This is a genomic window from Chromohalobacter sp. 48-RD10, from assembly GCF_029889785.1.
Taxonomy (GTDB): domain Bacteria; phylum Pseudomonadota; class Gammaproteobacteria; order Pseudomonadales; family Halomonadaceae; genus Chromohalobacter.
Map to the genome: position 1 here is coordinate 115,344 of NZ_JARANX010000001.1, position 57,671 is coordinate 173,014.

A 57,671-nucleotide genomic window follows, 5' to 3' on the forward strand; every position below is an offset into this window, starting at 1 on the left:
AAACGCCGCCAATTCGCCACGAAAGAAGTCGCCGCGTGAAGAGTGATGAAAAGCCAGCGTAGCGAGCGAATCGAGCACACGATGACGCCCTTTGTGCTGGCCATAGCGTGTCTCGACACCGATGATCGCAGCAATATAGGCGGGCGGCACACCGTATTCGCGTTTGGCTCGCGCGAAAGCGTCACGGTGCTCGCGAATGAACGCAACGCCTTCTTGAATACGCTTGGGTTGCACGAAGATGTCGCGATATTCATGCCAACTCAGGCGACGCTCCGCCGCCCCCTGCATGGCGTCCAGCACTTCCTGGCGAAACTGGGCGTGGTGCAATGCCTGAGTCACGTCATCGCGAGAAATCCCGTCCCCCGATACGTCCTCAACCCACTCGCGGATATCAGCGTGTGAGGCAGGATCGAATTCCTCGGCCGCATGCGACGACGGACACAGGGCCAACCCAAACAGCAACAACGCTGCCGGGGAGAACCCTCGCCAATGGGACCGCACACTACTCCACTTCATCAGGCTCTGACTCCTTGGCCCAGGGGCTGTCGTCGCATCCTTTCCGCGTCTCGCCCTACTAGCGAGGCAACAACCGGCGATGGGTATGAACGGACATGAGGATACCGAAACCGACCAGCAAGGTCACGCTGGACGTGCCGCCAAAACTGACCAGTGGAAGCGGCACACCAACGACGGGCAAAATGCCGCTGACCATGCCGATATTGACGAAGACATAAATGAAGAATGTCAGCACGATGCTGCCCCCGATCAGACGCCCAAAAGTATCCTGGGCGGTATTGGCGAGAAACAACCCGCGCCCTACGATGAGCACGTAGAGGGCCAGGAAGACCAGCATCCCGATCAATCCCAATTCCTCTCCCAGCACAGCACCGATGAAGTCAGTATGACGTTCGGGAAGAAATTCCAACTGAGACTGAGTCCCCAAGCCCCACCCCTTGCCGAAGACGCCCCCACTACCGATGGCCGTTTTCGACTGGATGATATTCCAGCCCGACCCCAGCGGATCGCTTTCGGGGTTGAGAAAGGTCAGTACGCGCTGGCGTTGATATTCATGCATATTGAACCAGAGCAATGGCAAGGCAGATGCAAGCAGCACCGCCAGCAAGCCGATTACTCGCCATGACAAGCCCGCGAGAAAGATAACCAAAACCGCCGCACAGGCCACCAGCAATGACGTCCCCAGGTCGGGCTGGCGCATGATCATCATTACCGGCACGCCGATGATCAAGGCACAGATCAGCAGGTCGCGTATGCTCGGTGGTAGCGATCTCTTGTAGAGGTACGCCGCCACCATCATGGGTACCGCCAGCTTCATCAACTCCGAGGGCTGAAAGCGAATCACCCCGGGAATCTCGAGCCAGCGCTGCGCCCCCATGCCGATATCCCCCATGATCTCGACGGCAAGAAGCATCGCGATTCCCAGGCAGTAAGCCAGTGGCGTCCAGCGATACAAGGTACCCGGAGAAAACTGGGCGATCACGAACATAGCGAGCAATGCCACACCAAAACGTGACGCCTGCCCCAGCGCGACGGCGAGACTCATGCCACTGGCACTGTACAAGACGACCAACCCTGCCCCCATTAGACTCAGCAGCAGCAAAAGCAGCCAAGGGTCGAGATGAAGGCCTGACCAGAAGGAGCGCTTACGCCCCATGCCCTCCGACGGTGCCCGACTGAAGCGACGCCATTCAAGTCCCTTCAACTTCGACGTCCTCCTTGATGAGTTCTTCGGCTTGATGGGTGTTCTCGTCATCGGACAGAAGCCATTCATCTGCCAGGGCGCGGGCCAGACCTGCAGCATGCGAACTACCGCCCCCTGCGTTTTCGACGATCACCGCGATGGCTATCTGCGGATCGTCCACTGGCGCGAACGCCGTGAACAAGGCGTGATCACGCAAGCGTTCCTTGAGCTCGTCGGCGTCGTATTTCTGATCCTGCCCCAAGGAAAACACCTGTGCTGTGCCCGACTTGCCCGCCATTTCATACTGCAGCCCCTGGCCGATGTGGCGCGCCGTCCCCTCGCGGCCGCTGACGACTTTCTGCATGCCGTTGAAAACGTCATCCCACCAGACATCCTTGTCGAGCTTCACGTCGGGCTTGGTATTCTTGAAAGGCGGTTCGACCGAAGCCTCACCGACGCGCTTGGCCAAATGTGGACGCACCCAGTTCCCACGGTTGGCCAGCGTTGCCTCGGCCGTTGCGAGCTGCAACGGCGTGACCATCCAGTAGCCTTGTCCAATGCCTGCCGAGAGCGTTTCGCCGGGATACCACGCTTCTCCATACTTTTCGCGTTTCCACTCACGTGAAGGCACGGTGCCCGATGAAGCACCTTGCACATCCAACGAGGTGACTTCCCCAAACCCGAACTTGTGCATGAAGCTGGATAAGTCATCGATGCCAAGGCGATGCGCCATGGTGTAGAAATAGGTGTTGTTGGAAACGGCAAGAGCGCGCTCCAGATCGACACGCCCATGTCCCCAGCGCAACCAGTTGCGGTAATGACGCGTCCCATTAGGCAGTTTGTAATACCCCGGGTCATAGATAACTTCCTCGGGCGTTACAACCCTGTTTTGTAGCGCCGCCAAGGCTTCGAAGGGCTTGATGGTAGAGCCGATCGGGTAATGGCCATGTGCGGCCCGGTTAAACAACGGCAGGTCCGGATCCTGCTGCAGCGACTGATAGTCCTTGTAGGAGATCCCGGTCACGAACTCGTTGGAATCGAATCCTGGAGCGGAGACCATCGCTAGAATGTCACCGGTCTGGGGTTGAATCGCGACGATGGAGCCGCGCTGCCCATCCAGTAAATCGTACGCCATCTGTTGCAGCTGCGTGTCGATGGTCAGCGTCAAGTCCTTGCCCGGTTCTGGCGGTGTACGCTCGAGCTCGCGTAGCACACGCCCCCGGGCATTGGTTTCCACCTTACGCAGGCCAGCCTGCCCATGTAGCGCTTTTTCGTACTGCTTCTCGATACCGGTCTTGCCGATATAATGCGTGCCCGCATAGTTGCCGCTGTCAAGCGAGGCCAGCTCTTGGTCGTTGATTCGCCCTACATAGCCCAGCACATGCGACATGATCTTGGGGTCGGGATAGTGACGCAGCCACTGTGCTTCGACCTCGACCCCTGGAAGGCGGTAACGATTGACGGCTAACCGCGCGATTTGCCGCTCGTTGAGATCGCTCATCAACAGTGCCGGTTGATAGGGTCTTTGACGCTGACGCGACCGTTTACGAAACGCTTCAACCTGCGTTTCGTCCAGCCCCAGGATATCGACCAATCGATCAAGAGTGGCATCAATATCCTTGACCCGCTCGCGGACGATGGTCAAATTGTAGGTTGGGCGGTTTTCAGCCACCAATTTCCCTTGGCGGTCGTAGATGAGCCCACGCGTCGGTGGCAACGGTTCGACGCGCACACGGTTCTTCTCGGAACGCGTGGTAAAGACATCATGCTCGACAACCTGAAGATAGAAAAGACGAGCGCCCAGCCCTCCAGCCATCAACAATACGAGCAATGCCGCCAGTAGCGAGCGGGCCCGGAATACCCGGACTTCTCGAGCGGTATCCTTGATTGGGTCGCGTCGTTTACGCATGGGTCCCCGATAACAGGCGGGAAGGTGGAAGGTAGCCGCTGAGCAGGTGCCGAGCCCCGTTGCTCATCGGTGATAGGGATGACCCGCCAGCAAGGTCCAGGCGCGATACAACTGCTCGGCCAGCAGAATACGTACCAGTGGATGAGGCAACGTCAATGCCGAAAGCGACCAGCGTTGCTCGGCCCGCGCCAACAGACGTGAGTCGAGACCGTCCGGCCCGCCCACCAGGCACGCCACATCGCGACCGTCCTGCCGCCATTGCTCGGCGTTGGCGGCCAATCGTTCGGTACTCCAACTTCGTCCCTCGACATCCAATGCGATGACACGCTCCTGGTCACGCAGCTTCGCCAGCATGGCATCGCCTTCGCCCTGAATCGCACGGGCCACATCGGCGTTCTTTCCCCGCTTGCCGGGCGCAATCTCGACGATATCCACGCTGAAATCACGCGGCAGTCGCTTGAGGTATTCGTCAACGCCTTGCGTGACCCAGTCGGGCATGCGAGTCCCCACGGCGAGCACACGCAGCTTCATCCACGCACCTCGCCAAGGGCCCCCACAACGGATACCCCATCGCTGGGCAGATCCGACCACAAGCGCTCAAGATCGTACAGCTGGCGGGTCTCGGGCAGCATGATGTGGACCACGAGATCGCCCAGATCGACCAGAACCCAATCGCTTCCCTGTTGCCCTTCGACACCCAAGGGGCGGCATCCTGCTTCCTTGACTTTCTCCACCACGCTCTCGGCCAGGGCACTGATGTGTCGGCTCGAGGTCCCGCTAGCGACGACCATGGTGTCGGTGACGCTGGTCAGCGAGGCAACGTCGAGTTCGGCAACATCACGTGCCTTGAGTTCCTCGAGCGTGTCCATTACCAGCGTTTTGAGTGCTTCAGTCTGCATAGCTCCTCGTTCATATGTCATACCCCTTTAGGCAAGGCCCGCATTCTACCGCGCTGACACCAAACCGCCAGGGGCAAGGTTAAAAAGGCCTTCGGGTGGCACCACCACGCGCCGGGCTCCTTTCATTGATTGATGACGACATCATCGTCGATAAAGACGACGCGCCAGGAGATAGCGTTCCACAGCATCGGGCAGCAAGTAGCGCACGCTTTCACCGCGCTGCAATCGCTCTCGAATCGCCGTGGCCGAAATCGCCATGCGCGTGGGTAAGCTCAAATGCAGCACTCCCCCCGCAGGCGACTGCATCAGCGTATCGACACTCGTCACTTCACGGCCTTCGATCAGCGTCTCGAGCGCCGTCGGAAGCGGCTTTTGGTGATCGGGGCGATCGACGACGACGACATGCGCGAGCTCGAACAGACTCGTCGGCTCATGCCATTCGGCCAAGTGCAGATAGGCGTCGTACCCCAGCGCCATGACCAGGCGCGCCTGCGGGCCCAGTTCTTCTCGCAAGGACGCCAGGGTCGCGGTGGAATAGGAAGGTCCCTCGCGGCGGATCTCACGGTCATCCACGTAAAGGCCCGGCGTGTCAGCGATGCCCAACGCCAGCATGGTCGCGCGCTGCTCGGCGTCGACCCCGGGAGAGGCACGATGCGGCGGCACTCGCGCCGGGACCATATGAACGCGATCGAGCAACAAGGCTTCGCGCAGCTCGATGGCGCTACGCAGGTGCCCCACGTGCACGGGATCGAAGGTACCGCCCAGCATCGCGACACACGGCGGAGCCTCAGCTGCGCACATGGCCATCGCCGTATACAATGTATTTCTCGCTGGTGAGGCCTTCCAGGCCGACGGGCCCACGCGCATGCAGCTTGTCTGTGGAAATGCCGATTTCCGCCCCTAGCCCATATTCGAAGCCGTCGGCGAAGCGAGTCGAGGCATTGACCATGACCGAGCTGGAGTCGACCTCGGTCAGAAAGCGCCGTGCGTCGGTCAGATTTTCGCTGACGATGGCATCGGTATGGTGCGAGCCATAAGTATTGATGTGCGTAATCGCCTCTTCCAACGTATCGACCACGCGAATGGCCACGATCGGCGCAAGGTATTCGCTATACCAGTCATCCTCGGTCACGGCGACAGCGTCCGCCACCCAGGCCCGCGTCCGCTCGCACGCACGCATCTCGACACCCTTGCGGCGATAGATGTCAGCCAATTCGAGCAGTACCCGGGGCGCCGCCTCGGTGTGGACCAGCAGCGTTTCCATGGCATTGCAGGGCGAATAACGCTGGGTCTTGGCGTTGTCGGCAATGGCCACCGCCTTGGCCGGATCGGCGGCCTGGTCGACATACACATGACAGATGCCATCGAGATGCTTGATCACTGGCACGCGCGCGTCTCTCGAAATGCGTTCGATCAGTCCCTTCCCGCCGCGCGGCACGATGACATCGACGAACTCCGGCATGGCGATCAATGTGCCGACCGCTGCACGGTCGGTCGTCGCCACGACTTGCACGCAGGCCTCGTCGAGGTCTGCCGCCTTGAGCCCTTGTCGGATACAAGCCGCAATGGCGCGGTTGGAATGGATCGCCTCGGAGCCGCCGCGCAAGATCGTGGCATTGCCTGATTTCAAGCACAGGCTGGCGGCGTCCACGGTCACGTTGGGACGCGATTCGTAGACGATGCCCACCACGCCCAGCGCGACGCGCATCTTGCCCACCTGAAGTCCCGAAGGGAGATAGCGCATGTCACGAATCTCACCGATTGGGTCGGACAAGGCAGCCACTTGCCGCAAGCCTTCGATCATCGTGTCGATACGCGCCGGCGTCAGCGCCAGACGATCCAGCAGTGCCTCGGCGAGGCCGTTGTCGCGTCCCGCCTCTAGATCACGACGATTGGCGGTTTCCAATGTCTCGCGCGCCTCGTCCAGGGCACTCGCCATGGCGAGTAGCGCGCAGTTCTTTTGCGCGGTAGTCGCGCGGGCCAGAACGCGTGACGCACCACGCGCCCGTTCGCCCATCGCATGCATGTAAGCATCGACGTCGGCGATCTCGGACTCGGAAGTTTCAAGGGCCATTCGGGCAATTTTCTCCTGGGTATCCGCCGGGAAGCATATGATAATCGGTGCTTTCCGAAGCATGATGGCAGAGGCACAACGGCTATACTGCCGGCACCGTTGGGAAAGGAATCACTATACGGCACCATGCAGAGCAAATACAAAACACCTCTAACCGGGCTTTTCCTGCTGGGCACGGGACTGGTGACCATCACCGCCTGGCGGGAAGACGATCCGATCACGCAAGGCCTGCTCATCGCTGCCATTATAGGGTTGACGACGCTTGCGTGGCGTCACTTATCGCGCCGCGCCTGGACATGGACGGTCCCGTTGTGTGCCTTGCTCTTGCTGGCGCTACTCTGGCATGCGCCGATGACGTACGCCATCGGCGTATGGCTGTGGCCGATCATGCTGCTCGCACCGCAACCTCGGCCCATGCGCTACGCACTCCTGGTGACCGCCACACTCGGCTGGTGGCACATTCAAGCCCCCCTGGGTGTGGCACAAACCGCCTTGAGCGGCGCGCTGCTTACCGCCCTCATGGCATTGGGGTTTGCCAAAGCCATCGAACACAACCGCCTACGCCTGGAACTGGAACGCCGACACCGCCTGACGCCGGAGAACTCGCTCTGGTCACTCCATCGTCTACGTCAGGACTTGAACGTCGAATGGTCGCGGCGCCAGCGCGAAAACGTCTACGCGGAGCTGCTGGTAGTGCGTCCGCGGCAACGCGGCCACAATGCGCGACGGCGTCTCAAGGAGCGCCTGGCCGCTCTTATCTACGTCTTCGAAGGATGTTACCACGTGGATACACAGACCTTTGCGGTACTCCTGATTTCAAAGGACGAGCATCACGCTGCCTTACGTCGTGACGCGATCTCGACCGAGCTTCAGGAGCACTGCCGTATACGCATCGCGCCCGTCGCCCCCCATCTCGATCCCGTCAAGCTGGGCCATGAACTCTCGGTGCAAGACAGCGGCCTGCATGTTCGACAGGAGACAACCGACCATGCCTGAACGTCTCTCGTCGTCACGCCTGCACGCCGTGGCGTATGCCTGCGGGGCGCTCGTGCTCGCTAGCCTCGCAATCTGGCACTATCTAATGGGCCATTACCCGCGCATTCTGCCGGCCACCATCCTGGCGCTCATGGTGTCCGCTGCTGCCCTGATGTCAGAAAAAGCTTACGCTCGCCGGCTACCTGTCTATCTGGTGCTGATCAGCGGCTATCTGGCAATTGCCGTGGAAGCGCCTTACCTCGAGGCGTCCGGCGCACTCTGGATGGGAATCCCCCCGATACTCGCCACGCTGCTATTACCACCTGGTGCCGCGCTACTCCTCAACGTGTTACTAGCGCCCATGTGGCTGTTCCTGGTCACCCCTGTGCTATCGATGCCCACGGGTGGTCTGCAGTACTTCACGCTGGTCATCATCTCGATACTGCCTCTCGGGTGGTACATGCAACAGGCCCGCCTGCTCAAGACCACCGACCAGCTCGATACGCAAAGCGGTATGCTATCGCGCGACGACCTCAGCGAACGACTTATCGCTGAGGTCGCCCGCGCCCGCATATTGAACCAATCGCTGAGTGCACTAGTCATTCATTTACCTCAGCTCGACATGGCCAACGAGCAGTTCGGCCAAACGGCACAAGACACGCTATTGACGACCTTCTGTGAGGTGGTACAACGCAACTCTCGACGTGGTGATGCCATGGGCCGGCATCGCCATAGCGTCTTTTGGCTGCTGCTTGCCGACACGGGAGAGGCCGGCGCCCTCATCGTCCGTGAGCGCTTGACGCATGCGCTCGGGGAAACGCCGCTCCCCGAAATCGGTACCCTCGAGGCCCAAGCTCGTATTTGCCGCCTGGCGGATGACGAATACGCCGAACGTTTCGAGCAACGGCTGATCAAGGGTGGACTCAACTTGCTGGAGCCCGATACTTGAACGTGACCGAGTGGCTGTACCAATTTTCCCCCTCGCCGACATTACTGATCTTGATCGTGCTGCTGGTGGCGTTGCTCGAGTCGCTCGCCGTGGTTGGTCTGCTGGTGCCCGGCATCGTGCTACTGACGGCCGCCGCATCATTGGCCGGACATCAACACCTTCCCCTCCCGTTATTGCTGGCGGCGGCCTTTGCGGGCGCGACCCTCGGTGATGGCCTGAGCTTCTGGCTGGGCTATTCTCAGCGCGAACGCATGCATCGACTATGGCCGTTCACCCGTCACCCCGAATGGCTGGCGCGCGGCATCGATTTCTTCAAGCGCTATGGTGATTTTTCCATCCTCTTCGGTCGCTTCGTGGGACCGGTACGCCCCATCGTGCCGATGGTCGCCGGCATGCTGCACATGTCGACATGGCGCTTTGTCACCGTCAATGTCGCGTCCGCCCTGCTTTGGGCACCCGCCTACCTATTGCCCGGCTATCTGCTCGGCCATTCATGGGACAAACTACTCGCCTTACCTGAAAGCAGCGAACGATGGCTCGTCACCCTGGGACTCATCCTGATAACACTGGGGGTGGGGTTTTCCTGGTTTCGTCATCATCTCGGACGCGGCGGCTGGGTCTACATGCGCCTGGCCCGTTTTTCCCGTGCGACACCGCGTCGGCGACGCCTATGGCTGGCCCTGGGCGCCGCTCACCCGCGCAACGAGATCCCTCTGGCGTCGCTCGCACTTCTCGTGGTCAGCCTGATCGCACTCTGTGGATGGACGCTCTGGGTACTCGAGCACCCCGCGCCTTCGTTGCCGATGGACCGACAGATCCAGACATTGCTGGCGCCCCTCGCGGGTAGCGAGCTAGCGGAGTTCAGTACCTTCATGGCGCTGAGCGGGGATGCCCTGGGCATCATAGCGCTGACCACGCCATGGCTGACGTGGCTACTGCTTTCACGGCGTATCGCAGCCTTCGTGCATATCAGTAGCGCATTGGCGGGTGTCGGGTTTGCCAACCTGGTCTTCAAGCACCTCGCCGGGCGGGCTCGCCCCGATACACCGGACTATCTCATGGGATCGTTTTCTTACCCCAGCGCCCATACCTCGACGAGTGTCGTGTTGATCGGCCTGGCGGCAGCGTTCACGGCCGAGGCGCTGCCCGCGCAAAGACGGATGTGGGCCTACTGGGGGGCGACGCTGATATGCCTGCCGATGGCCCTGTCACGCCTTGTACTTGGCGTGCATTGGGCCAGCGACCTGATCGGTGGCGCGCTTCTCGGTCTGGTGGTGTGCGCCATCACGCGCCTCAGCTATCAGCGCTTCGTACACGTACCGATCACGCCCTGCCCCTGGGCACCGCTGGTCGTTGCCTCCTTGCTGTTGCTAACGGCACGCATTGTCTGGCTACCCTACGTCTAGGCGGAGGCCCCGCGACGGAGAACGTTCAGCCCAACGCCAGCCAGATGCCGACGCCCACCATCAGACTGCCCGCCACCCGATTCAGCAAGCGCACGTTGCCGTCGCGACGCAGGAAGCGACTGGCGGTGCGACCGCCACCGGCATAGATCAGCAAGCAGGTCAGCTCCAGGCTGAGAATCACCCCTACCAAGACCGCCAGTTGCGGTGCCATCGGCCGACCGGCGTCCAGAAAGGGCGGCAGCAGTGCGATGAAGAACGCCCAGCCCTTGGGATTGGCGACCGCCGTGACGAACCCCTGAACCACCAACTGCAACGACGACACGCTGGGCGCTGCATCGTTGGCGTCCGGGATCGCCATGCGCCCCTTGGAACGCCACATCATCACGCCAAGATAGATCAGGTAGGCGCCCCCGAGCCACTTGAAGGCCGCGAATATCTCGGGGTAGCGCAGCATTAGCGTCGCCACGCCGATCACCGCCGAGACCGCTACCAGGCCGACACCCACCAGCTCGCCGAGCATCATCCACAGGGCGCGGCGCACGCCTATCGTCATGCCCAGTGTCATGGAAAGCGTCATGCACATGCCCGGTGTCAACGAGACCATGAAAAAGGTAGGTACGAAGACCGACAATACTGACAAGTTGATCATGTCGACTCCCCCCAGCGCGGCATCAACGTGTGAGCGATGTCCAACTGGTTGAGAATCCGTGCCACGATGAAGTCGATCATGTCATCGAGTGTCTGCGGACGATGATAGAACCCCGGCGCTGCGGGGAGTATCACTGCCCCCATGCGGGTCAGCGTCAGCATGTGCTCGAGATGAATGGCCGAAAACGGTGTCTCGCGAGGCACGAGAATGAGCTGGCGACGCTCCTTGAGTGCCACGTCTGCGGCGCGTTCGATCAGGTTGTTGCTCGCGCCTGTGGCGACCGCTGACAGGGTGCCGGTCGAACAAGGGCAAATCACCATGGCGCTCGGCGCGCCGGAACCCGAGGCCACGGGCGCCATCCAGTCCTCACGGGCGAAGCAGCGAATCTGCCCCGGCACGGCACCGCTTCGCTCTCTCAACGCCTCGCTCAGACGCTCGGGATTTGACGGCAAACTCACGTCGGTTTCGGTGGCGATCACCATCTGCGCAGCTTTGGAGATCAGCACCAGGACCCGATGGCGTGCCGCCACCAGGCAATCGATGAGTCGCAATCCGTATTGCGCGCCGGAAGCACCCGTCAACGCCACCGTCACGGGTTTCTGGAACATCGTCTCATCCGCCATGCCGCACCTCCAGCGCCGCAAGCAATTTCTCGTGGATGCCCTCGAAGGCACCGTTCGACATCACCACGATACGATCACCCGGCATGGCATCGGCGATCACCGCCGCCACCAGGGTGTCGATGTCATCGCATACCGCTGCAGGAACAGGACAAGCGTCGGCCAGGGTGTCCAGCGACCATGACAGCGTCGGCGGCTGGTACCACCAGACGCGATCCGCCGCCGCGACACTTGTCGACAAACGTTCATGCATGGCTCCTAGGCGCATGGTGTTGGAACGTGGCTCGACCACCGCCAGTAAACGCCCCGGGTGCGTTCCCGCCCCCAGGCCTTTGAGCGTGGCGGCGATGGCCGTGGGATGGTGAGCAAAATCGTCGATCACCTGAATACCGCCGACCTCACCACGGACTTCCTGACGCCGCCGGGGCGATTCGAAACGCGATAACGCCGCTGCGGCCTCCTCCAGCGCTACACCGCATGCCGCAGCGGACGCCAGAGCCGCCACCGCGTTGGCGATATTATGGCGCCCGCTCAGCGCCCATTCGACAGACGCATGATGCTCGCCGTGACGCACCTCGAAATGGCGTCCATCGTCGCTGAGCATGCGCCATTGCCAGGCGGCTTCGCCTCCCTCGCCGAAGCGGACGACAGGGCTCCAGCAACCTTGCGCCAGTACACGCGCGAGCGCCGGCTCTCCAGCCGCCACGATCAACTGGCCATTACCGGGCACGGTGCGCACCAGATGATGAAACTGACGCTCGATGGCGGCCAAATCAGGAAAGATATCCGCGTGATCGAACTCGAGATTGCCCAGCACCGCGACATCCGGGCGGTAATGGACAAACTTGGAGCGCTTGTCGAAGAACGCCGTATCGTATTCATCCGCCTCGACCACGAACGGCGCACCGGGCTCTCCTAAACGCGAGGACACGCCCAGGTTGCGCGGAACGCCGCCAATCAAGAAGCCCGGCGCGTGGCCGGCCGCTTCCATGATCCATGTCAACAGACTGGCGGTCGTGGTCTTGCCGTGAGTCCCCGCCACCGCCACTACTTGCCGCCCAGGCAAGACATGCTCGGCCAGCCATTGCGGCCCCGACACATAAGGCAGTTTAGCGTTGAGGACCGCCTCTACCTCGGGGTTGCCGCGCGACAGGGCATTACCGATGATCACCACGTCAGGACGCGGCATCAGATTGTCGGCGGTATAACCTTCACAGAGCGCGATCCCCGCGTCCTCGAGCTGCGTGCTCATCGGTGGATATACATTGGCGTCCGAACCACTGACATGATGATCAAGGGCCCTGGCCAAGCGCGCCAGACTGCCCATGAACGTACCGCAAACCCCTAGAATATGGACGTGCATCTAAGCCTCCTGCCATGATGCCGCGAGACTAGCATGACACCGCGCGACCCACCAGCCGAATGCCTTGGCATAGGCATCGCAGGCCGATGTCGGCTATCATTCGCCCCTTCATGCGCCCAGACTCAGGAGCACGAGAAGCCCCATGGCCCAGCACAATGCCTTTTACGCCCAATCCGGTGGCGTCACCGCCGTCATCAACGCCAGCGCCTGCGGCGTCATCGAAACCTGTCGTCGCCACTCGGACAAGATCGGCAAGGTCTACGCCGGCCATAACGGCATCATCGGCGCCCTGACCGAAGACCTGATCGATGTCTCCCAGGAAAGCGACGAAGCGATTGCCGCACTACGCCACACCCCGGGCGGCGCCTTCGGCTCCTGCCGTTACAAGCTCAAGGACATCGAAACCCACCGCACGCAATACGAGCGTCTCATCGAGGTCTTCAAGGCGCATGACATCCGCTACTTCTTCTACAACGGCGGCGGCGACAGCGCCGATACTTGCCTCAAGGTCTCACAACTCTCCGAGAAGATGGGCTACCCGCTGACCGCAATTCACGTGCCCAAGACCGTCGATAACGACTTGCCGATCACCGACAATTCTCCCGGCTTCGGCAGCGTGGCCAAGTACATCGCCACCTCGACCCGGGAAACGGCGCTGGACATCGCCTCGATGTGCGCCACTTCCACCAAGGTCTTCGTGCTCGAAGTCATGGGGCGCCATGCCGGCTGGATCGCTGCAGCCGGCGCGCTGGCAGGCAATGGCGAAGGCGAGCCTCCCCACCTGGTCATCTTCCCCGAGCTGCCCTTTCAGCGCGCGCAGGTCATGCAACGCGTCGATGAGGCCGTCAAGCAATACGGCTACTGCGTCATCGTCGTCTCCGAGGGCGCTCACTACGAGGACGGCACCTTCCTCGCCGACGCCGGCAACACCGACGCCTTCGGCCACCGCCAGCTGGGCGGCGTGGCGCCGACGCTCGCGGGGATGGTCAAGCAGGATCTGGGCTACAAGTATCACTGGGCGGTCGCCGACTACCTGCAACGCGCGGCGCGCCACCTGGCCTCCAAGACCGATGTCGAGCAAGCCTATGCCGTGGGCCAGAAGGCCGTCGAGCTGGCTCTGGACGGCAAGAACGCCATGATGCCGACCATCAAGCGCGTCAGCGAAACGCCTTACGAATGGCGTATCGAAGCGGCGCCGCTGGCGGAAGTGGCCAACAAGGAAAAGTTCATGCCCCGCGAGTACATTCGCGAGGACGGCTTCGGCATCACCGAAGCGGGACGGCGTTATCTCTCGCCGCTGATTCAGGGCGAAGATTTCCCACCGTTCGAAAACGGCCTGCCTAAGGTGGCCACGCTCGAAAAGATCAAGGTCGCACGCAAGTTGCCCACCTTCGAGTTCTGAAGAAACACGGTCCAAAGGCTTCTTCCGCCCTTCACGACAGCGTCCGGCTTGGTATCAAGCCGGACGCTCATCATGACGTATCATATACTGCGACTAACGACTCGCGACGCCGAAATATCGGCGCCTCATGACGCCGACACTTCTCCCCAGCGCGGCTTGCCATCGCGCATCAGGACACGCTCACCCTCGGGTCTTTCGTCGAGTCTGGCCTCATGTACCTGGCCATTTGTCCGGTACTGAACCTTGAAGCCCATGGTTTCTTTTTGCGTGTCGGTCACGGTCTCGCATCGCTGCTGCGTGCTCGTATAGGTGTCGCCACTCTGCAAGCGCTCCTGCACCTTGTTTCCGGCATAGCCACCGCCAAGTGCACCGGCCACGGTTGCCAACGTCTTGCCGCTGCCACCACCGACTTGATTGCCGACCACGCCGCCCACCAGGCCGCCGATAGCCGACCCCGCCAACTGGTTCTCATCCTGAACGGACCGGCGCTTTGTGACGGTCACATCGCGGCAGACCTCACGTGGCACTTGCCGTGTTTCGACGATAGGTTCGACATTGACGATATCGGCGTACTCGGGACCATTGTCACTGCCTTGGTAAGCCCCGATCGCTACGCCCCCCGCAATGCCCATTACCGCAATTACACCGCCAATGATGATGGGCTTATTCATTTCTCGCCTCCTTGTTTGCACGCGACGCTCGAGACACCCCGCCGACCTCCTGTCAGTGGCTTGGTGCATCGAACCATGGCTATCGCGCCTACTCGGTAAGCGATGTGTGACTGAGACGGAGTGAATGTTACACGAAGTACAGGATGGATGGGAGCGCAGCGAGCATTGACGAACAGCGTTTCCACATTACCTGCGCATTTACTCCTACTCGTTGCCATTCGCCGACAGCAGACGCATTGCCAGGACTCAAGCTGGAGATGACGACGACTGCACCGAGGCTCCGCAAACGGGACACGCCGGATCGCGCCCCACTTTGAAGCGTCGCCACTCTCCGCTCAGGCCATCGAAGGTGGCCAGGCCGCGATGCGGCTTGCCGACGTCGGCGAGAAGCTTGAGCGCCTCGAGCGCCTGAAAGGTACCGATGATCCCTACCAGAGGGGCGATCACGCCGTTTTCGGCGCAGCGCAGTGCATCGTCGTCGCCGTCCTCGCCGTAAAGGCAGGCGTAACAGGGCGAGGCCGCGTCACGCGCATCGAAGACCGCCAACTGCCCCGAGAAGAGAATCGCCGCTCCCGAGACCAGCGGCGTCTGCGCCGCGACGCAAGCACGATTGATGGCATAGCGACTGGAAAAACGATCCGTGCAGTCAAGCACGACATCTGCCGCCGCTACCGCACGCGCGAGCGCTTCCCCCTCGAGCCGCGAGGCGATGACCTCTATCTCGCAACCGGTGTTAAGGCGTCGTGCCGCCTGCGCCGCCGATTCCGCCTTGGCATGTCCTACGTCGCTCTCGCCATGCGCGATCTGACGCTGCAGATTGGAAAGCTCAACAACATCGTCATCGGCGATCGACAACCGGCCCACCCCCGCAGCGGCCAGATACAGCGCCACCGGCGAGCCCAACCCACCGGCACCGACGACCAGCGCATGGCCGTCCAACAAGCGCTGCTGGCCGTTCACATCGAGCTGTTCAAGCATGATCTGGCGGCTATAGCGCAGCAGTGCGGTATCGTCCATTTCCTTCATTTGCGTCATCGCCTCCCGAGTAGAGAGTGCCTCCCGGCCTGCGTCGGTCAGGTGTCGAGCTGCTCGGTATCAGGCACATGCAACGAGACATCTTCCTTGACCTCTTCCATGACCACGTAGCTCTTGGATTCCTTGACGCCAGGTAACGTCAGCACGACATCGCCGAGCAACTGACGATAGGCCGACATCTCCGGAATCCGGCACTTGAGGATGTAATCGAACTGCCCGGAGACCAGGTGACATTCCTGAATCTGCGGCAGCTCGGCCACGGCCCGGCGAAATTCGTCGAATACCGCCGGCGATTGCGTCTCCAGGCTGATCTCGACGAACACCAGCAAGTTGGCCTTGAGCGCCTTGGGGTCGAGCAGCGCCTTGTAACCCCGAATGATACCGGCCTTCTCCAGGCGTTTGACGCGCTCCAGACACGGCGTGGTGGACAAACCGACCTGGGACGCCAGATCGACATAGGAAATGCGCGCGTTGTCCTGCAGGCAGCGCAGAATATTGAGATCGATACGATCCAGCGAACGGGTCTTGGCTTTCATTATATTGTTGTTCCGAGACAATGAATGACAAAAGAAATCGTAATCAGGCCCTATTGGGAGTAAGGCTTACCTAGGGGCCATCGATGCGAGGCGTATTACTACCATAACCACCGCCCGCGCCTCCAGGCATCCAGCGGTGTTGTTTACTGCAGTCAATGTTGGCCATCCTGAACCGCTGGCGCACGCGCTAGCGTCAGGCGTTCACGTGCACCGAGATCGGCCTCGCTGACGACGTCCTCATAGCCAGCCCGCGCAAGTGCCTCACGAACTCGAGAGGCCTGCTCCCAGCCATGCTCCAGCGCCAGCCAGCCTCCCGCCACGAGATGCGTGCGCGCAGCCATCGCCAGATAGCGCAAATCGGCCAGCCCATCATCGCTCGCCACCAGCGCCGAACGCGGCTCGAAGCGTACATCGCCCTGCGCGAGATGCGGGTCGTCCTCGGCGAGATAAGGCGGATTGGCAGCAATCACGTCGAAGGTCGCACCCTCCAGTGCAGCAAACCAGTCGCTGACGAGGAAGGTGGTATTGGCGATCCCCAGACGCCGGGCATTGTCCTGGGCCCCGGCCACGGCCGCCTCTTCCCGGTCGACGCCGGTGACGTGCCATGCCGGCCGCTCGGCGGCGAGCGCCAGAGCAATGGCCCCCGTTCCCGTGCCCAAATCGAGCGCTCTTCCGGGTCCATGCGGCATCTTCGCCAATAATGTCTCGACCAGGCACTCGGTATCGGGCCGTGGGATAAGGGTCGATTCATCGACACGCAGACGTAGCCCCCAGAACTCGCGTTCGCCGATGAGGTACGCCACGGGATGGCCCAGCGCCCGCGCCGCCACCAACGCCTCGAAACGTGCCCGGGGCACGCCGGTGAGTTCGCGGTCGCCCCAAGTATATAGCCAGGCGCGCGCCACCGAGGCCGCGTGCATCATGAGCACCTCCGCATCCAGACGCGGCGAGATACTGCCCACCGCCTGCAGCCGCCGCGCTGCACGCACCAGCAAGGTATCGTAGGTCATCAGGCCGTCTGCAGCGCCGAGAGCTGCTCGGCCTGGTACTCATGAATCAGGGGATTGATCACTTCATCGAGCTCGCCCGCTATCACGTCACCCAGTTTGTAGAGGGTCAAATTGATACGGTGATCGGTGATCCGCCCTTGGGGAAAATTGTAGGTCCGGATACGCTCGCTACGATCGCCCGAGCCGATCAGCGACCGGCGCGTGTCGGCCTGCTCCTGGCGCTGTGCGTCCACGGCGGACTGCTTGAGACGCGCCGCCAGCAGCGACATCGCCTTGGCGCGATTCTTGTGCTGGCTACGTTCCTCCTGGCACTCCACCACCACACCGGTCGGCAAGTGTGTGATGCGAATCGCCGAGTCCGTGGTATTGACGTGCTGCCCGCCGGCGCCACTGGAGCGGAACGTATCCACACGCAGATCGTTGCTGTTGATCTCCACATCGCCGACGGCGGACGCCTCGGGCATGACTGCCAAGGTACACGCCGAGGTATGGATACGCCCCTGGGATTCTGTGGCCGGTACCCGCTGCACGCGATGCGCACCAGACTCGAACTTGAGCCGCGCATAGACGTTATCGCCACGCACCCGGGCAATCATTTCCTTGTAGCCACCTTGCTCGCCATGACTGACGTTGATCACTTCAATTTGCCAGCCCTGGTGTTCGGCGTAACGCGAATACATGCGGAATAAATCGCCGGCGAATAGCGCCGCCTCGTCGCCGCCTGTCCCGGCGCGGATTTCGAGAAACACGTTGCTGCCGTCATCGGGGTCCTTGGGCACCAGGAGCTGCTTGACGTCCGCCTCCAGCTCTTCAAGTCGCGCCTGTGCCAGACGCGACTCCTCTTCCGCCAGTTCGCGCATCTCGGGATCGCTATCCTCGCGCATCTGCTCGGCCGCTTCGATATCGCCTTCGGTGCGCCGGTAAACTCGCCACATCTCGATCAAAGGCTCGAGTTCGGCATATTCGCGCGAGTAATCGCGAAAGCGCGACTGATCGGCGATCACGTCGGGCTCGGCCAGCAAGGCGGCGAGTTCTTCGAAGCGTTCCTGGAAACCATCGAGACGTGTGCGCAGAGTCGCTTTCATGCGGGGTCCTGTGTCGAGGCGGCCGGGTCGATCAGCAACGTATCGGCCGCCTGGAGGATATCGTGCCGCTCTTCGCCCGATGCTTCGCGTAAGCGTAGCGTCGGGCCGTGCAGCAATTTATTGGTCAGTTGACGCGACAGCCGCTGCAGGACTTTTTCGGGATCCTCACCGCGAGCGAGTTGCGCGAGGGCTTGGCGCTCGGCTTCTTCACGCAGTGCCTCACCCTGCTCACGATAGCGGCGAATCAAATCACCGGCGCCACGCTCGCGGCGCTCACGCTGCCAATGCTGGATGCCGTGCTCGATCAGAGACTCGGCCTGGGCTGCAGCAACGGCACGCTGTTTGCGGTTTTCCTCGATCACTTCCTGCAGATCATCGACGCTGTACAGGAAGACATCATCCAGCTCGCCGACCTGGGACTCGACATCACGAGGCACAGCGATATCGACCATGAACATGGGACGATGGCGACGCTTCTTCAGGGCGCTCTCGACCATGCCCTTACCGAGAATGGGTAACGGGCTCGCCGTGGAAGAGATGACGATATCGGCTTGCGCCAACGCCTGGGGGATCTCACCCAATGAAATCGCTTCAGCATCGAAAGCATTGGCCAAGGTCTCGGCGCGCTCACGGGTACGGTTGGCGACGGTCAGCCCGCGAATACCCGCTTCGCGCAGATGCCGCGCAACCAGCTCGACGGTTTCGCCCGCGCCGATCAACAGCGCGCGGGCGCGCCCGAAATCGTCGAAGATATGGCTGGCGAGATTAACGGCAGCATAGGCCACCGAGACCGGATTCTCACCGATACCGGTTTCGCTGCGCACCTGCTTGGTCACGGAAAAGGTATGCTGGAAAAGCCGTTCCAGCTCTCCCCCCAGGCAAGCGTTATCCCGCGCGAGCTGATAAGCCTCCTTGAGCTGGCCCAGGATTTGCGGCTCACCCAGTACCATGGAGTCGAGCCCTGCCGCCACGCGCATCAAATGACGAGCGGCCTCGCCATCCAGATAGCGGTAGGCGCTTTGCATCAGGGTCTCGGGCGGCAGCCCATGGAAGCGCCCCAACCAGTCAAGCACCGAACGCTCTCCCTGGGCGTCGGTCACACAGTAGAGTTCGGTACGGTTACAGGTCGACAGCATCGCCGCTTCGTTGACGCCGGGCAGCGACTTGAGTTCGGCCAACGCACCCGCCAGCTCGGCCGGCGTAAAGGCGACCTGCTCGCGAACCTCGATGGTCGCTGTCTTGTGGTTTATCCCCAGGGCGAGAAGCGTCATGAAATCATGGTCATCACATCGGTCTATCGGCAGCGTCCGGCCTTTGCTTTCGGGCGCGGCGGACAATGTGGGGGCGACGCAGCCGGAATACCAGCCCCGCCCAACGCGCTGCAGGATCGATATCCTAGCATATGACTGAGACATTTGGGCATGGGGCGGCAAGTTGCCGCGCAACGCGAGGTTTCACGTGCCTGACGCTTTGCCCGGCCTGATCGAGCCGGTATGCTGATGCTTTCAAACGCACATTCGAGGATGGCATGCGCATTCGCTTGACCCTGGCTTCCGTCCTGGCATTGCTGCTGACGGGCTGCCAAAACGCTCCGACAACGCCCAACGCCATCCCGCTCGATGACCCCATGGAAAACGCGCCACCGGTGACCCACGGCTTCGATGCCGATGGCCTGTCATCGTTGCTGCTTGCCGAACTCGCGGGGCAGCGCGGCGATTACCGGCGCGCCGCCGAGGGCTATCTGGATGTCAACGAACGCTACGCATCGCCGGCCCTGGCAGAACGCGCCACCCTCGCGGCGCGCTACGCCGACGACAGTGCCCTGCTCGAACGTACCGCACTGCGCTGGCAACAGCTCGATGACGACGCCACCACACCGCGCCATGTCCTCGCCAGTCTCGCGGTACAACGTGGCGATTGGGAAACCGCCCTGGCCCAACGCCTGCGCATTGCCGACCAGGAGCCCGAGGCGGACCTTGCCGCGCTGGCCGAACTCGCCATCGAGCAAGATGCTGACATCCCCCCGCTACTGACACCTTTGCATGACTTCGTCGAACGCCACCCCGACCACCTCGATGCTCAGCTAGCCACCGCCCAACTCGAGGCGGCGAACGGCGACACCGAAACCGCCGACTCTCGACTCGCACGCCTGGCCGACAGGGCAGAGGCGCCCGCCGGGGTATGGCTGACGCGCAGCATGATTGCCCTGCATAGTGGCGCTCTGGACGATGCTAGGCGCTATGCCCGACAAGGGCTCGAGCGCTTTCCCGACGACAGCCGCCTGCGCCTGACCCAAGCGCAAGTGCGCCTCGCCGATGGCGATATCGACGCCGCCGACGAGGATGTCGAACGCTTGCTCGCTCGCCATGACGACACCGCGTCGCTACGCTTGGAGCTCGCCCAGCTGTATCTTGATGCCGCGCATCCCGATGGCGCCAGGCGCATCCTTCTTCCCCTTCTCGACCGGGGAAATACGCCTACGGCCGCTTATCTGATGCTGGGCAGCATCGCCGAGCAAGCCGGCGAAATCGACAATGCCCTGCTTTACTATCGTCAGGTACCCAACGGCGACGGCTTCATCGAGGCGCGTGCGCAGGCCGCCAAAATGTTGGTCAGTGCGGACCGGGCGCAGGACGCCAGCGCGTTTTTACGCATCGAACGGCTTCGTCATCCTGATCAACGCGTCGCCCTGCTGCGCCTTGAGCTCGACTTGCTCGACGCCCAAGGCCAACGCGCACGCGCCGACGAACTGCTCGATGAAGCCATCGCCAAGACGCCCGAGGCCACCGAGCTACGCTTCCAGCATGCCATGCGCGCTTATCATCAGGACGATCTTGACACCATGGAAGCCGACCTGCGCACGATCATCGAACGCGAGCCCGACAACGCCAAAGCACTCAATGCCCTCGGCTATACACTGAGCAACGACATGGGCCGCCATCAGGAGGCCTTGCCGCTGATCGAAAAGGCTCATCGCCTCGAGTCCGACAGTCCCGCCATCCTCGACAGTCTCGGCTGGGTCTACTTTCACCTCGACCGCGCGCAAGAAGCGCTCCCTTATTTACGTGAGGCCTATCGCGGTCAGCCCGATCAGGAAGTGGCCGCCCACCTCGCCGAGGTACTCGCCGCCACCGGACGCGACGACCGGGCGCGCGCACTAGTAGAAGAAGCATTACAGCGCTTTTCACCGCACCCGCTCATCGATGACTTACTGCGTCGACACCCCGAACTCGCCCCGACCGACGAGGATGATGCACGCCGCAACGTCGACCCGGACTCTACTCGCGACATGGAAGCCAGCTCATGACCTGTTCTCTCTCATTGCGCCTTCGTCCTAGCTGCGCCCGCACTTGGCTCAGCTTGCTGCTCATCGTCATGCTGGCGGGTTGTGCCAGCCAAGCCCCGGGGCCCGACCAAGCCCGTGAGCGTGGCGATTGGGACGCTCAAGCCGAGCGCCTGCAGGCACTGGAATCCTGGAGTCTCGCCGGCAAGGTCGGGCTGCGTACCAATGAAGGGTCCGAAAGCGCCAATATCGACTGGCAGCAGCGCCCCGACACCTACCGCATCCTGATCAGTGGCCCCTTCGGAGCCGGCCGCACCCTGCTAAAAGGAGGCCCCGGGAAAGTCACATTGACCAACGGCGATGGGCGCTTCGAAGCAGAGACACCGGAAGCCTTGATGGAACAACAGCTCGGCTGGTCGCTGCCCATTTCCGCGCTCGATTACTGGGTGCGCGGCCTGCCTGCCCCCGACGCCAGCGAACGCCTCGAACACGACGATCTGGACTTCCCCCAGCGCCTGCAACAACTTGGCTGGACGATCGAGTACCGTGATTGGACGCGTGCCGACGACTTATGGCTGCCACGCCGACTGGTCATGAACTATGGTGAGTTGCGCGCCACGCTCGTCGTCAATCAATGGGACGCCGTGTCCGATTCATGAATGCACGACTCAGCCTGCCCGCACCCGCCAAACTCAATCGCATGCTGCACATCGTCGGTCGCCGTGCCGATGGTTATCACGAACTGCAGACGCTGTTCCAGATCCTCGATCATGGCGATACGTTGCACTTCGCGCCACGCGAGGACGGGACCATCCAACTGCACTCCGCAATGGCCGGCGTCGATCACGAGGCCAACCTCATCGTGCGCGCCGCACGCCTGCTGCAGCATGAAAGCGGCACATCGCTGGGCGCGGACATCCATCTGGAAAAACGTCTCCCCCTGGGCGGCGGCTTGGGCGGCGGCAGTTCGAATGCGGCCACCACACTGCTCGCGCTCGACCGACTCTGGTCACTCTCGCTGGGACTTTCCCGCCTGACCGGGTTAGGCCTGTCGCTGGGCGCTGATGTGCCGGTCTTCGTACACGGCCGGAGTGCCTGGGCGGAAGGCATTGGCGAACACCTGACGCCCGTGACGCTCGAAACCCCATGGTTCGTGGTCCTTCACCCAGGAGAAGAGATATCAACGCCTGCCGTGTTCGACCACCTTGAATTGACACGCAACACCCCGCCCATTAGTATGGCGCGCGCACTGCGAGGGGAAGCCAAACAGGGGCGCATCTGGCGCAATGACTGCGAAGAAGCGGTTAAACGCTTGTCGCCGAAGGTCGCGCAAGCGCTCGACTGGTTATCGGCTTTCGGCCCAGCCATGCTGACGGGGACAGGTAGCTGTCTATTCTGTCCCTTGACGAGTGAGCAACAAGCCGATAGGATATTGCGCCGTGTTGATAGCCATTGGCATGCATTCAAGGCACGCGGCTGCAACACCTCCCCTCTCCACGACGCTCTTGACATTCACGATGGAATGTCGCTCATGAGCTAATACGGGGACGCCTGATAGTCGGCATCGTGTTCCATGTGGGCAATACGACACACGAAACGACGAGTCGATGTGTTGCTGGGGTATAGCCAAGTGGTAAGGCACCGGTTTCTGGTACCGACATTCCCAGGTTCGAATCCTGGTACCCCAGCCAATTTCTCAGAGCGCCCGACGAATCCCACTCCGAGATCCCTAAAGACTCCAAAGGTGGCTGCGCGTGTCTAAATTGATGGTGTTCGCGGGAAATGCCAATCCCGAACTCGCCCGCAAGGTGGCCGAGAGCCTCGACAACCGGCTGGGCCATGCAACCGTCGGTCAATTCAGCGATGGTGAAATCGCGGTCGAGATCAATGAAAACGTTCGCGGCAAGGACGTCTTCGTGTTGCAGTCCACCTGCGCACCGACCAACGACAACCTGATGGAGTTGATTCTCATGGTGGATGCACTGCGCCGTGCTTCCGCTACGCGAATCACCGCCGTCGTGCCGTATTTCGGATATGCCCGCCAGGACCGCCGAGTGCGCTCCGCACGCGTGCCGATCTCGGCCAAGCTGGTCGCCGACATGATGGTCAAGGCCGGGGTCGACCGCGTCATGACCATGGATCTGCATGCCGATCAGATTCAGGGCTTTTTCGACGTTCCCGTCGATAACGTCTATGGCTCGCCGATCCTGCTCGATGACATCGAACGCCAGAACTACGACGATCTCGTCGTGGTCTCCCCCGACGTCGGCGGCGTCGTACGTGCCCGCGCCATCGCCAAGCAGCTCAACGCTGACCTGGCGATCATCGACAAGCGGCGACCCCAGTCGAACCAGGCCCAGGTCATGCATATCATCGGCGAGATTCAGGATCGTACCTGTGTGGTAGTCGATGACATGGTCGATACCGCCGGCACCTTGTGCAAGGCGGCCGAAGCACTCAAGGGCCACGGCGCCCGGCGTGTCGTCGCCTACGCGACGCACCCCATCCTGTCCGGACCGGCCGTCGACAATATCGTCGGCTCGGTACTTGACGAACTCGTCGTGGCCGATACCATTCCGCTTTCCGAGACGGCCTCCCGCAGTGGCAGGATCCGCCAACTCTCGGTCGCCGGTCTGATCGCGGAAGCCATTCGCCGCGTCAGTAACGAAGAATCCGTCAGTGCCATGTTCCACTGAGGCAACGAGCCACAAGGAACGTACACGGATACGCGGGCCGCGAGGCCCTCACGGAATCGGCATCGCCTGGTCGCGGGCGGTGCCGCTTTCCTTACATAACCTATGAGGTGACAATCAATGTCCCAATTCACTCTATCCGCCGAGGTTCGTCACGACCTGGGGAAAGGTGCGAGCCGCCGCCTGCGTCGTGAGAACCAGAAAGTCGCCGCTATCATCTATGGTGGCGACAAGACGCCGCAACCGATCACCCTCAATAAGCCCGCCTTTTACAAGGCTATCGAGGATGAAGCCTTCTTCTCGTCCGTGATCAACATCGACCTCGAAGGCAAGTCGGAGCAGGTCATCATCCGTGATATCCAGCGCCATCCGTACAAGGCGTTGGTGACCCATGCCGACTTCATGCGCATCGATGCCACGCACGAAATCACCATGAACGTGCCGCTGCACGTCAACGGTGAAGACGCGTGCAAGGGCGTCAAGGAAGAAGGCGGCGTGCTGCATGTGATGGCCAACGACGTCGAGATCAGCTGCCTGCCCAGCAAGCTTCCCGAGTACCTGGAAGTCGATGTGGCATCCCTGGGACTGGGCGAGACCCTGCACCTCTCCGACCTACCGTTGCCGGAAGGCGTGTCTCTGGTCGCCATGGGCCATGGCGAGGAGCATGACTTCGGCGTGGTCAGCGTCACGCATGCCGATACCGGTACCGGAGGTGACGAAGACGAGGAAGGCGGCGACGCTGCCGCTGAAGACGGCGAAAAGACCGAGTAATCGGTTTCTCGAGGGCCCCGCATGAGTCACGTCAAAGCGTTTATCGGCCTGGGCAATCCGGGCTCCGAATATGATGCAACGCGACACAATGCGGGCGCCTGGGCCGTTGAAGCCCTGGCGCGCGACAGCCTGACCCCGCTACGCAACGAGCGTAAGTTCCTTGGGCAATATGCCAAGATCCATTACGCTGGCCATGATCTTCATTTGTTGGTGCCCAGCACCTACATGAATCGCAGCGGCAAGGCTGTCGCCGCGCTTTGCCAGTTCTTCAAGCTCTTCCCCGACGAACTTCTCGTCGCTCATGATGAACTGGATATCGCCCCGGGTACGGCACGCTACAAACACGGAGGCGGCCATGGCGGTCACAACGGCTTACGTGACATCGCCAGCGCCTTGGGCAACGACAAATCCTTCCACCGCTTGCGCGTTGGCATCGGCCATCCGGGCTCGGCCAAGCAAGTCACCCACTATGTTCTCGGACGCCCCGGCAAGGCGGAACGCAGCGCCATCGATGCCGCCATCGAGGAATGCCTGCGCACGCTCCCCGACGTTGCCGCCGGCGACTGGGCAAGCGCCATGAATCGCCTGCACAGCTTTGAGAAGTAAGGTATAAGAAGTAAGAGGAAAGCAGGATGTCTCGACGAGCGAGAGCATTTCTTCCAGATGCGTAGCATCGTTCTTCCCTCTTACTTCTGTTGCAGTATCTCTTAGAATAGCGAACACATTTTCCGCCTCTCCGGCACATCAATAATTCAGGTACATCCCATGGGTTTCAATTGCGGTATCGTCGGCCTTCCCAATGTCGGCAAATCCACACTGTTCAATGCCTTGACCAAGTCGGGAATCGACGCCGAAAACTTTCCTTTCTGCACCATCGAACCCAACGTCGGCATCGTCCCCATGCCAGACCCACGTCTGGATACACTTGCGGCCATCGTCAAACCGCAGAAAGTCATTCCGACGACCATGGAGTTCGTGGACATCGCCGGCCTTGTCGCGGGCGCCTCGAAAGGCGAAGGGTTGGGCAATCAGTTCCTAGCCAATATCCGCGAGACCCAGGCCATCGCCCACGTCGTGCGTTGCTTCGATAACGACAATGTCATTCACGTCGCCAATGAGGTCGACCCTAAGACCGACATCGAGACCATCAATCTCGAGCTCGCGCTGGCCGACCTGGATACCGTGGAGCGCGCCATTCAACGCCTCGCGCGCGTGGCCAAGGGGGGTGACAAGGACGCCATCGCTACCAAGGCTATCCTCGACCGCATCCAGCCCCATCTGGCCGAGGGCCAGCCGCTGCGCAGTTTCGGTCTCGATGACGACGAGCAACGCCAGCTCAAGAGCTTCGGCTTCTTGACCCTTAAGCCCACCATGTACATCGCCAACGTCAACGAGGACGGCTTCGAAAACAATCCCTATCTCGATACCGTTCACGCGATCGCCGCCGAGGAAGGTGCCGTGGTGGTGCCGGTATGTAATCAGATCGAAGCCGAAATCGCCGAACTCGATGATGAGGAACGCAGTGCCTTCCTGGAGGAGATGGGCATGGAAGAACCCGGTCTCGATCGGGTCATTCGTGCCGGCTATGCCCTACTCGGCCTACAGACGTATTTCACTGCGGGGGTCAAGGAAGTCCGTGCCTGGACCACGCCTATCGGGGCCACCGCTCCGCAAGCCGCCGGCGCGATTCATACCGACTTCCAGAAGGGTTTCATCCGTGCCGAAGTGGTCGGCTATGACGATTTCGTGACACTGGGTGGCGAGCAAGGCGCCAAGGATGCGGGAAAATGGCGTCTGGAAGGCAAGGATTACATCGTCTCCGATGGGGATGTCGTGCATTTCCGTTTCAATGTCTAGTCGCACCCCGGCGTCATCGGGCGGCTTGATGACGGCGAATAGTTGACACATCAGGGAGTTACACGTAATATACGCTCGCACTGAACGGCTACGTAGCTCAGTTGGTTAGAGCACATCACTCATAATGATGGGGTCCCCTGTTCGAGTCGGGGCGTAGCCACCAAGATTTAAAAAAGCCCGCCGACATTCGTGTCGGCGGGCTTTTTCGTGTTTGCGTGATCGAGACAAGCGCCTAGTTCAATGCTGCGCGATTGACATAGGCCGTCAACGCGCGAATCAAATAGTCGGCGTCGCGGCTGCCGGCGGTTTCGCGAATCGAGTGCATCCCCCACTGCGGCACCCCGACATCCAGCGTCGGTACCCCGAGCTCGGTAGCGGTGATCGGCCCGATGGTACTGCCACATCCCATGTCGGCGCGTGTAACAAACGTCTGGACCGGCGTCCCCGCTTCGCGGCAGATATCCCGGAACATCGCTGCCGTGGCACTATTGGTGGCATACCGCTGATTGGCGTTGACCTTGATCACCGGACCGCCGTTGATCGTCGGGCCGTGGTGGGCATCATGCTTTTCGGGGAAGTTGGGGTGCAGGGCGTGGGCATTGTCGCAGGAGATCATTCGCGATCCTTGGATCAGACGCACCCAACCGTCTTCGTCTCCCTCGCCCAATTGGGCATGCACGCGGCGCAGCACATCCCCCAGAAATGGGCCCTGGGCGCCGATGGCGCTGGCACTACCGACTTCTTCATGGTCGTTGGCGACGAATACCGCGCCTTGCCGACCATCACTGGCTAATAGCGCCTCAACGCCCATAAAGCAAGACAATAAGTTATCCAGGCGGGCGCTTGCGATCAGCTCGCCCGCGACCCCCACACGCGACGGCCGCTGCATGTCGTAGAGAGCGAGTTCATAATCCATGAGCTGGATGTTTTCCAGGCCATGCTGCTCATACAGCCAGCGCTTGAGCCACTTCTCCAGATCGGGCTCACTACCGCCCTGCAGCATGACCGGCAGCATCTGCGTCTGGGCATTCAGCGCACGCCCATTATTGGCCTCCCGATCGAGATGAATCGCCAGACTGGGAATGATCGCGACGGGGTGATCAACGTGCAACAATACGCCCTGCAGTCGCCCATCCTCACGTCGTACATGGACGCGCCCGGCCAGGCCCAGATCTCGGTCGAACCAAGGCGCCAGCAACGCTCCGCCGTAGACTTCGACGCTCAATTGAAGCCAGTCGTTGCCGGTAACCACCGGTTGGGGCTTGAGCCGAAGCCCCGGGCTATCGGTATGTGCCCCAATCATGCGCAATCCGCCCAGGGCCTCCTCCGGCACCTGCATGGCGATCAACGACGAGTCATTGCGAGTAACGTAAAATCGCTCGCCAGGCGTCAACTGCCACGCCTCGGTTTCCTCGAGGCGGCGGTATCCCGCTTGCTCGAGTCGCCTGGCCATATTGTCGACGGCATGCCAAGGCGTGGGAGAGCGTTCGAGAAAATGTAACAAGCGATCAAGGGTGGGGGCGTGAGCCATGGCGTCCTCGGAGAAGTGTCTGTGACGGATGATACAGACTGCTACAATGCCAGTCCGGTCTGAGAAAACTCAACTCAAGGGACCGGCAATTTAGAAACAAGAGTGTACATGAAACCGGGAGTGCTTGATTAATGAGCCTGTTTGCAGCCGCTCGGCGCGCGGCGATCTTGTCACTGTGGCTGGTGGTGTGTGCCCCGGCATTGGCCAATGCCCCGACACCCACCGACGAACAGCGACAAGCAGCGGCGGAAGTCGCTGAATCGCTGCGATATGGACATTACGCCGATATCAGTCTGGACGATGAGTGGTCTTCGAAAGCGTTTCAGCGCTATCTCGATGTACTGGACCCGCAACGCGCCTACTTACTGGCGCGTGACGTAAAGGACTTCCAGGATCTGGATTCTTCTTTCGACGAGGCGCTCGACGAAGGGAAGCTGGAACGCGTCTACGAACTCTACGCTCGCTACCAAGAGCGTCTCGAAACACGTCTGAAATGGATGATCGAACGCCTCGATGACGGCAAAGACTTCGACTACCAAGATAACGAGCGCCTGGCGCTGGAGCGTGAAGACGAAGACTGGGCCAAAAACCAGGAAGCGCTCGATCGCCTCTGGAAAAAGCGCCTCAAGAATGCCGCGCTGACTCAATCTCTCAGTGCCCCGGAAGAAGATAACGCCGAGGACATCGCCGAAACCCTGCGTGATCGTTACGAAAACCAGCTCTCCCGCGTCGAACAGACCAATGCCGAAGACGTTTTGGTGCTATTTCTCAACGCCGTCACCGGCACCGTCGATCCGCATACTGACTACCTTTCACCCAGTCAGAGCGAATCCTTCGATATCCAGATGAAGCTCTCGCTCGAAGGTATCGGTGCGCTGCTGCAAAGCGAAGGCGAGTACGTCAAGGTGTCCAGCTTGGTCCCCGGCGGCCCCGCCGACAAAGGCGATGCTCTGGAACCTGCCGATCGCATCGTCGCGGTGGGACAAGGCGAGGATGGCGAGATGGTCAATGTCGTAGGCATGCGCCTCGACGAGGTCGTCGACCTGATTCGTGGTCCCAAGGGCTCGACCGTGCGTCTCGACGTCATTCCCGCCAAGGCGGTCGACGTGACACGTACCCACACGGTTCGCATTACCCGCGATACCGTCAAGCTCGAGGACCAGGCCGCCAGCAGCGAGGTCGTGACCGTGACCCGCGATGGCGAGGATCACAAGATCGGCGTGATCGACGTACCCACCTTCTATGTCGATTTCGATGCCTGGCAGGCCGGCGACAGCGACTACCGCAGCAGCACACGAGACGTCGCCAAGGAAATCGACAAGCTCAAGCAGGACAACGTCGAGGGCATCGTCCTGGATCTGCGCAATAACGGCGGGGGTGCCCTGCAGGAAGCCAACTCGCTGATCGGGCTTTTCATCGATCGAGGCCCCACCGTACAGGTGCGCGATGCCCGTGGCCGTATCAACCTCTACGGCGACTCCGACCGTGGCACGCACTACGATGGCCCGCTGACCGTACTGGTCAATCGCCTATCGGCGTCCGCCTCGGAGATTTTCGCCGGCGCGATCCAGGATTACGGTCGCGGCCTCGTCGTCGGCAATCAGACCTTCGGCAAGGGAACCGTGCAGACGCTCAATGACCTCAATCATGGTCAGGTCAAGCTGACCCGCGCCAAGTTCTACCGCATCACGGGCGAGAGCACCCAATTGCGCGGCGTCGATCCCGATATCACCTTCCCCAGCCTCGTCAGCAAAGACGATATCGGCGAAAGCGCACTCGACAACGCTCTGCCCTGGGACAAGGTACGTTCCGTCCAGTACAGTCGATACGGCGAGCCACAGCGCTATCTCGACACGCTGCAAGCGAAGCATGACGAACGCGCCAAGCAGGACCCCAACTTCGTCTATCTCGAGCGCGAGGCCAAGCTGGTCAAGCAGCTCAAGGAACAGCGGACCAGCATCAGCTTGAATCGGGAACAGCGCCAACGAGAGATGGAAGCTCAGGAGGCCGAGCAACTCTCGCTGGAGAATCAACGCCGCAAGGCGCTGGGGCTCGATCAGCTCGAGGAATGGACCGACGCCCGCGAGAGTGACGGTCCAGAAGACAAGGAAGAGGACGACAAGCCGGTCGATCGCGCGCAAGTCATCGAAGCAGCGAACATTCTGCTCGACTATGCGCACCTGAAGAAGACGCAGTAAACGTCACGCCGCCGGCACACACCGGCGGCGATACCTGGTATGTGATACCTGATACCTGGCATAAGTGGGTTGCCTTTTTCATCGTTTCCATTTAAATGATATTAACCTCATAAATGAAAACCGTGACTCTTTTATGCCAGCCCTCTACCGTTCTTTCCTCATCGTCTTATCCCTTCCATTCTGTATGCCTTCCATCTCGGGACGCTGGTTCCTGCGAGGCCTCGTTACCTGTGCACTCGTCATGGGCACCCCGACATTGGCGTCGACATGCCCACAACGGCCACCCCAGGCACTGCAAGAAGATTATCAAGCACTGAATGCCCAGCTCACGCGTTGGGACCAGGCCTACTATCACCAGGGACGAAGACTGGTCGACGATGGCACCTACGACTCCGCCAAACGCCAACTCGCCCGCTGGGCGCGCTGTTTCCCCTCCTGGAACGTCTCGCGCATTGCCTTGCATGAACCGGGCGGTCCACAACGCCACCCAATCCCGCAGACGGGTGTGAACAAACTTCCCGACCAAGCCGCCGTGACCCGCTGGATCACACAGCAGACAAGCCATCCACTGTGGATACAGCCCAAAGTCGACGGCGTCGCCGTCACCCTGATGTACCGGCAATCGCGCCTGGTCGCGACCATCAGCCGTGGAGATGGTATCGAAGGACAAGACTGGCTTGCCAAGGCGTCGCACATCGCGGCGATCCCTTTGAGGCTTCCCGACACGGCGCCCTCACGCGTCATTCTGCAAGGCGAGCTCTATGCACGTCGCAACGCACACACGCAATCACGCGATGGCCTCGACGGCGCACGCGCCCGTGTTGCCGGTCTGATGGCTCGCGATTCACTGACAGATCGCCAGGGCAAGGAGATAGGTCTTTTCGTCTGGGCCTGGCCCAACGGGCCGGCCACCATGTCCGCGCGCCTTGCCACGCTTGCCGACTGGGGGTTCGACGCTATCGCCGAGACCACGCATGCCGTCGCCACGACTGAAGACGTCGCCAAGTGGCGCGAATACTGGTATGACCATGCCCTGCCCTTCGCCACCGACGGTATCGTCGTCAAGCGTGGCGACCGTCCCGACGGACACGAATGGGAAGCTTCGCCTCCCGACTGGGCCATGGCCTGGAAATATCCCGCCCAGCAGGCAATCGCACACATCGACGCTCTCGACTTCACGGTCGGCCGCACCGGGCGTATCACCGCCGTTGCCTCGTTGACGCCAGTCATGCTTGGCGACAAGCGCATCACCCTCGTAAGCCTTGGCTCGCTGGCGCATTGGCGCAAGATGGACGCACGCCCCGGCGATCAAGTCAGGTTGCGTCTGGCCGGTCTGACCATCCCGCAACTCCAGAACGTGATGATACGTACGCGACCACGCCCACCAGTCGTGGCACCCGATGCTGACCGCTACGATCACCTGTCGTGTCTACGCCTGGCACCGGAATGTCGCGAACAGTTCCTCGCTCGGCTCGAATGGCTGGGGAGCGACAACGGCCTGGATTTCGAAGGCATCGGCCCCGCCACATGGCGCCAACTCGTCGATGCTGGGCTCATAGAAGGGCTTCTCGACTGGCGCCCCCTGGATGCCCGAACCCTGGAGAAACTACCCGGCGTGGGCACCAAGACCGCACATGACTGGTCAGCTCGCTTCTCGGAGGCCGATAAGCGCCCCCCTCGCTGCTGGCTGCGCGCACTGGGGCTACCCGCGATCCCGCAGGGCGCCCTCAAGGCGATACTCGCACGACACGACATGCGTGAGCTCACGCGATGGACACCATCCGCTTGGCAACGTTATTCAGGTATTGGAGAAACGCGTGCGAAACAGCTGGAAAACTTTTTCCACCATCCGGAGATACGACGCTTACTTACATCACTGCAGAAAGACATGACACCGCGCCAGGAAGGGACGACCGGAACGGTCAAGAATGCGCGCTAAAGAGGCATAAGATATCGCCTGGCTCCCCGAACAGGACTCGAACCTGTGACCCAATGATTAACAGTCATTTGCTCTACCAACTGAGCTACCGGGGAATATTAGCGATATCACTCGGCGGGGAATTGGCTCCCCGAGCAGGACTCGAACCTGCGACCCAATGATTAACAGTCATTTGCTCTACCAACTGAGCTATCGGGGATCGCCGAGTGTGATCCGGTGTTGGCTCCCCGAGCAGGACTCGAACCTGCGACCCAATGATTAACAGTCATTTGCTCTACCAACTGAGCTATCGGGGAAAAATGCCGGAGCACGCGGCGTAGTATACGGATTAGTGCGGGAGCGTCAAGACTGAAAATAAATTCGCTAGCCAGAGCCTTATCTCGCAGCGCTTCATATTCCCTTTGTAAAACAGCTACCTGGATGCACAACCAAACGCCCATAGTGCTTTTCAAGGCGCCTGTCATGCCCTGATAAAGACCGCAAAATAGCTAGCATGACACGGCGCAAGGCACAGAAGATAAGGTGCCAGCGTGAGGCAAAGAAGTAGCACGTAGGTAGGAAATCTAGCGGGAGGTGGTGGCTACGCCCTGACTCGAACAGGGGACCCCATCATTATGAGTGATGTGCTCTGACCAACTGAGCTACGTAGCCACATACCGCACGGCAGGAACGCTCGCAACGGAAGCGAATTATGCACATGGGCTTGCCACTTGGCAAGCCCATGGCCGTGACAAGGTGCGGCGCTTAGACGTCGATGTCGAGCTCGCGCTTCACGGCATCCAGGCCAGACTCGCCGTCGACGGTGGTCACGCCATCGAGCCACTCGTCGAGCACTCCCGGATTGTCCTGAAGCCAGGTACGGGCAGCATCGCGCGGATCTTCGCCGTCATCCATGATCGCACCCATGATTTCGTTCTCCATGGACAAGGTAAAGCTCAAGTTATTGAGCAACTCGCCCACGTTGCCGCATGTCTCGGCGTAATCGGCGCGGGTATTGGTATATACGGTGGCACCGCCCAGGTTAGGGCCGAAGTAGTCATCGGCGCCTTTTAGATAGGCCATATCGTAATTAGTGTTCATGGGGTGCGGCTCCCAGCCGAGGAACACCATCCACTCTTCGCTTTGAGTTCTGGAACTGAGCTCGGCAAGCATGCCCGACTCGGAAGAGTCGATCAGGTTCCAGTCACCCAGGCCAAAGGCATCGTCGTCGATCATCTGCTGGATAATCTGATTGCCATCGTTACCGGCTTCGATGCCATACAGGTTGCTACCGAACTTGTCCGCATGTTCGTCCAGGTCCTTCACCGAAGTGACACCGGCATCATAGACGTACTGCGGTACCGCCAAGGTGTACTTGGCGCCCTCGAGATTCGCGCCGAGACGATCGACCTGACCCTTGTCGATGTACTCGTCGCTGATCGATGCCATCGACGGCATCCAGTTACCCAGGAACACATCGAAGTCGCCGTTCTTCATGCCAGCGTAGGCCACGGGCACGGACACGCTATCTGAGGTGGTTTCATAGCCCAGTCCCTCGAGTACCTCACGCGTCAATGCAGTGGTCGACGTGATGTCCGTCCAGCCAACTTCGGCGAAACGCACGGGCTGGCAGGCCTCCGGCGTATCGGCCATGGCCAGCGGCGAAAGCAACGTGGCACTGCCCAGCAGCGCAATCAATGGGGTCTTGTTGGACATGGGACTCTCCCTTGCGTTGATGTTGAGATAGTCATTGAATGACGATTCAATAACGTTTTTTTATGCTAAATGAATTTGGCAATTCTTTTCCACTATGGATTTCATTTATCATAGGGAAGATAGCAGATTTTTTATTGATTGAACATTCAATAAAAACATTCTATAATAGAATGCACCCCCGAACGTCAGCCAAGGAGAATGCTCGGTGCCCAAGCTCGGTATGCAACCCATTCGCCGCCGCCAGTTGATTCAAGCGACACTGGAAGCCATCGACGACGTTGGCCTGGCGGATGCCACCATCGCGCGGATCTCCAAGCGTGCCGGCGTCTCGGCGGGCATCATCAGCCACTACTTCGGCGGCAAGGACGGGTTGCTCGAATCGACCATGCGTCAAATCCTCTGGGACCTCGGCAACGCCGTCGCACAGCGTCGTGCCCAGGACGATGTCGAGTCCCCGCGCGAGCACCTGCATGCCATCATCGATGGCAACTTCGACCGCAGCCAGGTCAACAAGATCGTCATGAAGACCTGGCTGGCCTTCTGGTCGGTCAGCATGCATCGCGCCGACCTGCAACGCTTGCAACGCGTCAACGATCGACGACTGTATTCGAACCTCTGTCACCACTTTCAACGCTGCCTGCCAAGATTCGACGCACAGCAGGCAGCACGCGGCCTGGCCGCGATGATCGACGGGCTCTGGCTACGCGGCGCGCTGGCGCCACAAGGCATCGATGTCGACCGAGCGCGACAACTGGCTTATGACTATGTGGAAGAGCAACTCGCTCACGCCACGTCTCAAGCGCCGATAAACGCCTGACGCCAGACCTCGACACTTTTCATTCACGACATATTCACGACGCGGGAGGACCTCATGGCCACTTTCGAGACTCAAAAGCTCTACATCGGCGGTCGATTCGTCGACGCTACATCCAGCGAGACATTCGACACGATCAATCCAGTCGATGGCAGCGTGCTGGCCAGCATCCAGCAGGCCTCTCATGACGATGTCGACCGCGCAGTCGCCTCGGCCCGCGAAGGCCAGCGTACATGGGCAGCCATGAACGGCATGGAACGCAGCCGTATCCTGCACCGCGCCGTCGCGCTGCTGCGCGACCGCAACGACGAACTGGCCCACCTGGAAACACTGGATACCGGCAAGCCGATCAGCGAAACGCAGGCCGTGGATATCGTCACCGGCACCGACTCGCTGGAATACTATGCCAACCTGGCGCCCTCCATCGAAGGCACCCAGGTGCCGCTGCGCGAGGACTCGTTCTTCTACACGCGTCGCGAACCACTGGGCGTCATCGGCGCCATCGGCGCCTGGAACTACCCCACCCAGATCGCCTGCTGGAAGTCCGCACCGGCACTGGCGGCGGGCAACGCAGTGGTCTTCAAGCCCAGTGAGGTCACCCCGCTGACCACCTTGAAACTGGCGGAAATTCTCACCGAAGCCGGCCTTCCGGATGGCGTATTCAATGTCGTGCAGGGTGATGGGCGCGTCGGGCAGATGCTCACCAACCATGCCGACATCGACAAGATCACCTTCACCGGCGAAGCCGGCACCGGCAAGAAGGTCATGTCCGCTGCGGCGAGCTCGACGCTCAAGGAAGTCACCATGGAGCTGGGTGGCAAGTCGCCGCTGATCGTCTTCGAGGACGCCGACCTGGAGCGCGCTGCCGATGCCGCGATGATGGCCAATTTCTATTCCAGCGGTCAGGTCTGCACCAACGGCACGCGCGTTTTCATCCACCGCTCGGTCCAGGCGGACTTCGAATCCAAGATCAAGGAGCGCGTGGAACGCATCAAGGCCGGCGACCCGCTCGACCCGGCGGTCAACTTCGGTCCGCTGGTCAGCTTCGAGCATCAGGGAAAAGTGCAGAGCTATATCGATCTGGGCGCCCAGGAAGGCGCGCGGCTGCTCGTCGGCGGCGGGCGCTGGAACCAGGGCGAATGGGCTCAGGGTGCCTGGGCCGCGCCGACGGTCTTCACCGATTGCCGCGACGACATGCGCATCGTGCGCGAGGAAATCTTCGGCCCGGTGATGGCGATCCTGATCTTCGACGATGAAGACGAAGTCATTCGTCGTGCCAACGACACCGGCTACGGCCTCGCCGCCGGGCTGTTCAGCGAAAGCCTGAACCGCGCACACCGTGTCATCCACCGTCTGCAGGCCGGCATCTGCTGGATCAACACCTGGGGCGACTCGCCGGCGGAAATGCCCGTGGGCGGCTACAAGGAGTCGGGCATCGGCCGTGAAAACGGCCTCTCGTCGCTCGATCAGTACACGCAGATCAAATCGGTACAGATCGAAATGGGGCCCTTCGAGTCGGCATTCTGATCGCTACTTGGCGCTATTCGCGAGATGAGCGCCGGGGATAAGGCAACGCGAGGGTCATCCGCCATGGATGGCGGATGTAGCGCCCATGGAAGGGTTTACAGCGCCCTCGCGCAGACTTGTCGCCGGAAAAGCTCATCTTCCACCGTGCTCTTTTTGTCATTGCCCAGGGAGGCCCCATGTCTCAGACCCGTGAATTCGATTACGTCATCATCGGCGCCGGTTCCGCCGGCAACGTACTCGCCACGCGACTCACCGAAGACCCAAACGTCAAGGTGCTGCTACTCGAGGCCGGCGGCCCCGACTATCGTTTCGACTTTCGCACGCAGATGCCCGCAGCGCTGGCGTATCCGCTGCAAGGCAAGCGCTACAACTGGGCGTTCGAAACCGACCCCGAACCCCACATGAACGGCCGCCGCATGGATTGCGGTCGCGGCAAGGGACTTGGCGGCTCCTCGCTGATCAACGGCATGTGCTATCTGCGCGGCAACGCGCTGGATTACGACAACTGGGCCAAGATCCCGGGCCTGGAAGATTGGAATTACCTGCAATGCCTGCCCTACTTCAAGCGCGCCGAGACACGCGACATCGGACCCAATGATTATCATGGCGGCGATGGTCCGGTCTCGGTGGCTACGCCCAAGGAAGGTAACAACGAGCTCTACGGTGCCTTCATCCGCGCGGGTATCGAGGCTGGCTATCCGGCCACCGAGGACGTCAACGGCTATCAGCAGGAAGGCTTCGGCCCCATGGACCGCACCACCACGCCCAACGGGCGGCGGGCGTCTACGGCGCGCGGTTACCTCGACATCGCCAAGCAGCGTTCCAACCTGACCATCGAAACGCATGCCACGACCGATATCCTCGAGTTCGAGGGCAAACGTGCCGTGGGCGTGCGCTACGAACGCAAGGGCCAGACGCAGCAGGCCCACGCGCGCCGCGAGGTACTGTTATGCGGGGGCGCCATCGCCTCACCGCAGATATTACTGCGCTCCGGCGTGGGTAACCCCGGGCATCTCGAGGAATTCGACATTCCCGTGGTACACGAGCTACCAGGCGTCGGCGAAAACCTCCAGGATCACCTGGAAATGTACATCCAGTACGAGTGCAAGAAGCCCATTTCGCTGTATCCGACGCTCAAGTGGTACAACCAGCCCAAGATCGGTGCCGAATGGCTGTTCTTCGGCAAGGGCGTCGGCGCCAGCAATCAGTTCGAGGCGGCCGGCTTCATTCGTACCAACGACCAGGAAGAATGGCCCAACCTGCAGTACCACTTCTTGCCGATCGCGATCAGCTACAACGGCAAGAGCGCGGTTCAGGCCCACGGTTTTCAAGCCCACGTCGGGTCGATGCGCTCCATGAGCCGTGGCCGTATTCGCCTGACATCCCGCGACCCCAAGGCCGCGCCGAGCATCCTGTTCAACTACATGGCGCATGACAAGGACTGGCAGGAATTTCGCGACGCGATTCGTATCACGCGCGAAATCATCGAGCAGCCGACGATGGACGAATATCGTGGGCGCGAGATCTCGCCGGGGCCGGACATCCAGAGTGATCAGGAGCTCGACGAGTTCGTCCGCCAGCATGCCGAGACTGCCTACCACCCCGCCGGCACCTGCAAGATGGGCAGTGCCGATGATGAGATGGCCGTCGTCGACGGCGCGGGATGCGTGCACGGCCTCGAAGGGCTGCGCGTCATCGATGCCTCGATCATGCCCGTGATCGCCACCGGCAATCTCAACGCACCGACGATCATGATCGCCGAAAAGATGGCCGATAAGGTGCGCGGGCGCGACCCACTACCGCCCGCCGAGGTCGACTACTACGTCGCCCATGACGCGCCAGCACGCCGCAAGGCATGATGATGCTTGCGTCGACATGACGTCTATCTCGAACACCCGATGCACGTGCATCGGGTGTTTTTTGCATTATCCTTCCTTAATTCTTGCCCACCGCCCTCTTAGACTGTGCACGATCGCCCAACCGATTCGTCGTTAGCAGGAACCTCTCGTTACAATGCACCTCTTAACCGGTGACACCTGCTCGCTCGTCGAGCATGCGTGCCCCACACCGGAATGTCTCTGACAAGGATCGATGCCCCGTCATGCCCCACTCTCGCCGTCTCTGGATCGCACTACTCATCGTCGTCCTGATCGCCCTCGCTCTGTGGTGGATCCCCGACTGGCAAAGCGACGACCAATCAAACGGGGCGCCAGCCAGTGCAGGTGGCGAAAGTACAGGTGAGGAAAGGAGCACGGCCGTCGCGGCTATCGAGGCCCGACGCGGCGATCTCGAGATCACCGTCGGGGCGCTTGGCACCGTACGCTCGCTATCGAGCATTGACGTCTATCCACGTGTCGAGGGCGAACTGCTCACGGTGGATTTCGAGGAAGGCGAGCATGTCGAGAAAGGACAACGTCTGGCCACCATCGATCCGCGTGACTATCAGGCTCAGCTCGCCGCCGCCCAAGGTCAGCTCGTCCAGGATCAGGCACAGCTAAAATCGGCCCGCGAGGATCTCGAGCGCTACGAGTCACTGGCCCAGAGTCAGTCGATCTCCCGTCAGGAACTCGAACAGCAGCGCCAACTGGTCCGCCAGTACGAAGGCGCCGTTTCCAGTGATCGCGCCGATATCGAGAGCGCCCAAGTTCAGTTGGACTATACCGACATCACTGCGCCCAACGCGGGCATCATCGGCATACGCAACGTCGATCCCGGCAACCTGGTCAGCAGTGGCGACGACGACCCTATTGCCACGCTCACCCAGCTCGATCCGATCTCGGTGGTCTTCTCATTGCCCAGCCAATACGTACCGACACTGCGCGAGCAACTCGCGGCAGGTGACTCGCCCAGCGTTTCGGCGATCACAGTGGGCGACGAACGCCTCGAAGGCCAACTGACCAGCATCGACAGCCAGATCGACACTGCCACCGGCACCGTACGGTTACGTGCACGCTTCGACAACGCGGTGGGACGCCTCTACCCCCGCGCATTCGTCGACGTGCGCCTGACGGTCAACACGCTACATGACCGCGTCATTGTCCCCGCGCCTGCGGTTCAGACCGGTCAGGACGGGCTGTTCGTGTATGTCGTCGGCGACGACGGCACGGTGACTCGACACGATGTCGTCGTCAGTGCCAGCGAAGAGCATCGAAGCGCCCTGGCCAGCGGCGTCTCGGCGGGCGAGCGCGTGGTCGTGGACGGCATCGACAGCCTGAGCGACGGTGCCAAGGTACGCGTCGTCAGCAACGCTCTACCGGGAGAAGCCAGTGCCTCTTCAACGGCTGACGAGGATGCCGACACGCAGACGCCGCGAGACGCTTCATGAATCCATCGCGGCTATTCATTCTGCGGCCGGTCGCCACCTCCCTGGTGATGCTGGCCATCCTTATCACGGGCGCGTTCACCTACCGTCTGCTGAGCATTTCGTCGCTGCCCGAGGTCGACTTTCCCACCATTCAGGTCACCACGCTATATCCTGGCGCGGGGCCGGATGTCATGCTTTCCCACGTCACCGCCCCGCTGGAAGACGAGTTGGGGGAAATCGCCGGCCTTGAGGACATGAGCTCGACCAGTACCGGGGGCGCATCGCTGATCACGCTGCGTTTCGGCCTCGAGGGCGACCTGGGCGTCGCCGAGCAAGAAGTCCAGGCCGCTCTCAATCAGGCGGAAACCCTGCTGCCCGACGATCTGCCGCGCCCGCCCAGCTACAGCAAGGTCAATCCCGCCGACACGCCGGTGCTGACACTGGCCGTGACCTCCGACAGTCTGCCATTGACCGAGGTCCACGACCTGGTCGATACCCGCCTGGCGCAGAAACTTGCCCAGATCAGCGGCGTCGGCGAGGTGCGGCTTTCCGGCGGCAATCGCCCGGCAGTGCGAATCGATGTCGATTCGCGCCAGCTCGCCGCACATGGCCTCGATCTATCCAGCGTGCGCAGCGCCGTGGAAAGCGCCAACGTCAATCAGGCGAAGGGCACCATTTACGGCCCCTACCGTGCCTATAGCATCGACGCCAACGACCAGTTGACATCGGCGGCGGGATACCGCGACCTGATCCTCAAGTACGAGAACGACGCGCCGCTACGCTTGAGCGACGTGGCGAACATCGACGACGGCGCGGAAAACGCGCAACTGGGGGCCTGGGCCAATGGCGAGGGAGCGATTCTGGTCGACGTGCTGCGCCAGCCCGGCGCCAATGTGGTCAGTGTCGTCGACGACATCGAACGGCGCTTGCCGGCGTTGTCGGCGAGTCTGCCGGGTAGCGTCGACGTGGACATCTTGAGCGACCGCACCACCACGATCCGCGCCGCCGTCGAGGATGTACAGTTCGAGCTGGTCCTCGCCATCGCGCTGGTGATCATGGTCACCTTCCTGTTCCTGCGTAACCTGCCGGCAACGCTGATCCCCAGCCTGGCCGTCCCGTTGTCGCTGGTCGGCACCTTCGGCGCCATGTACCTGGCCGGTTTCAGTCTCAACAACCTCACCTTGATGGCGCTGACCATCGCCACCGGCTTCGTCATCGACGATGCCATCGTGGTGCTGGAGAACATCACGCGCTACCTGGAACGTGGCGAAACGCCCTTGCAGGCAGCGCTCAAGGGATCGCGCCAGATCGCGTTCACTATCCTCTCGCTGACGGTCTCGTTGCTGGCGGTGCTGATTCCATTGCTGTTCATGGGCGGTGTGGTCGGCGAGCTGTTTCGTGAATTCGCCATGACACTGGCGATTTCCATCGTCATCTCGGCGTTCGTCTCCCTGACCCTGACGCCGATGCTCTGCGCGCGCTGGCTGCGGCGTCGCAGCGGCGATGCCGAGGGCGACGCTCAGGCCCTCGACGACGAAGCCATGGTACGCAGCCGCCAGGGCCTCTTCGGGCGCCTCACGCGTGGCTACGAGCGTGCCCTGGACACGGTGCTCAGGCATCAGACAGCGACGCTATGGGTGGCACTGGGTACCTTCGTGCTGACCGCCGTGCTGTTCTGGATGATGCCCAAGCAGTTGTTCCCGATTCAGGACACCGGGACCTTGCGTGGTGTCACCACGGCCACGCAAACGACGTCCTACCGGGCCATGTCGGCGCGTCAGCAGGATCTTGCCAAGCGCTTGATGGACGATCCCGCCGTGGCCGATATCGCCTCGAGCATCGGTATCGACGGCACCAACACCACGCTCAATGGCGGCCGCCTGCAAATCGACCTGGCCGACCTGGACGCGCGCGACGCCGACCTGGATACCATCGTCTCGCGGCTGCTCGATGCCGCCGCCGATGTCCCCGGCATCGATCTGGCACTGACGCCGGTGCAAGACCTGACGCTGGAAGACACCGTCAGCCGCTATCCGTACCAGTTCGCCCTGACCCAAGGCAATCGCGACCAATTGGCGCAAGATGTCTCGTCAATGACCGAGCGTCTTGAGGACGCACCGGCCATCGCCCATGTCGCCACCGATCTCCAGAATTCAGGGCTCAAGCTCAAGGTCAGCATCGACCGCGACCGCGCCAGCCGGCTTGGCGTCTCGGTCGCCGATATCGACGATGCCCTCTACGATGCCTTCGGCCAGCGCCTGATCTCGACGATTTTCACCCAATCCAACCAGTATCGCGTGGTGCTGGGTGCCATGCATGGCGACGACGCCGGTCCCGAGGCCCTTTCGCGGCTGTATGTCAGCGGCAGCGATGATGCCATGGTGCCGCTGTCGAGTCTGGTCAGCGTCAAGGAAGAATCCACCGCACTGTCGCGTCAACGCCTCAACCAATTTCCCTCGGCGCTGATGTCATTCGATGCCGCGCCCGGCTATTCGCTCTCGGACGCCTTCAATACCGTGGAAGCGGCCCGCGATGACCTGCTCAGTGCCGACACGCAGCTCGATTTCCGCGGTACCGCCCTGGCGTTCACTACCTCGACGCGCGACACACTGTGGCTGATCGCCGCCGCCATCATCACCATGTATATCGTGCTGGGCGTGCTCTACGAGAGCTATATTCACCCGCTGACCATTCTCTCGACCCTGCCCTCGGCGGCCATCGGTGCCTTGCTGGCCCTGATGCTCAGCAATAGCGCCCTGGGCATGGTGGCCATCATCGGCATCATCCTGCTAATCGGCATCGTCAAGAAGAACGCCATCATGATGATCGACTTCGCTCTCGAGGCGCAGCGGGAACAGGGCATGTCGGCCCATCGCGCGATTCACAGTGCCGCGCTGCTGCGCTTTCGGCCGATCATGATGACTACCTCCGCCGCCCTGCTCGGGGCACTACCGCTGATGCTCGCCAGCGGGTACGGGGCCGAGTTGCGGCGCCCGCTGGGCATGACCATGGTCGGTGGTCTGTTGCTGAGCCAATTGCTGACGCTTTTCACCACACCGGTGATCTATCTATTCTTCGACCGGTTGGCCGAACGCTGGCGTCGGCGTGGCAAAGCAAGTGACACCGCCATGGATACCGAGGCCGGCAGGTGAGCGTTTCCAGTCCCTTCGTGCATCGTCCGGTGGCTACTGCGTTGCTGGCGCTGGGCATCGTGCTGCTCGGGCTGCTGGCCTACCAGCGCCTGCCTGTGGCACCGCTACCCAACGTGTCGTTCCCCACCATCGTGGTCAACGCCAACCTCTCCGGTGCCAACCCGGAGACCATGGCGTCTAGCGTGGCCACGCCGCTGGAACGTTCGCTGGGGACCATTTCCGGCATCTCGCAGATGACCTCGCGCAGCTCGGACGGCTCGACACGCATCACCGTCCAGTTCGCTCTCGACAAGGACATCGATGTCGCCGCACGTGAGGTGCAGGCGGCGATCAACGATGCCCAGCCGTTGCTGCCCAGCGCCATGACCAGCCGCCCCAGTTATCGCAAGATGAACCCGTCGGCGGCGCCGATCATGATTCTCTCGGTCACCTCCGACACGCTGCCCACCAGTGAGCTTTACCAACTCGCCGACGAACGCATCGCGCCACCAATCCTGCAAGTTCCCGGAGTCGGCGACGTCAATGTCGGCGGTAGTTCGTCCCCGGCGGTACGCGTATCACTCGATCCGCGTCGTCTCGAGCATGCGGGCGTATCGCTGACCGCCGTGGCCAATGCGATACGCAGTGCCACCACCAGCACGCCCACCGGCTTCGTGGCGTCCCCCACCACACGCTGGGAAATCGACACCGACTCGCAGCTGATGCAAGCCGAGGCGTTCGAGGATCTCGTCGTGGCGCGCGGCGAGGACGGCGCGGTGATGCACCTGAGCGATGTCGCCAATATCAAGGACGGCGTGGAAGACCGCTACAACGTGGGCTTTCAGAACAAGCAACCGGCCGTGCTGCTGGTCATCAGTGCCAGTAGCGGCGCCAATGTCATCGACACCATCGCCGGCATCCGCGAACGCATGGCATCCATCGAGAGTCAGTTGCCGCAAAGTGCCGCGCTCAGCGTGCAGCTCGACCGCGCCCCCGGCATACAGGCCTCCTTGCATGAGACACAGCTCACGCTGATGCTGGCCATCGCGCTGGTGGTGCTGGTGGTGTTCCTGTTTCTGCGCAACGCCCGCGCCACGCTGATTCCCAGCCTGGCGATTCCCGTGTCGCTGATCGGCACCTTCGCGATGATGCATGTCATGGGCTTTTCGCTCGACACACTGTCGCTGATGGCACTGATCGTGTCGATCGGCTTTCTTGTCGACGATGCCATCGTGGTGGTCGAGAATATCGCCCGACATATCGAGCAAGGCATGTCATCCCGGCAAGCCGCCCTGCAAGGCGCACGCGAAGTAGCCTTCACGGTGACCTCGATGAGCGTGTCCCTGGTGGCGGTCTTCCTGCCTCTGCTGTTCATGGGCGGCTTCATCGGACGCATGTTCTTCGAATTCGCGATGACTCTGTCGTTGGCAGTGCTAGTCTCGCTGGTGGTGTCATTGACCCTGACGCCCATGCTCTGCGCGCGCTGGTTGCGCCCGGGACGCGAGCGCCGCACTCCACGCTGGGAGGCAGCCCTGCTCGCCTTCGGCCAGGGCTGTCAGCGGCTTTATTCGCGCAGCCTGGATATCGCCCTGCGTCATCGGCGCTTGACGCTGCTCTCTCTGGTCGGCGTGATCGTGCTCAACGGCTATCTCTACGTCGCCGTCGACAAAGGGTTCATTCCTGAGCAGGACACCGGGCGACTGATCGGTTTCGTGCGCGGGGACCAGAGTCTGTCGTTCGATGCCATGTCGGCCAAGTTACGTACCATTCGCGAGCGTCTGTCCGACGCGCCCGAGGTGCATAGCGTGCTGGGCTTCATGGGTGGCCGTGGCGGGGGCGCCTCCGCTACCTTGTTCATCACCCTTGAGGAGGGCCAGCGTGAGGCGGGCACGCAAGCCATCGGCAACCGTCTGGGCGCGTCGATGAGCGATATTCCCGGCGTCAACACCTCTATGATGGCGTTGCAAGATATTCGTATCGGTGGCCGACAGAATACCGGCACACAATACGAAATCACCCTCAAGAGCGACGATCTAGCGCTACTCGATACCTGGTCGCAGCGCGTCAGTGACGCCATGCAGGGGATCGACGGACTGACCGGCGTCGATAGCGACAGTCGGGGCGAAGGTCAAGCCGTGGAGCTCAAGGTCGATCGCGATGCCGCCAAGCGTCTCGGCGTCGACATGCAGGACGTCGACACGCTGCTCGGCAATGCCTTCGCGCAACGCAGCATCACTAGCCTCTTTGACGCCGACAATCAACGCTACGTGATCCTCGAGGTGAACGCCGAACAGCGTAGCGAACCAGAAGCCATTTCTCGGCTTCATGTCGTCAATGATGAAGGCGAGGCGATTCCCGTCTCGGCGTTCAGTCATCTCGAGGAAAGCACCACGCCGGTGACCGTCAACCACCAAGGACAGTTCGCTTCCACCACGGTATCGTTCAATCTCGAAGACGGCGTCACGCTGGGCGATGCCACCCAGCGCATCCGCCAGGCGGTGAATGACTTGCGCTTGCCCACTGCCGTGCAGGTGGATTTCGAGGGTAGCGCGGGAGCTTTCCAGAGCGGTATGCAAGCCATGCCATGGCTGATCCTCGCCGCGCTGGTGACGGTCTACCTGGTGCTGGGAATTCTCTACGAGAGCTACATTCACCCGCTGACGATTCTCTCCACCCTGCCCTCGGCCGGGGTCGGTGCCCTGCTGGCGCTGATACTGCTCGACACGCCGTTCACGCTCATTGCCCTGATCGGCATCATCCTGCTGATCGGCGTGGTCAAGAAGAATGCCATCATGTTGGTCGACTTCGCCGTCAGTGCCGAGCGCGAACGCGGTCTGAGCGCGCTCGAGAGCATACGCGAAGCCGCCGTGGTACGCTTTCGTCCCATCATGATGACCACGCTGGCCGCGATTCTCGGCGCGATTCCGCTGCTGCTGGGCACCGATGAGAACGCCGCGTTGCGCGCGCCGCTAGGCATCACCATCATCGGCGGCCTGATCCTGAGCCAGCTGTTGACGCTCTACACCACACCGGTGGTCTATCTCTACCTTGACTGGCTGCATCGTCGACTGCGTCCGAGCCGACTCGACAACGATTCGCAGCACTCGAGGTCAACGACCTGACCGCACTGCCCCGTGCCGCCCCATGCGGTGCGGGTTCTCCTTTCCTTTTTGAATGACGACGCCCCCTTGAATGACGGCTGCCACCACGGATGACTAGTCGTAGCGACATGAGTGCGCTAGGCTGAATTCAAACAGGCGTTAGAAATCATCCAGGGAGAGTCTACATGTTGGAACTGTTGCTCATCGTCGTGGCGCTGGCAGGCCTGGTCTGGATCATGCGTCGAGAGGCGGGTGCCTTGCCGGCGTTGGGGCTTTTAGTGATCCTCGGCGCCATCGGCATCGTCTTCGGCGCAGTAATCGTGGGCGTGCTGCTGTGGCTCGGCGCCCTGACCGTGGCGGCCTGCGGGCTACCCACATTGCGGCGCCGATGGCTAACTCCGCGCCTCTTCGCAGTTTTCAAGAAGTCGGCGCCCAAAGTCTCAGAGACCGAGCGTATCGCCCTCGAAGCGGGCAGTGTGGCCTGGGACGGCGAGCTCTTCTCCGGCCGCCCCCAATGGCAACGGCTGCTGGATTTCGGCACCACGGAACTCAGCGAGGAAGAGCAGGCTTTCGTCGACCATCAATGCGCCGTGGCCGCCGGCATGTGCAACGCCTGGGAGATCGCCCGCACGCGCGCCGATCTGCCCCCCGAGTTGTGGGACTACCTCAAGCGCGAAGGCTTCTTCGGGATGATCATCCCCAAGCGCTATGGCGGGCTGGAATTCTCCGCCAAGGCGCAATCGGCGGTATTGCAAAAGCTGGCCGTCAACGAGACGCTGATGGTCACGGTCGGCGTGCCCAATTCGCTGGGGCCAGGTGAGCTGCTGCTCAAATACGGCACCGAGGAACAGAAAGATCATTACTTGCCACGCCTGGCGGATGGACGCGAGATTCCCTGCTTCGGGCTCACAGGACCGCGCGCAGGCAGCGATGCTACCTCGCTGCCCGATGTGGGCATCGTCTGCCGAGGCAAACACAATGGCGAAGACGTCCTCGGGCTCAAACTCACCTTCGAGAAACGCTGGATCACATTGGCACCCATCGCCACCGTGGTCGGCCTGGCGTTTCGCATGTTCGACCCCGACGGCTTGCTCGGCGAGACCGAAGACCTGGGCATCACCTGCGCGTTGATCCCTCGCCATACGCAGGGTATGGAGATAGGACGCCGCCACCATCCCATCGGCAGTCCTTTCATGAATGGGCCGATTCGCGGCCAGGATGTCTTCATCCCCCTCGAGTGGATCATCGGCGGCACCGAGATGGCCGGACAAGGATGGCGAATGCTGGTCGAGTGCCTGTCCGTCGGGCGCTGCATCACCCTGCCCTCCGGCGCTTCGGGCATCGGTCGCTACGCGCTGGGATGGGCCGGTGGTTATACTCGCATTCGGCGTCAGTTCAATCTGCCCGTCGCCGAAATGGAAGGTGTCCAGGAGCCCCTGGCGCGTATCGCCTCACATGCTTATATCGCCCAGGCAGCGGTCATGCAGACCGCCAACACTATCGACCAAGACGTCAAGCCGGCGGTGCCCTCGGCCATCCTCAAGAGCCAGTTGACCGAATTCCAACGCAGCATGCTCGCCGATGCCATGGATGTGCACGGCGGACGCACGGTAACGCTGGGGCCGCGCAACTACCTGGGCATCGCCTATGCCGCCAATCCGGTGTCGATCACCGTGGAAGGCGCCAATATCATGACGCGCAACCTGATGATCTTCGGCCAGGGCGCGATTCGCTGCCATCCCCATGTACTCGACGAACTGGCCGCCAAGGACAACGACGATCTCCCGGCCTTCGACAAGGCCCTCTTCCGCCACGCCGCCATGGTCTTCGGCAATGCGGCGCGTGCCTTTACGCTGGGCCTGGGTATCGGCAAGCCAAGCGTTCCTTTCGACGAGATCGCCGCGCCTTACGCGCAGGAAGTCGCACGTCTGTCCGCAGCTTTCGGCCTGTGCGCCGATGCCGCCATGGCGAGTCTCGGCTCAGGGCTCAAGAAACGTGAAATGCTCTCGGCGCGCCTCGGCGACGTGCTGTCCAATCTCTATCTCGCCTCGATGCTGCTCAAGCAGTGGCACGAGTCGGACAACGTCGAGCATGAGGCAACGCTATTGCACTACAGCTGTCGTACGCTGCTCCACCGCGCCGAGCAGGCGTTCATCGAATTGTTCGATAACCTACCCAACCGAGCCTTGGCGACGACCCTATCGGCTATCGCGATGCCGCTTGGTCGGCGCTGGCACAAGCCTCACGACCGCTTCACACGCGATATCGCTCACGCCGTCTCTAGCGACAGCGCCCTGCGTCACAAGCTGCTCAACAATACCTGGGATACGCAAGACGCCGGACAACGGGATAACCCATTGGCGCGCTATAACGCCTTGCTTGCCGACAGCGAGCGTGCGGAGCCGCTCTACCGGCGTATTGGCAAGGCCTATGGCAAGGGCGAATTACCCGCCGAGGCACTGCATCCCGAGCAGCGCGTGGAAGCAGCCTGGGAGTCCGGTTTGATCGACGATGAGGAAGCCGACTTCATGCGGCGTTTCGAGGGTGAGGTGCTGGAGATGCTCAGCGTCGACGATTTCACCTTCGATGCCTTCGCGCTCGACAAGGAAAGTGTGGTGTGGCACGACACGGCATGAAAAAAGCGCGGCCGCGCCTCGCTGAGACACGGCCGCGTGGGATGGCTTACGGCAACGGCGTCACGCGTACTGGCGCCGTACCGTCGTCCAGCATATCAAGACGTTCGGCCGCACGGCGCGAAAGATCGATGATGCGCCCTTCGGTAAAGGGGCCTCGGTCGTTGATTCGCACCGTCACGTGACGATCATTATCCAAGTTGGTGACACGCACACGGGTATCGAACGGCAGTTTGCGATGCGCGGCGGTCAACGCCTGGGCATCGTAAGGCTCACCGCTAGCCGTCTGCTGTCCTTGAAAGCGATCATGATAGTAGCTGGCCTGGCCACGCTCTGCGGTCCCGCCGGACGCTTCGCCACCGTCGGTGGCACATCCCGCCAACGCCACCGCGGCAACCACCCAGCCCACGACCGCCACTCGTCGGGATACGTGGCCCACCATCAGGGTAATAGCACCGTCGACCCCGTCGTCTTGCGCGCCGCCAGGGCTTCTTGTGCCTGGGCGGCCTCGCTCAGGGGGTAACGGTTGGCGACATCGATGGCGACCTTGCCGCTGGCGATCACCTCGAACAGTTCCTCGGCCATGGCCTCGAAGCGCTCACGCGTGTCGGCATAACCGTTGAGGCTGGGTCGCGTCACGAACAGGGCGCCCTTCTGATTGAGAATGCCGATGTTGACGCCTTCGACCGCACCGGAAGCATTGCCGAAGCTGACCATCAGGCCACGTTTTTGCAGGCAATCCAGCGACGTTTCCCAGGTATCCTTGCCTACCGAGTCATATACCACCGGCACCATCTCGCCACCGGTCAACTCACGCACGCGCTCGACGACGTTTTCCCGCGTGTAGTCGATGGTCGCCCAAGCCCCGTTGCGCTTGGCCAAATCGGCTTTCTCGGGCGAGCTGACAGTACCGATCAATTTGACGCCAAGCGCTTTCGCCCATTGGCAGGCGATGGAGCCGACGCCACCTGCGGCGGCATGGAAGAGAATCGTCTCACCTTCCTGCACCCGATAGGTCTGACGCAGAAGATATTGCACCGTCAGACCTTTGAGCATGGCCGCCGCTGCGGTCTCGAAGCTAATGGCCTCGGGCAACGTCACGACCTTCTCCGCCGGCAACACGTGCTGCTCGGCGTAGGCGCCCAACGCCCCCTGGGCATAAGCGACACGATCGCCCGGCGCGAAGCCCTCCACGCCTTCGCCAACCGCATCTATCTCGCCGGCCCCTTCGGTGCCCAAGCCGGACGGCAGGCTCGGCGCAGGATAAAGCCCGGTACGAAAGTAGATGTCGATGAAATTCAATCCCACCGCGCGATTGCGAACGCGCACTTCACCTGGGCCAGGCTCGACGGGGGTAACGTCGACATATTCCAGGACCTCGGGTCCACCGGTACTAGTAAACTGAATACGCTTGGCCATGCAACCTTCCTTATGAAGCTAACGAATCTAGGCTTTCATCCAAGCGCCGAACGTCCGCCGGGTCAAGCCATCCGACCCCAAGAATGCGACCGACGTGGCGCATCGCCACTAAAGTCGCATGGCATTGCCCCGGCGAGCATCTTCACACCCGGCCGTCGAAACGCTCCAGACCAGCGATGAAACGCGCCTTGTATGACTCAAAGGTCTCGGGCTCGCGCTTGAAGGTCTGCACGATGCCCTCCGCATTGAAACGCAACGGTTTCGTCAAAGCATCCGGCGTGACTGTTTCATGCTGCGCGGCCAAGCCCAGGCGCATGCCATCCGGCATTTCCAGCCATCGGGTGATGCCGCAATCGCGAAAGAAGGTTTCGCTGGCCTCGTCGGGGGCATGCACCCGCAAGGGCGCGCGTGTGGCCATTTCCCTGATCAGACGTTTGACATGCTCTTCGTCGCCCCCGGACTCCGGTGTCGAGAGTAATGACACTTCCATACCTTGGCCTTCGATGTCCGAGACCAACAGCAGCATGGCGAGAATCGTCTGCTGCTCGTCGGCCAGGACGAAAATGCGCGCCGCGTCCTGCTCGAACAACACCCCCAACGTGCCAGTGAAAGTCACCAGGGGATCGAGCCCGGCTTTTTGGCCATACACATTGGCGCACAGCTGTGCGAGACACGCCTCGCGGCTTTCCGGATTCTTGACATGAATGATTTTCATCGGTCTCTCTGGCGGTCGGGCGCCGTCTGTCGGCCAAAGCGCCAGACGACTGATCTCGAAACAAGGCGCGCAGATTAGCATATCCTCGAACGCCGCCCCATGGCGATACGGTCATGATCCTGTCAAAAAGGTATCTCAACCTAGGCGGCAAACCCGACGTGAACGGCATGCCTTCCACCACTGAACCAATGCCGGTACGGCATGCCATAATACTCATCGGCCATTCGCGAGGTTCGTTTACATGCCACTTTCTTCAAGCAGTACCACCTTGCCGCCGACAGCCGCTGCCCAGCGCGAGGTACAAGCCTCGCCGATCAGCGAGACAGGCCTCGTACTCCCCCACGTTATCGCGCATCGCGGGCTTTCCGCGCATGCCCCCGAGAACACGCTGGCGGCGGTACGCGCCGCCCATGCGGCCGGATGCCGTTGGGTGGAACTCGATGTCCAGCAACTCGGCGATGGCACCCCGGTGATCTGGCACGATGCCGGCGTACGGCGCTGCTCCAACGGACGCGGCAAGTTGCGGCATCTCGATCTCGCTCAGGCACACCAACTGGACGTGGGCAGTTGGTTCAGCCCGGCGTTTCGCCACGAGCGCATGGCGACGCTCGACGAGATGCTGGCACTGATCGCCGAATGCGACATGGGGCTCAATCTCGAGCTCAAGATCAGCTATCGGCAGAGCCCTGAAGCTCTGGCCAAGGCCGTCGTTCCGCGTCTGCAGGCAGCGCTTCCACCCTCGCGACTGCTGGTGTCCTCGTTCGACCGAGACGGGCTGCGCGCTGCGCGCGAAATAGAGAACGATCCGCACCGGCTACGCCTGGGGCTGCTCTACGACAAGCTTCCCGAAGACTGGCGCGCGGATGCCGAAAACCTTCTGGCGTATAGCGTCCACCTCGACTGGCGCAAGCTGAAACCCGCCGCTGCCAGCGCCGTACGTGAAGCCGGCCTGCGCCTGCTGTGTTATACCGCCAACGACCCGGCGGTTTTTCTGCCCCGCTGGGCATGGGGCGTCGATGCCGTGATCAGTGACGACCCGCCTGGTTTCACGGACGCCTTATCCTAGCCGTCCTCTAGTCGTTGAAAAGCGCACAAAGCACACGGCAAATACACGCTTTGCATATTCATGCCGCGCGTACCATGCGTCATGGTAACCCTTGGCCATCTCGCTTTATCGCTTTCATGCTGCTCCTGCATCGGACAACGCCCATGAACCCGTCGACCTTGATCGGCATCGCCGCCAGTGTGCTGCTGCTCGCCACCGTCGTGCTCTTCACCGCGCAAACGCCCAGCAGCTTCTTCAATTTCCCCGGCCTCGCCATCGTCATCACCGGCACGCTGGCCGCTACGTTCATCAGCTATCCCATGCGCGAGGTGGTGCGCGTCTCGCGCTTGGTGGGACTCGTCTTCCGTCGCGAGAACAGCCGTATCGACGAGGATATCCAGACGCTGGTCTCCATGGCGCGCCACTGGTTTCGTGGCAACATTCGCGCCATCGAAGCCGAGCTCGAAGACACGCGCAACCCCTTCCTGCGCACCGGAGTATCGCTGGTCATCGCCAATACCCAGGACGACGAGATTCACGACGTCCTGCGTTGGCGCATCGCACGCATGCGAGCGCGCGAGTACGCCGAGTCGCAGATCTTCCGCACCATGGCCACCTATGCACCAGCGTTCGGCATGCTGGGCACCTTGATCGGCCTGATCAACATGCTCGAGGTGATCGACGGCGGCGACTTGACGGTAATCGGTCCGCGCCTTGCCATCGCCCTGATGTCGACGTTCTACGGCATCCTGCTCGCCAACCTGCTTTTCAAGCCGATTGCAGTCAAACTGGAACGCCGCACCGAGGAACGTCTGATCGAAATGCACATGGTCATGGAAGGGGTGATGCTGATCGCCAAGCGCCGCCTGCCATCGTTCGTCGAGGACACGCTTAATTCCTTCATGGCCGAGCACCAGGACGAGATCCGCGAACCGGCACCTCGTACGCCCAAGCGGTCACGTGAGGAGGAAACGGTGGCATGAGCCGTGCGACGCATCGCTACGCCATCGACGCCAGCGATACCTTGATCGCCCCTGTCAATCACGCGGGCGATGAAGGCGGCGGCTGGCTGATGAGCTATCTCGACATGCTCACCTTGCTGATCACCTTGTTCGTACTGTTATTGGCATTAACCGGAAACGACGACAGCACCGCCAGCGACACGGCACTCGCCTTCCCCGCCCTGGGCGTGCCCACACTGCAAGCGCCCGCATGGTCGCCGAACTTCTATACCCCACCGCGTTCGAACAAACGCTACGTTGCGCCGCGTGACACCGCTTTCTATACGCCACCGCCGATGTCGCCACGGCCGCCACGCGTGATCATGGTCAACCCGGCGCCCGCCAAGACCTTGATGACGAGCGTCGAGGCCTCCCGCGATCCCCGTCGCGTGCGCCAACTGACGAGTACGCTCAAGCCCTTGATCGATGGCGTGGTCGTGACACAAAGCGCCCGGACACTGAACTTCCGCATCGAGAACCGCCTGCTGTTTTCCAGCAGCCGCGCCGGCCTCACCGACGAGGGCCGCGAGGTTCTGCGCCAGCTGCTGGACTCACTGCAGCAATACGAGGGCGATATCACCATCGAGGGTCATACGGATAGCCGGCCCATCGCCACCGACCGTTTCCCCTCCAACTGGGAACTCTCCACGGCACGTGCCACCGCCGTCTTACGCTTCCTGGTAGAAGAAGGACTCGATAGCAATGAGCTACGCGCGGTGGGGTATGCCGACACGCACCCGCTAAAAAGCAATGCCACGGCCGAGGGACGCGCGGCGAATCGTCGTGTCGAGCTGGTCCTGCATGAACCCGAAAGCCAGTGACCGGTTTCATGGCGGCCCGACGAGCGGCCGGCGATCAAGCTCCGCGTACTTGACATGACCGGCGTTTGACTTAGCGGTAACGGCCAAGCAGAATCCCCACCCGTCGAGACCCAGGTGCTCGGGAAACGGGTGAAAGTCCCGTACTGCCCCCGCAACGGTAATCGCGCTACATCGGAAATCGTCGCTGCCAGCCGCGCATGCGACCGTCACTGCTCTTTGCTTAGCTCGAGTGGGAAGGCGTTTCCGCCCGGTGTCGGATCTTTTCCGCCGCCAGCGCGTCAGTCCGGAGACCGGCCTGCGTCTCAGCACTGGCTGATGCGGAGGGCTTCGCCAGTGGCGACCGTTGCATTTACGCTGTCCAGGCGACGCGGCGGCGTCACCTCTTGTCCTCCTCATCGCGTAACTCGTTTCTTACGCTGATGAGGCGTTTTTATATGTTGCATAACAAAAATCTGCTGTGGCTGGCCATTGTAGTGGCGGGCAGCGCACAGGCGCAGGGCGATCAACGACTATCCGATATTCAGGTCACCGCCAACCGACTCCCCCAGTCGCAGAGCGATGTGCTGGCAAGCACCACCATCATCGACCGCGATGATATCGAACGTAGCCAGGCCGGCTCAGTCATCGACCTGCTGCAGGGCCGCGCGGGCATCGAAATGACGCAGAACGGACCACCAGGGACGCTCTCCAGTTTGTTCATGCGCGGTACCGAATCCGACCATAGCCTGGTTCTGGTCGATGGTGTGCGCATCAACTCGGCGACCAGTGGCGGTGCCAGCCTGGAAATGCTGCCACTCGAGGCCATCGAGCGTATCGAGATCGTACGTGGGCCAAGAGCCGCCGCTTATGGCGCTGACGCCATCGGCGGTGTCATTCAGGTTTTCACGCGGCACGGCACGAATACCGGCACGCAAGGCGGGCTAAAGGCGAGCGCAGGCAGCGACAGCACCCAGCGCCAGAGCGCCTGGGTCGCCACCGGCGATGACGACACCCGGCTGAACGCCTCGCTCTTTCACCGCGATGGCGATGGCTTCAACGCCACCCAGGCGGACGACAGCGGCGAGCGTGACGGCTTCGAGCGCGAAGGTGCCCAACTGGGACTTTCACATCGCATCAACGATGACGTCGACGTGAGCGTCAACGCACTGCGCCAGAACTTCGAGGGCGAATACGACAGCTGTATTGTCGGCTATTCACTTGGCTGCGAGGATATGCTTACTAAAGGCTATCTGCAATCCTTTAGCGGTGAGCTCGATGTCCAGCTTCAGCCAGACTGGCAGATGCAGATCACCGCCGGCCATTTCGACGAACAACGTGAGGAACGTGATGAAGGCACTCGCACGACTCTAAGCGAATCACATCGCAATGAGGCAGGCATTCAACACCGCTTTACTCGAGAGCATGGCGTCGATGTCATCGGCGTCGACTACCGTCAAGATAAGATCGATTATCAGGATAATGTCGGCGGAAATAGCTACCAAAAAGATAGCCGTGAAAATTACGGCGTCTATGGCATGATGCAGCGTACCTACGGTGTCCACGAGCTTTCCGGCTCCTTGCGCTACGACGATGATTCACTGTTCGGCGATAAGACTACCGGTAGCTTGGGTTATGCTTACCAACTAAGCACCAGCCAACGCACAGGTATTTCCTACAGTACGGCTTACAAAGCCCCTAGCTTACAAGAACTCTATGGACCCGAAAGCTGGGGCGCCAATCCGGACCTCAAGGCGGAAGAATCCAAGAATATCGAAGCCTTCTGGTCATTCGAAAAAGGACCATGGAACGCACGCGCCACGCTATTTGAGAATCGCATAGACGACCTGATCGTCTACTCTGACATCGGTAACAACAGCTACCGGAACTACAACGTCGACGAAGCCCGCATACGCGGAGTCGAACTCAGCGGCGGCTGGCAAGGCGACAACCTCTCCCTGAAAGCTAGCCTGACTCACCAGGATCCCAAAAACCGTGACACCGGAGAACGTCTAGCAAGTCGTTCCAAGCTCTATGGTCGCATTGATGCCGACTATACCTACCAGGCCTGGTCCTTCGGCACCACGCTACGCGGCTCAGGAGATCGCCGCGACAGCACCGACACCATGATGGGAGGCTACGGCGTGGTCGACCTGCGGACCAGTTGGCAGGTCACGCCCATGGTCGAGCTCTCGGCCAAGATGGAGAACGCCTTCGACAAGGAGTACCAACTGGTCGATGGTTACAATACCCAGGATCGCTACGTGGAAGGCGGCGTGACACTGCGCTTCTGATTCGCCTTTTACCACACGATGCCACGCATGCGCCCTGCCCCTTCATGGGAGCGGGGCGTTATGCTGTATGGACCTTTACAGGAGAGCATCCATGGCCTTGAGCAAGACCCAAAGCAGCTTCTATCGCCGGCTATATGTCGCGCACCTCATTGACCACGGCACGGCCAGCGTACCCGCGCTGATCGACGCCACCGGCATGCCGCGTCGCACCGCGCAGGACACTGTCAATGCCCTCGTGGAGCTGGACGTTCACTGCGAATTCGAGCAGCAAGCCGGTGCCCGACATCATATCGGGCGCTATGTCATCCGCGACTGGGGACCCATCGACCCGACGTGGGTCGCCGCGCATGCCGAGCGTTTACGCGAGGCGCTGGGCTATCCGCCGGTATGACACCACGCCGGTCGGGTTGAACCCATTTCCATGATGTCTATACTGTACTTATATACAGTCGAGGCATTGCATGATGACGACGCCCAGAAACCGTTCCCAGGCCCGCAAGGGACGCGGCGCGACCTTCGACCCTCACAATCGCTTTTCGCCCACGGTCAGCGAGGCCATCGACGACGGCTGGTGGCAAGAAGAAGCGCCGACACGGCTGGCGACACAGGTGCGTGACGAGCCCGCCAAGAGCGCGCTGTCCTGGAACCACTCGCCGGATCTTTCCTTCGATCGCTCGTTGAACCCCTATCGCGGTTGCGAGCACGGCTGCATCTACTGCTACGCACGCCCCAGCCATGCCTACTGGGACATGTCGCCAGGGCTCGACTTCGAAACCAAGCTGATCGCGCGCACCGGCATGGTCGAGCGGCTACGCGACGAACTCGACAAACCCGGCTACGTCTGTCGCCCGATCAACTTGTCGGGCAATACCGATTGCTATCAGCCGCTGGAGGCCGAGCGCGGCACGACCCGAGCCCTGCTGGAACTGCTGCTGGAGACCCGCCACCCCGTGACGCTAGTCACCAAGAGCGCCTTGATTCTGCGCGACAAGGCCTTGCTTGCCGAGATGGCCGAGCACCGCCTGGTGCGCGTCTTCGTCAGCCTGACCAGCCTCGACGACGACCTCAAGCGCACACTTGAACCGCGTACGGCAGCGCCACGCACACGCCTCAAGGTCATCCGCGAACTCAGCGAGGCCGGCATTCCCGTGGGCACCTTGATTTCGCCGGTGATTCCAGGGCTGACCGACCATGAACTCGAGTCCCTGCTGGAGGCCGGACACGACGCCGGTGCGCGCACCGCTGCCTGGATGCTACTACGCCTGCCGCATGAGGTCGCGCCGCTGTTCGAGACCTGGCTCAACGAGCACTACCCGCTACGCGCCGACAAGGTCATGAGCCTGATCCGCCAGTGCCGTGGCGGCGAGGATTACGATGCCCGCTTCGGCCATCGCATGCGCGGCGAAGGCGTGTTCGCGAAACTGCTGGCGCAACGTTTCCGCACCACCTGCCGGCGCCTGGGCATCGGCGACCGTGCCGAGATGGGGCTCGATACCAGTGCCTTTCGCGCCCCGCATGCCCAGGGCGATCTGTTCGACTGAGGAAATCCGCCCGCGCCGAATCGCTCGATTCAGGAAGCCTCGTGGAAAACCATCACCGCCCCGGCGCCGTACAACAGCACCAGCGCCACGCTTTCGAAGC

The 57,671-nt window shown here is 61.4% G+C and carries 48 protein-coding genes, 6 tRNA genes and 1 riboswitch (2 of these 55 cut by a window edge); of the genes, 28 read left to right on the forward strand and 26 right to left on the reverse strand.

The annotated features are described in order from the left end of the window. From mltB to OP496_RS00540, 7 genes are all read right to left on the reverse strand, one after another. Positions 1 to 516, reverse strand: partial view of a lytic murein transglycosylase B gene (gene mltB / locus OP496_RS00510; RefSeq protein WP_280561358.1) — the start only. Its footprint begins 516 nt before the window's first position; 516 of the gene's 1,032 nt are visible here — the first part of the coding sequence; it begins with the start codon at positions 514 to 516; its stop codon lies beyond the left edge, outside the window. 58 nt (positions 517 to 574) lie between these two features. Beyond that, entirely contained in the window at positions 575 to 1,672 is a 1,098-nt protein-coding gene (rodA, locus tag OP496_RS00515; RefSeq protein ID WP_280561879.1) for a rod shape-determining protein RodA, read from the reverse strand. Positions 1,673 to 1,706: 34 nt separating this feature from the next. Continuing rightward, positions 1,707 to 3,608 carry a penicillin-binding protein 2 gene (mrdA, locus tag OP496_RS00520; protein ID WP_280561359.1) on the reverse strand — a complete coding sequence of 634 codons (1,902 nt, stop codon included), beginning with the start codon at positions 3,606 to 3,608 and terminating at the stop codon, positions 1,707 to 1,709. A gap of 63 nt (positions 3,609 to 3,671) precedes the next feature. Beyond that, on the reverse strand, positions 3,672 to 4,139 hold the full coding sequence (gene rlmH, locus OP496_RS00525; protein ID WP_040243747.1) for a 23S rRNA (pseudouridine(1915)-N(3))-methyltransferase RlmH: 468 nt from the start codon (positions 4,137 to 4,139) through the stop codon (positions 3,672 to 3,674). Then, entirely contained in the window at positions 4,136 to 4,507 is a 372-nt protein-coding gene (gene rsfS / locus OP496_RS00530; RefSeq protein WP_280561360.1) for a ribosome silencing factor, read from the reverse strand. The genes rlmH and rsfS overlap by 4 nt, the downstream gene beginning before the upstream one ends. Before the next feature lie 141 nt (positions 4,508 to 4,648). Then, a complete protein-coding gene (nadD, locus tag OP496_RS00535; protein ID WP_280561362.1) occupies positions 4,649 to 5,308 on the reverse strand; it encodes a nicotinate-nucleotide adenylyltransferase in 660 nt (219 codons plus the stop codon). Beyond that, on the reverse strand, positions 5,295 to 6,644 hold the full coding sequence (locus tag OP496_RS00540) for a glutamate-5-semialdehyde dehydrogenase (RefSeq protein WP_280561363.1): 1,350 nt from the start codon (positions 6,642 to 6,644) through the stop codon (positions 5,295 to 5,297). Before OP496_RS00540 ends, nadD begins: the two co-directional genes overlap by 14 nt. 63 nt (positions 6,645 to 6,707) lie before the next feature. Between OP496_RS00540 and OP496_RS00545 the strand changes: the two genes are divergently transcribed. The 3 genes from OP496_RS00545 to OP496_RS00555 are packed head-to-tail and all read left to right on the forward strand — an operon-like array spanning position 6,708 to position 9,911. Next, positions 6,708 to 7,577 carry a hypothetical protein gene (locus OP496_RS00545; RefSeq protein WP_280561365.1) on the forward strand — a complete coding sequence of 290 codons (870 nt, stop codon included), beginning with the start codon at positions 6,708 to 6,710 and terminating at the stop codon, positions 7,575 to 7,577. Further along, positions 7,570 to 8,505 carry a diguanylate cyclase gene (locus OP496_RS00550; protein WP_280561366.1) on the forward strand — a complete coding sequence of 312 codons (936 nt, stop codon included), beginning with the start codon at positions 7,570 to 7,572 and terminating at the stop codon, positions 8,503 to 8,505. The genes OP496_RS00545 and OP496_RS00550 overlap by 8 nt, the downstream gene beginning before the upstream one ends. 2 nt (positions 8,506 to 8,507) lie before the next feature. After that, complete coding sequence (locus OP496_RS00555; RefSeq protein WP_348521291.1) at positions 8,508 to 9,911, forward strand: bifunctional DedA family/phosphatase PAP2 family protein; 1,404 nt, start codon at positions 8,508 to 8,510, stop codon at positions 9,909 to 9,911. Between the two features lie 25 nt (positions 9,912 to 9,936). On the opposite strand, the gene OP496_RS00560 is transcribed toward OP496_RS00555, so the two are convergent. The 3 genes from OP496_RS00560 to mpl are packed head-to-tail and all read right to left on the reverse strand — an operon-like array spanning position 9,937 to position 12,543. Continuing rightward, entirely contained in the window at positions 9,937 to 10,560 is a 624-nt protein-coding gene (locus tag OP496_RS00560) for a LysE family translocator (protein WP_280561368.1), read from the reverse strand. Further along, the gene (locus OP496_RS00565; protein ID WP_280561370.1) at positions 10,557 to 11,183 is read right to left on the reverse strand and encodes a flavin prenyltransferase UbiX; all 627 of its coding nucleotides are present in this window, start codon (positions 11,181 to 11,183) and stop codon (positions 10,557 to 10,559) included. The genes OP496_RS00560 and OP496_RS00565 overlap by 4 nt, the downstream gene beginning before the upstream one ends. After that, positions 11,173 to 12,543, reverse strand: coding sequence for a UDP-N-acetylmuramate:L-alanyl-gamma-D-glutamyl-meso-diaminopimelate ligase (mpl, locus tag OP496_RS00570; protein WP_280561372.1), 1,371 nt, complete (start codon positions 12,541 to 12,543; stop codon positions 11,173 to 11,175). Before mpl ends, OP496_RS00565 begins: the two co-directional genes overlap by 11 nt. A gap of 142 nt (positions 12,544 to 12,685) precedes the next feature. On the opposite strand from mpl, the gene OP496_RS00575 reads away from it, so the two are divergent. Beyond that, positions 12,686 to 13,945 carry a 6-phosphofructokinase gene (locus OP496_RS00575; RefSeq protein WP_280561373.1) on the forward strand — a complete coding sequence of 420 codons (1,260 nt, stop codon included), beginning with the start codon at positions 12,686 to 12,688 and terminating at the stop codon, positions 13,943 to 13,945. Between the two features lie 125 nt (positions 13,946 to 14,070). On the opposite strand, the gene OP496_RS00580 is transcribed toward OP496_RS00575, so the two are convergent. The 6 genes from OP496_RS00580 to hemA form a co-directional block, all read right to left on the reverse strand. Then, the gene (locus OP496_RS00580) at positions 14,071 to 14,616 is read right to left on the reverse strand and encodes a glycine zipper 2TM domain-containing protein (protein ID WP_280561375.1); all 546 of its coding nucleotides are present in this window, start codon (positions 14,614 to 14,616) and stop codon (positions 14,071 to 14,073) included. A gap of 246 nt (positions 14,617 to 14,862) precedes the next feature. After that, positions 14,863 to 15,633: a HesA/MoeB/ThiF family protein gene (locus OP496_RS00585; protein WP_280561881.1), complete on the reverse strand. Its 771-nt coding sequence runs from the start codon at positions 15,631 to 15,633 to the stop codon at positions 14,863 to 14,865. 56 nt (positions 15,634 to 15,689) lie between these two features. Further along, positions 15,690 to 16,187 carry an Lrp/AsnC ligand binding domain-containing protein gene (locus OP496_RS00590; RefSeq protein WP_280561377.1) on the reverse strand — a complete coding sequence of 166 codons (498 nt, stop codon included), beginning with the start codon at positions 16,185 to 16,187 and terminating at the stop codon, positions 15,690 to 15,692. 152 nt (positions 16,188 to 16,339) lie between these two features. Further along, a complete protein-coding gene (gene prmC / locus OP496_RS00595) occupies positions 16,340 to 17,197 on the reverse strand; it encodes a peptide chain release factor N(5)-glutamine methyltransferase (RefSeq protein WP_280561378.1) in 858 nt (285 codons plus the stop codon). Continuing rightward, positions 17,197 to 18,282: a peptide chain release factor 1 gene (gene prfA, locus OP496_RS00600; protein WP_280561379.1), complete on the reverse strand. Its 1,086-nt coding sequence runs from the start codon at positions 18,280 to 18,282 to the stop codon at positions 17,197 to 17,199. The genes prmC and prfA overlap by 1 nt, the downstream gene beginning before the upstream one ends. After that, positions 18,279 to 19,553, reverse strand: coding sequence for a glutamyl-tRNA reductase (gene hemA / locus OP496_RS00605; protein ID WP_280561381.1), 1,275 nt, complete (start codon positions 19,551 to 19,553; stop codon positions 18,279 to 18,281). Before hemA ends, prfA begins: the two co-directional genes overlap by 4 nt. A gap of 257 nt (positions 19,554 to 19,810) precedes the next feature. Here hemA and OP496_RS00610 point away from each other — a divergent pair, with 257 nt between their 5' ends. The 9 genes from OP496_RS00610 (at position 19,811) to OP496_RS00650 (ending at position 27,049) form a co-directional block, all read left to right on the forward strand. After that, the gene (locus OP496_RS00610; protein WP_280561382.1) at positions 19,811 to 21,589 is read left to right on the forward strand and encodes a tetratricopeptide repeat protein; all 1,779 of its coding nucleotides are present in this window, start codon (positions 19,811 to 19,813) and stop codon (positions 21,587 to 21,589) included. Beyond that, entirely contained in the window at positions 21,586 to 22,224 is a 639-nt protein-coding gene (lolB, locus tag OP496_RS00615; protein WP_280561383.1) for a lipoprotein insertase outer membrane protein LolB, read from the forward strand. Before OP496_RS00610 ends, lolB begins: the two co-directional genes overlap by 4 nt. After that, on the forward strand, positions 22,221 to 23,105 hold the full coding sequence (ispE, locus tag OP496_RS00620; RefSeq protein WP_280561384.1) for a 4-(cytidine 5'-diphospho)-2-C-methyl-D-erythritol kinase: 885 nt from the start codon (positions 22,221 to 22,223) through the stop codon (positions 23,103 to 23,105). The genes lolB and ispE overlap by 4 nt, the downstream gene beginning before the upstream one ends. 76 nt (positions 23,106 to 23,181) lie before the next feature. Further along, positions 23,182 to 23,256, forward strand: a tRNA-Gln gene (locus OP496_RS00625). 63 nt (positions 23,257 to 23,319) lie between these two features. Next, entirely contained in the window at positions 23,320 to 24,261 is a 942-nt protein-coding gene (locus tag OP496_RS00630) for a ribose-phosphate pyrophosphokinase (protein WP_280561385.1), read from the forward strand. Between the two features lie 117 nt (positions 24,262 to 24,378). Further along, positions 24,379 to 25,029 (forward strand): 50S ribosomal protein L25/general stress protein Ctc, encoded by a 651-nt coding sequence (locus OP496_RS00635; RefSeq protein WP_280561387.1) that lies wholly within the window; start codon positions 24,379 to 24,381, stop codon positions 25,027 to 25,029. A 21-nt stretch (positions 25,030 to 25,050) separates the two neighbouring features. Next, positions 25,051 to 25,635 (forward strand): aminoacyl-tRNA hydrolase, encoded by a 585-nt coding sequence (gene pth, locus OP496_RS00640; RefSeq protein WP_280561389.1) that lies wholly within the window; start codon positions 25,051 to 25,053, stop codon positions 25,633 to 25,635. A gap of 159 nt (positions 25,636 to 25,794) precedes the next feature. Then, on the forward strand, positions 25,795 to 26,886 hold the full coding sequence (gene ychF / locus OP496_RS00645; RefSeq protein WP_280561391.1) for a redox-regulated ATPase YchF: 1,092 nt from the start codon (positions 25,795 to 25,797) through the stop codon (positions 26,884 to 26,886). An 86-nt stretch (positions 26,887 to 26,972) separates the two neighbouring features. Continuing rightward, positions 26,973 to 27,049: transfer RNA gene (locus OP496_RS00650), tRNA-Met, on the forward strand. 69 nt (positions 27,050 to 27,118) lie between these two features. Here OP496_RS00650 and OP496_RS00655 read toward each other — a convergent pair. Next, positions 27,119 to 28,417 carry a M18 family aminopeptidase gene (locus OP496_RS00655; protein WP_280561393.1) on the reverse strand — a complete coding sequence of 433 codons (1,299 nt, stop codon included), beginning with the start codon at positions 28,415 to 28,417 and terminating at the stop codon, positions 27,119 to 27,121. Between the two features lie 131 nt (positions 28,418 to 28,548). On the opposite strand from OP496_RS00655, the gene OP496_RS00660 reads away from it, so the two are divergent. Together OP496_RS00660 and ligB are read left to right on the forward strand one after the other, a co-directional pair. Beyond that, on the forward strand, positions 28,549 to 30,615 hold the full coding sequence (locus OP496_RS00660; protein ID WP_280561395.1) for a carboxy terminal-processing peptidase: 2,067 nt from the start codon (positions 28,549 to 28,551) through the stop codon (positions 30,613 to 30,615). 184 nt (positions 30,616 to 30,799) lie between these two features. Then, positions 30,800 to 32,554 carry an NAD-dependent DNA ligase LigB gene (gene ligB / locus OP496_RS00665; protein WP_280561397.1) on the forward strand — a complete coding sequence of 585 codons (1,755 nt, stop codon included), beginning with the start codon at positions 30,800 to 30,802 and terminating at the stop codon, positions 32,552 to 32,554. A gap of 19 nt (positions 32,555 to 32,573) precedes the next feature. Here ligB and OP496_RS00670 read toward each other — a convergent pair. The 5 genes from OP496_RS00670 to OP496_RS00690 form a co-directional block, all read right to left on the reverse strand. After that, a tRNA-Asn gene (locus OP496_RS00670) sits at positions 32,574 to 32,649 on the reverse strand. A 28-nt stretch (positions 32,650 to 32,677) separates the two neighbouring features. Next, positions 32,678 to 32,753 (reverse strand) — tRNA-Asn (locus OP496_RS00675). A 21-nt stretch (positions 32,754 to 32,774) separates the two neighbouring features. Continuing rightward, a tRNA-Asn gene (locus OP496_RS00680) sits at positions 32,775 to 32,850 on the reverse strand. A 278-nt stretch (positions 32,851 to 33,128) separates the two neighbouring features. Further along, a tRNA-Met gene (locus OP496_RS00685) sits at positions 33,129 to 33,205 on the reverse strand. A 93-nt stretch (positions 33,206 to 33,298) separates the two neighbouring features. Then, positions 33,299 to 34,249 carry a choline ABC transporter substrate-binding protein gene (locus OP496_RS00690; protein WP_280561398.1) on the reverse strand — a complete coding sequence of 317 codons (951 nt, stop codon included), beginning with the start codon at positions 34,247 to 34,249 and terminating at the stop codon, positions 33,299 to 33,301. 205 nt (positions 34,250 to 34,454) lie between these two features. Here OP496_RS00690 and betI point away from each other — a divergent pair, with 205 nt between their 5' ends. From betI to OP496_RS00725, 7 genes are all read left to right on the forward strand, one after another. Further along, entirely contained in the window at positions 34,455 to 35,066 is a 612-nt protein-coding gene (gene betI, locus OP496_RS00695) for a transcriptional regulator BetI (protein WP_280561399.1), read from the forward strand. A gap of 54 nt (positions 35,067 to 35,120) precedes the next feature. Further along, on the forward strand, positions 35,121 to 36,590 hold the full coding sequence (betB, locus tag OP496_RS00700; RefSeq protein WP_280561400.1) for a betaine-aldehyde dehydrogenase: 1,470 nt from the start codon (positions 35,121 to 35,123) through the stop codon (positions 36,588 to 36,590). A gap of 176 nt (positions 36,591 to 36,766) precedes the next feature. After that, positions 36,767 to 38,449: a choline dehydrogenase gene (gene betA / locus OP496_RS00705; protein ID WP_280561401.1), complete on the forward strand. Its 1,683-nt coding sequence runs from the start codon at positions 36,767 to 36,769 to the stop codon at positions 38,447 to 38,449. Positions 38,450 to 38,691: 242 nt separating this feature from the next. Then, positions 38,692 to 39,915 (forward strand): efflux RND transporter periplasmic adaptor subunit, encoded by a 1,224-nt coding sequence (locus OP496_RS00710; RefSeq protein WP_280561402.1) that lies wholly within the window; start codon positions 38,692 to 38,694, stop codon positions 39,913 to 39,915. Beyond that, complete coding sequence (locus tag OP496_RS00715) at positions 39,912 to 43,046, forward strand: efflux RND transporter permease subunit (protein WP_280561403.1); 3,135 nt, start codon at positions 39,912 to 39,914, stop codon at positions 43,044 to 43,046. The genes OP496_RS00710 and OP496_RS00715 overlap by 4 nt, the downstream gene beginning before the upstream one ends. Beyond that, positions 43,043 to 46,147 carry an efflux RND transporter permease subunit gene (locus OP496_RS00720; RefSeq protein ID WP_280561404.1) on the forward strand — a complete coding sequence of 1,035 codons (3,105 nt, stop codon included), beginning with the start codon at positions 43,043 to 43,045 and terminating at the stop codon, positions 46,145 to 46,147. The genes OP496_RS00715 and OP496_RS00720 overlap by 4 nt, the downstream gene beginning before the upstream one ends. A gap of 164 nt (positions 46,148 to 46,311) precedes the next feature. Continuing rightward, a complete protein-coding gene (locus OP496_RS00725) occupies positions 46,312 to 48,762 on the forward strand; it encodes an acyl-CoA dehydrogenase (protein ID WP_280561405.1) in 2,451 nt (816 codons plus the stop codon). A 46-nt stretch (positions 48,763 to 48,808) separates the two neighbouring features. Here OP496_RS00725 and OP496_RS00730 read toward each other — a convergent pair whose 3' ends face one another. The 3 genes from OP496_RS00730 to OP496_RS00740 form a co-directional block, all read right to left on the reverse strand. Further along, the gene (locus OP496_RS00730) at positions 48,809 to 49,168 is read right to left on the reverse strand and encodes a septal ring lytic transglycosylase RlpA family protein (RefSeq protein WP_280561406.1); all 360 of its coding nucleotides are present in this window, start codon (positions 49,166 to 49,168) and stop codon (positions 48,809 to 48,811) included. 32 nt (positions 49,169 to 49,200) lie between these two features. Further along, positions 49,201 to 50,178, reverse strand: a complete 978-nt coding sequence (locus OP496_RS00735) for an NADPH:quinone reductase (RefSeq protein ID WP_280561407.1) — start codon at positions 50,176 to 50,178, stop codon at positions 49,201 to 49,203. A gap of 142 nt (positions 50,179 to 50,320) precedes the next feature. Beyond that, a complete protein-coding gene (locus OP496_RS00740) occupies positions 50,321 to 50,893 on the reverse strand; it encodes a hypothetical protein (protein WP_280561408.1) in 573 nt (190 codons plus the stop codon). A gap of 313 nt (positions 50,894 to 51,206) precedes the next feature. Between OP496_RS00740 and OP496_RS00745 the strand changes: the two genes are divergently transcribed. From OP496_RS00745 to OP496_RS00770, 6 genes are all read left to right on the forward strand, one after another. Further along, a complete protein-coding gene (locus OP496_RS00745) occupies positions 51,207 to 51,959 on the forward strand; it encodes a glycerophosphodiester phosphodiesterase family protein (protein ID WP_280561882.1) in 753 nt (250 codons plus the stop codon). A gap of 143 nt (positions 51,960 to 52,102) precedes the next feature. Continuing rightward, positions 52,103 to 52,921 carry a MotA/TolQ/ExbB proton channel family protein gene (locus OP496_RS00750; RefSeq protein WP_280561409.1) on the forward strand — a complete coding sequence of 273 codons (819 nt, stop codon included), beginning with the start codon at positions 52,103 to 52,105 and terminating at the stop codon, positions 52,919 to 52,921. After that, positions 52,918 to 53,760: an OmpA family protein gene (locus OP496_RS00755; protein ID WP_280561410.1), complete on the forward strand. Its 843-nt coding sequence runs from the start codon at positions 52,918 to 52,920 to the stop codon at positions 53,758 to 53,760. Before OP496_RS00750 ends, OP496_RS00755 begins: the two co-directional genes overlap by 4 nt. Positions 53,761 to 53,855: 95 nt before the next feature. Further along, a riboswitch (cobalamin riboswitch) is annotated at positions 53,856 to 54,074 on the forward strand. Between the two features lie 120 nt (positions 54,075 to 54,194). Beyond that, positions 54,195 to 56,030, forward strand: a complete 1,836-nt coding sequence (locus OP496_RS00760; RefSeq protein WP_280561411.1) for a TonB-dependent receptor — start codon at positions 54,195 to 54,197, stop codon at positions 56,028 to 56,030. A 91-nt stretch (positions 56,031 to 56,121) separates the two neighbouring features. Next, positions 56,122 to 56,421, forward strand: a complete 300-nt coding sequence (locus tag OP496_RS00765; RefSeq protein ID WP_280561412.1) for a winged helix-turn-helix domain-containing protein — start codon at positions 56,122 to 56,124, stop codon at positions 56,419 to 56,421. Between the two features lie 73 nt (positions 56,422 to 56,494). Then, on the forward strand, positions 56,495 to 57,571 hold the full coding sequence (locus OP496_RS00770; RefSeq protein ID WP_280561883.1) for a PA0069 family radical SAM protein: 1,077 nt from the start codon (positions 56,495 to 56,497) through the stop codon (positions 57,569 to 57,571). A 29-nt stretch (positions 57,572 to 57,600) separates the two neighbouring features. On the opposite strand, the gene OP496_RS00775 is transcribed toward OP496_RS00770, so the two are convergent. Further along, positions 57,601 to 57,671, reverse strand: the final stretch of a protein-coding gene (locus OP496_RS00775; RefSeq protein WP_280561414.1) for a sodium:calcium antiporter. It continues 949 nt past the right edge of the window; 71 of the gene's 1,020 nt are visible here — the last part of the coding sequence; its start codon lies beyond the right edge, outside the window; it ends in the stop codon at positions 57,601 to 57,603.

What these genes read in the sequence shown, in the direction of transcription:
- ispE (WP_280561384.1), top strand. Translation starts at nt 22,221, where the DNA reads ATGAATGCACGACTCAGCCTGCCCGCACCCGCCAAACTCAATCGCATG.
- mpl (WP_280561372.1), bottom strand. Translation starts at nt 12,543, where the DNA reads ATGCACGTCCATATTCTAGGGGTTTGCGGTACGTTCATGGGCAGTCTG.
- ychF (WP_280561391.1), top strand. Translation starts at nt 25,795, where the DNA reads ATGGGTTTCAATTGCGGTATCGTCGGCCTTCCCAATGTCGGCAAATCC.
- OP496_RS00610 (WP_280561382.1), top strand. Translation starts at nt 19,811, where the DNA reads ATGCGCATTCGCTTGACCCTGGCTTCCGTCCTGGCATTGCTGCTGACG.
- hemA (WP_280561381.1), bottom strand. Translation starts at nt 19,553, where the DNA reads ATGACGCTTCTCGCCCTGGGGATAAACCACAAGACAGCGACCATCGAG.
- nadD (WP_280561362.1), bottom strand. Translation starts at nt 5,308, where the DNA reads ATGTGCGCAGCTGAGGCTCCGCCGTGTGTCGCGATGCTGGGCGGTACC.
- betA (WP_280561401.1), top strand. Translation starts at nt 36,767, where the DNA reads ATGTCTCAGACCCGTGAATTCGATTACGTCATCATCGGCGCCGGTTCC.
- rodA (WP_280561879.1), bottom strand. Translation starts at nt 1,672, where the DNA reads ATGGGGCGTAAGCGCTCCTTCTGGTCAGGCCTTCATCTCGACCCTTGG.
- OP496_RS00580 (WP_280561375.1), bottom strand. Translation starts at nt 14,616, where the DNA reads ATGAATAAGCCCATCATCATTGGCGGTGTAATTGCGGTAATGGGCATT.
- OP496_RS00755 (WP_280561410.1), top strand. Translation starts at nt 52,918, where the DNA reads ATGAGCCGTGCGACGCATCGCTACGCCATCGACGCCAGCGATACCTTG.
- OP496_RS00575 (WP_280561373.1), top strand. Translation starts at nt 12,686, where the DNA reads ATGGCCCAGCACAATGCCTTTTACGCCCAATCCGGTGGCGTCACCGCC.
- lolB (WP_280561383.1), top strand. Translation starts at nt 21,586, where the DNA reads ATGACCTGTTCTCTCTCATTGCGCCTTCGTCCTAGCTGCGCCCGCACT.
- ligB (WP_280561397.1), top strand. Translation starts at nt 30,800, where the DNA reads ATGCCTTCCATCTCGGGACGCTGGTTCCTGCGAGGCCTCGTTACCTGT.
- OP496_RS00735 (WP_280561407.1), bottom strand. Translation starts at nt 50,178, where the DNA reads ATGGCCAAGCGTATTCAGTTTACTAGTACCGGTGGACCCGAGGTCCTG.
- OP496_RS00545 (WP_280561365.1), top strand. Translation starts at nt 6,708, where the DNA reads ATGCAGAGCAAATACAAAACACCTCTAACCGGGCTTTTCCTGCTGGGC.
- OP496_RS00540 (WP_280561363.1), bottom strand. Translation starts at nt 6,644, where the DNA reads ATGCTTCGGAAAGCACCGATTATCATATGCTTCCCGGCGGATACCCAG.
- rlmH (WP_040243747.1), bottom strand. Translation starts at nt 4,139, where the DNA reads ATGAAGCTGCGTGTGCTCGCCGTGGGGACTCGCATGCCCGACTGGGTC.
- OP496_RS00770 (WP_280561883.1), top strand. Translation starts at nt 56,495, where the DNA reads ATGACGACGCCCAGAAACCGTTCCCAGGCCCGCAAGGGACGCGGCGCG.
- OP496_RS00710 (WP_280561402.1), top strand. Translation starts at nt 38,692, where the DNA reads ATGCCCCACTCTCGCCGTCTCTGGATCGCACTACTCATCGTCGTCCTG.
- OP496_RS00550 (WP_280561366.1), top strand. Translation starts at nt 7,570, where the DNA reads ATGCCTGAACGTCTCTCGTCGTCACGCCTGCACGCCGTGGCGTATGCC.
- OP496_RS00660 (WP_280561395.1), top strand. Translation starts at nt 28,549, where the DNA reads ATGAGCCTGTTTGCAGCCGCTCGGCGCGCGGCGATCTTGTCACTGTGG.
- OP496_RS00585 (WP_280561881.1), bottom strand. Translation starts at nt 15,633, where the DNA reads ATGGACGATACCGCACTGCTGCGCTATAGCCGCCAGATCATGCTTGAA.
- OP496_RS00565 (WP_280561370.1), bottom strand. Translation starts at nt 11,183, where the DNA reads ATGGCGGATGAGACGATGTTCCAGAAACCCGTGACGGTGGCGTTGACG.
- OP496_RS00715 (WP_280561403.1), top strand. Translation starts at nt 39,912, where the DNA reads ATGAATCCATCGCGGCTATTCATTCTGCGGCCGGTCGCCACCTCCCTG.
- OP496_RS00765 (WP_280561412.1), top strand. Translation starts at nt 56,122, where the DNA reads ATGGCCTTGAGCAAGACCCAAAGCAGCTTCTATCGCCGGCTATATGTC.
- OP496_RS00560 (WP_280561368.1), bottom strand. Translation starts at nt 10,560, where the DNA reads ATGATCAACTTGTCAGTATTGTCGGTCTTCGTACCTACCTTTTTCATG.
- OP496_RS00750 (WP_280561409.1), top strand. Translation starts at nt 52,103, where the DNA reads ATGAACCCGTCGACCTTGATCGGCATCGCCGCCAGTGTGCTGCTGCTC.
- prmC (WP_280561378.1), bottom strand. Translation starts at nt 17,197, where the DNA reads ATGACCTACGATACCTTGCTGGTGCGTGCAGCGCGGCGGCTGCAGGCG.
- OP496_RS00635 (WP_280561387.1), top strand. Translation starts at nt 24,379, where the DNA reads ATGTCCCAATTCACTCTATCCGCCGAGGTTCGTCACGACCTGGGGAAA.
- OP496_RS00655 (WP_280561393.1), bottom strand. Translation starts at nt 28,417, where the DNA reads ATGGCTCACGCCCCCACCCTTGATCGCTTGTTACATTTTCTCGAACGC.
- rsfS (WP_280561360.1), bottom strand. Translation starts at nt 4,507, where the DNA reads ATGCAGACTGAAGCACTCAAAACGCTGGTAATGGACACGCTCGAGGAA.
- OP496_RS00740 (WP_280561408.1), bottom strand. Translation starts at nt 50,893, where the DNA reads ATGAAAATCATTCATGTCAAGAATCCGGAAAGCCGCGAGGCGTGTCTC.
- pth (WP_280561389.1), top strand. Translation starts at nt 25,051, where the DNA reads ATGAGTCACGTCAAAGCGTTTATCGGCCTGGGCAATCCGGGCTCCGAA.
- betB (WP_280561400.1), top strand. Translation starts at nt 35,121, where the DNA reads ATGGCCACTTTCGAGACTCAAAAGCTCTACATCGGCGGTCGATTCGTC.
- mrdA (WP_280561359.1), bottom strand. Translation starts at nt 3,608, where the DNA reads ATGCGTAAACGACGCGACCCAATCAAGGATACCGCTCGAGAAGTCCGG.
- OP496_RS00690 (WP_280561398.1), bottom strand. Translation starts at nt 34,249, where the DNA reads ATGTCCAACAAGACCCCATTGATTGCGCTGCTGGGCAGTGCCACGTTG.
- prfA (WP_280561379.1), bottom strand. Translation starts at nt 18,282, where the DNA reads ATGAAAGCGACTCTGCGCACACGTCTCGATGGTTTCCAGGAACGCTTC.
- OP496_RS00760 (WP_280561411.1), top strand. Translation starts at nt 54,195, where the DNA reads ATGTTGCATAACAAAAATCTGCTGTGGCTGGCCATTGTAGTGGCGGGC.
- OP496_RS00590 (WP_280561377.1), bottom strand. Translation starts at nt 16,187, where the DNA reads ATGAAAGCCAAGACCCGTTCGCTGGATCGTATCGATCTCAATATTCTG.
- OP496_RS00725 (WP_280561405.1), top strand. Translation starts at nt 46,312, where the DNA reads ATGTTGGAACTGTTGCTCATCGTCGTGGCGCTGGCAGGCCTGGTCTGG.